The sequence below is a fragment of the Rhizobium sp. NFR12 genome (assembly GCF_900108545.1).
Lineage (GTDB): Bacteria > Pseudomonadota > Alphaproteobacteria > Rhizobiales > Rhizobiaceae > Neorhizobium > Neorhizobium soli.
Genome location: NZ_FNWM01000002.1, coordinates 623,742 through 678,192, shown reverse-complemented (window position 1 = coordinate 678,192; position 54,451 = coordinate 623,742). Strand labels below are relative to the sequence as shown.

At 60.8% G+C, this 54,451-nt stretch carries 60 protein-coding genes and 1 tRNA gene (2 of these 61 only partly in view); 33 read left to right on the top strand and 28 right to left on the bottom strand.

All coding sequences use genetic code 11. From position 1 onward, the window contains the following. Positions 1 to 678 carry the 3' portion of an SDR family NAD(P)-dependent oxidoreductase gene (locus BLW69_RS10595; RefSeq protein WP_092661850.1) on the top strand. The gene continues 63 nt to the left of window position 1, outside the view, so only the last 678 of its 741 coding nucleotides appear in the window; its start codon lies beyond the left edge, outside the window; the stop codon is at positions 676 to 678. 41 nt (positions 679 to 719) lie between these two features. Continuing rightward, a complete protein-coding gene (locus BLW69_RS10590) occupies positions 720 to 1,301 on the top strand; it encodes a DedA family protein (protein WP_092661848.1) in 582 nt (193 codons plus the stop codon). Between the two features lie 21 nt (positions 1,302 to 1,322). Here BLW69_RS10590 and BLW69_RS10585 read toward each other — a convergent pair whose 3' ends face one another. Continuing rightward, positions 1,323 to 1,550: a hypothetical protein gene (locus tag BLW69_RS10585; RefSeq protein ID WP_062453357.1), complete on the bottom strand. Its 228-nt coding sequence runs from the start codon at positions 1,548 to 1,550 to the stop codon at positions 1,323 to 1,325. Positions 1,551 to 1,907: 357 nt separating this feature from the next. Here BLW69_RS10585 and cysS point away from each other — a divergent pair, with 357 nt between their 5' ends. The 7 genes from cysS to BLW69_RS10550 all read left to right on the top strand — a co-directional run bounded on the left by cysS (position 1,908) and on the right by BLW69_RS10550 (position 8,098). Continuing rightward, on the top strand, positions 1,908 to 3,305 hold the full coding sequence (gene cysS, locus BLW69_RS10580) for a cysteine--tRNA ligase (RefSeq protein WP_092662518.1): 1,398 nt from the start codon (positions 1,908 to 1,910) through the stop codon (positions 3,303 to 3,305). A 139-nt stretch (positions 3,306 to 3,444) separates the two neighbouring features. Next, positions 3,445 to 3,954, top strand: coding sequence for a GFA family protein (locus tag BLW69_RS10575; protein WP_092661846.1), 510 nt, complete (start codon positions 3,445 to 3,447; stop codon positions 3,952 to 3,954). Then, positions 3,951 to 4,454, top strand: a complete 504-nt coding sequence (locus tag BLW69_RS10570; RefSeq protein ID WP_092661844.1) for a GFA family protein — start codon at positions 3,951 to 3,953, stop codon at positions 4,452 to 4,454. The genes BLW69_RS10575 and BLW69_RS10570 overlap by 4 nt, the downstream gene beginning before the upstream one ends. Continuing rightward, a complete protein-coding gene (gene pip, locus BLW69_RS10565) occupies positions 4,451 to 5,410 on the top strand; it encodes a prolyl aminopeptidase (RefSeq protein ID WP_092661842.1) in 960 nt (319 codons plus the stop codon). The genes BLW69_RS10570 and pip overlap by 4 nt, the downstream gene beginning before the upstream one ends. Positions 5,411 to 5,568: 158 nt before the next feature. Continuing rightward, complete coding sequence (locus BLW69_RS10560) at positions 5,569 to 6,684, top strand: metallophosphoesterase (protein ID WP_092661840.1); 1,116 nt, start codon at positions 5,569 to 5,571, stop codon at positions 6,682 to 6,684. Between the two features lie 134 nt (positions 6,685 to 6,818). Then, positions 6,819 to 7,745: an EamA family transporter RarD gene (rarD, locus tag BLW69_RS10555; protein WP_062453363.1), complete on the top strand. Its 927-nt coding sequence runs from the start codon at positions 6,819 to 6,821 to the stop codon at positions 7,743 to 7,745. A gap of 23 nt (positions 7,746 to 7,768) precedes the next feature. Further along, positions 7,769 to 8,098: a DHCW motif cupin fold protein gene (locus BLW69_RS10550; protein ID WP_092661838.1), complete on the top strand. Its 330-nt coding sequence runs from the start codon at positions 7,769 to 7,771 to the stop codon at positions 8,096 to 8,098. A gap of 3 nt (positions 8,099 to 8,101) precedes the next feature. Here BLW69_RS10550 and BLW69_RS10545 read toward each other — a convergent pair whose 3' ends face one another. Then, positions 8,102 to 8,734, bottom strand: coding sequence for a LysE family translocator (locus BLW69_RS10545; protein WP_092661836.1), 633 nt, complete (start codon positions 8,732 to 8,734; stop codon positions 8,102 to 8,104). A gap of 41 nt (positions 8,735 to 8,775) precedes the next feature. Next, positions 8,776 to 9,396 carry an LOG family protein gene (locus BLW69_RS10540; RefSeq protein ID WP_162759526.1) on the bottom strand — a complete coding sequence of 207 codons (621 nt, stop codon included), beginning with the start codon at positions 9,394 to 9,396 and terminating at the stop codon, positions 8,776 to 8,778. 156 nt (positions 9,397 to 9,552) lie between these two features. Between BLW69_RS10540 and BLW69_RS10535 the strand changes: the two genes are divergently transcribed. Next, positions 9,553 to 11,454: a LysM peptidoglycan-binding domain-containing protein gene (locus BLW69_RS10535; protein ID WP_092661832.1), complete on the top strand. Its 1,902-nt coding sequence runs from the start codon at positions 9,553 to 9,555 to the stop codon at positions 11,452 to 11,454. A gap of 160 nt (positions 11,455 to 11,614) precedes the next feature. On the opposite strand, the gene BLW69_RS10530 is transcribed toward BLW69_RS10535, so the two are convergent. Continuing rightward, the gene (locus tag BLW69_RS10530) at positions 11,615 to 11,839 is read right to left on the bottom strand and encodes a hypothetical protein (RefSeq protein ID WP_062453367.1); all 225 of its coding nucleotides are present in this window, start codon (positions 11,837 to 11,839) and stop codon (positions 11,615 to 11,617) included. Positions 11,840 to 12,039: 200 nt separating this feature from the next. Between BLW69_RS10530 and BLW69_RS10525 the strand changes: the two genes are divergently transcribed. The 5 genes from BLW69_RS10525 (at position 12,040) to BLW69_RS22755 (ending at position 16,223) form a co-directional block, all read left to right on the top strand. Continuing rightward, on the top strand, positions 12,040 to 13,941 hold the full coding sequence (locus BLW69_RS10525) for an ABCB family ABC transporter ATP-binding protein/permease (protein WP_092661830.1): 1,902 nt from the start codon (positions 12,040 to 12,042) through the stop codon (positions 13,939 to 13,941). A 26-nt stretch (positions 13,942 to 13,967) separates the two neighbouring features. After that, complete coding sequence (locus BLW69_RS22760) at positions 13,968 to 14,108, top strand: hypothetical protein (RefSeq protein ID WP_162759521.1); 141 nt, start codon at positions 13,968 to 13,970, stop codon at positions 14,106 to 14,108. Between the two features lie 245 nt (positions 14,109 to 14,353). Continuing rightward, complete coding sequence (locus BLW69_RS10520) at positions 14,354 to 15,055, top strand: phosphatidylserine decarboxylase (RefSeq protein WP_280141286.1); 702 nt, start codon at positions 14,354 to 14,356, stop codon at positions 15,053 to 15,055. A 22-nt stretch (positions 15,056 to 15,077) separates the two neighbouring features. Then, the gene (locus tag BLW69_RS10515) at positions 15,078 to 15,896 is read left to right on the top strand and encodes a CDP-alcohol phosphatidyltransferase family protein (protein WP_062453369.1); all 819 of its coding nucleotides are present in this window, start codon (positions 15,078 to 15,080) and stop codon (positions 15,894 to 15,896) included. A 189-nt stretch (positions 15,897 to 16,085) separates the two neighbouring features. Then, the gene (locus BLW69_RS22755) at positions 16,086 to 16,223 is read left to right on the top strand and encodes a hypothetical protein (RefSeq protein WP_165699869.1); all 138 of its coding nucleotides are present in this window, start codon (positions 16,086 to 16,088) and stop codon (positions 16,221 to 16,223) included. A gap of 6 nt (positions 16,224 to 16,229) precedes the next feature. Here the strand turns inward: BLW69_RS22755 and BLW69_RS10510 are convergent, their stop codons facing one another. Genes BLW69_RS10510 through BLW69_RS10500 form a run of 3 tightly spaced genes read right to left on the bottom strand, consistent with a single transcriptional unit; the run spans position 16,230 to position 18,045 of the window. Beyond that, the gene (locus tag BLW69_RS10510) at positions 16,230 to 16,853 is read right to left on the bottom strand and encodes a LysE/ArgO family amino acid transporter (RefSeq protein WP_092661828.1); all 624 of its coding nucleotides are present in this window, start codon (positions 16,851 to 16,853) and stop codon (positions 16,230 to 16,232) included. A 59-nt stretch (positions 16,854 to 16,912) separates the two neighbouring features. Continuing rightward, positions 16,913 to 17,677, bottom strand: coding sequence for an SOS response-associated peptidase (locus BLW69_RS10505; RefSeq protein WP_062579816.1), 765 nt, complete (start codon positions 17,675 to 17,677; stop codon positions 16,913 to 16,915). A gap of 41 nt (positions 17,678 to 17,718) precedes the next feature. Beyond that, on the bottom strand, positions 17,719 to 18,045 hold the full coding sequence (locus BLW69_RS10500; protein WP_062579814.1) for a YnfA family protein: 327 nt from the start codon (positions 18,043 to 18,045) through the stop codon (positions 17,719 to 17,721). A gap of 150 nt (positions 18,046 to 18,195) precedes the next feature. On the opposite strand from BLW69_RS10500, the gene BLW69_RS10495 reads away from it, so the two are divergent. The 11 genes from BLW69_RS10495 to BLW69_RS10445 all read left to right on the top strand — a co-directional run bounded on the left by BLW69_RS10495 (position 18,196) and on the right by BLW69_RS10445 (position 27,669). After that, a complete protein-coding gene (locus BLW69_RS10495) occupies positions 18,196 to 18,621 on the top strand; it encodes an NUDIX hydrolase (RefSeq protein ID WP_062579812.1) in 426 nt (141 codons plus the stop codon). Between the two features lie 8 nt (positions 18,622 to 18,629). Next, positions 18,630 to 19,100 carry a TIGR02301 family protein gene (locus tag BLW69_RS10490; RefSeq protein WP_244508803.1) on the top strand — a complete coding sequence of 157 codons (471 nt, stop codon included), beginning with the start codon at positions 18,630 to 18,632 and terminating at the stop codon, positions 19,098 to 19,100. Positions 19,101 to 19,203: 103 nt separating this feature from the next. Then, a complete protein-coding gene (locus BLW69_RS10485; protein WP_062453374.1) occupies positions 19,204 to 19,461 on the top strand; it encodes a hypothetical protein in 258 nt (85 codons plus the stop codon). Between the two features lie 70 nt (positions 19,462 to 19,531). Continuing rightward, positions 19,532 to 20,251, top strand: coding sequence for a hypothetical protein (locus BLW69_RS10480; RefSeq protein ID WP_139283844.1), 720 nt, complete (start codon positions 19,532 to 19,534; stop codon positions 20,249 to 20,251). Between the two features lie 104 nt (positions 20,252 to 20,355). Continuing rightward, positions 20,356 to 21,207 (top strand): CAF17-like 4Fe-4S cluster assembly/insertion protein YgfZ, encoded by an 852-nt coding sequence (locus BLW69_RS10475; RefSeq protein WP_092661826.1) that lies wholly within the window; start codon positions 20,356 to 20,358, stop codon positions 21,205 to 21,207. Then, the gene (locus tag BLW69_RS10470) at positions 21,204 to 21,815 is read left to right on the top strand and encodes a YfbR-like 5'-deoxynucleotidase (protein ID WP_092661824.1); all 612 of its coding nucleotides are present in this window, start codon (positions 21,204 to 21,206) and stop codon (positions 21,813 to 21,815) included. The genes BLW69_RS10475 and BLW69_RS10470 overlap by 4 nt, the downstream gene beginning before the upstream one ends. Continuing rightward, on the top strand, positions 21,812 to 22,357 hold the full coding sequence (locus BLW69_RS10465; protein ID WP_062579805.1) for a tyrosine phosphatase family protein: 546 nt from the start codon (positions 21,812 to 21,814) through the stop codon (positions 22,355 to 22,357). The genes BLW69_RS10470 and BLW69_RS10465 overlap by 4 nt, the downstream gene beginning before the upstream one ends. A gap of 98 nt (positions 22,358 to 22,455) precedes the next feature. After that, entirely contained in the window at positions 22,456 to 23,304 is an 849-nt protein-coding gene (locus BLW69_RS10460; RefSeq protein ID WP_062453379.1) for a mechanosensitive ion channel family protein, read from the top strand. An 82-nt stretch (positions 23,305 to 23,386) separates the two neighbouring features. Then, positions 23,387 to 26,155, top strand: coding sequence for a DUF2339 domain-containing protein (locus BLW69_RS10455; RefSeq protein ID WP_092661822.1), 2,769 nt, complete (start codon positions 23,387 to 23,389; stop codon positions 26,153 to 26,155). 8 nt (positions 26,156 to 26,163) lie between these two features. After that, positions 26,164 to 26,814, top strand: coding sequence for an HD domain-containing protein (locus tag BLW69_RS10450; protein WP_092661820.1), 651 nt, complete (start codon positions 26,164 to 26,166; stop codon positions 26,812 to 26,814). Between the two features lie 9 nt (positions 26,815 to 26,823). Beyond that, a complete protein-coding gene (locus BLW69_RS10445) occupies positions 26,824 to 27,669 on the top strand; it encodes an MOSC domain-containing protein (protein ID WP_092661818.1) in 846 nt (281 codons plus the stop codon). A gap of 63 nt (positions 27,670 to 27,732) precedes the next feature. Here the strand turns inward: BLW69_RS10445 and BLW69_RS10440 are convergent, their stop codons facing one another. Further along, a complete protein-coding gene (locus BLW69_RS10440) occupies positions 27,733 to 27,984 on the bottom strand; it encodes a hypothetical protein (protein WP_139283842.1) in 252 nt (83 codons plus the stop codon). A gap of 278 nt (positions 27,985 to 28,262) precedes the next feature. On the opposite strand from BLW69_RS10440, the gene BLW69_RS10435 reads away from it, so the two are divergent. Together BLW69_RS10435 and BLW69_RS10430 are read left to right on the top strand one after the other, a co-directional pair. Next, on the top strand, positions 28,263 to 29,162 hold the full coding sequence (locus tag BLW69_RS10435) for a DMT family transporter (protein ID WP_062453384.1): 900 nt from the start codon (positions 28,263 to 28,265) through the stop codon (positions 29,160 to 29,162). Positions 29,163 to 29,267: 105 nt separating this feature from the next. Continuing rightward, complete coding sequence (locus BLW69_RS10430; protein WP_162759520.1) at positions 29,268 to 30,494, top strand: MFS transporter; 1,227 nt, start codon at positions 29,268 to 29,270, stop codon at positions 30,492 to 30,494. Here BLW69_RS10430 and recO read toward each other — a convergent pair. Continuing rightward, the gene (gene recO / locus BLW69_RS10425; protein ID WP_092661814.1) at positions 30,475 to 31,257 is read right to left on the bottom strand and encodes a DNA repair protein RecO; all 783 of its coding nucleotides are present in this window, start codon (positions 31,255 to 31,257) and stop codon (positions 30,475 to 30,477) included. The two genes, BLW69_RS10430 and recO, sit on opposite strands and share 20 nt — an antisense overlap. 221 nt (positions 31,258 to 31,478) lie before the next feature. On the opposite strand from recO, the gene BLW69_RS10420 reads away from it, so the two are divergent. Next, positions 31,479 to 31,871: a hypothetical protein gene (locus BLW69_RS10420; RefSeq protein WP_062453386.1), complete on the top strand. Its 393-nt coding sequence runs from the start codon at positions 31,479 to 31,481 to the stop codon at positions 31,869 to 31,871. Positions 31,872 to 31,881: 10 nt separating this feature from the next. Here the strand turns inward: BLW69_RS10420 and BLW69_RS10415 are convergent, their stop codons facing one another. The 10 genes from BLW69_RS10415 to rpoZ form a co-directional block, all read right to left on the bottom strand. Continuing rightward, on the bottom strand, positions 31,882 to 32,397 hold the full coding sequence (locus BLW69_RS10415; protein WP_092661812.1) for a PAS domain-containing protein: 516 nt from the start codon (positions 32,395 to 32,397) through the stop codon (positions 31,882 to 31,884). A 208-nt stretch (positions 32,398 to 32,605) separates the two neighbouring features. After that, positions 32,606 to 33,121: a hypothetical protein gene (locus BLW69_RS10410; RefSeq protein WP_062453388.1), complete on the bottom strand. Its 516-nt coding sequence runs from the start codon at positions 33,119 to 33,121 to the stop codon at positions 32,606 to 32,608. Between the two features lie 196 nt (positions 33,122 to 33,317). Next, positions 33,318 to 34,313 (bottom strand): GTPase Era, encoded by a 996-nt coding sequence (era, locus tag BLW69_RS10405; protein ID WP_092662512.1) that lies wholly within the window; start codon positions 34,311 to 34,313, stop codon positions 33,318 to 33,320. 9 nt (positions 34,314 to 34,322) lie between these two features. Further along, positions 34,323 to 35,042 carry a ribonuclease III gene (gene rnc / locus BLW69_RS10400; RefSeq protein ID WP_062453389.1) on the bottom strand — a complete coding sequence of 240 codons (720 nt, stop codon included), beginning with the start codon at positions 35,040 to 35,042 and terminating at the stop codon, positions 34,323 to 34,325. Beyond that, positions 35,039 to 35,794, bottom strand: a complete 756-nt coding sequence (gene lepB / locus BLW69_RS10395) for a signal peptidase I (RefSeq protein ID WP_092662510.1) — start codon at positions 35,792 to 35,794, stop codon at positions 35,039 to 35,041. The genes rnc and lepB overlap by 4 nt, the downstream gene beginning before the upstream one ends. Before the next feature lie 200 nt (positions 35,795 to 35,994). Beyond that, on the bottom strand, positions 35,995 to 36,402 hold the full coding sequence (acpS, locus tag BLW69_RS10390) for a holo-ACP synthase (protein ID WP_092661810.1): 408 nt from the start codon (positions 36,400 to 36,402) through the stop codon (positions 35,995 to 35,997). A 15-nt stretch (positions 36,403 to 36,417) separates the two neighbouring features. Then, positions 36,418 to 37,047, bottom strand: coding sequence for a DUF2062 domain-containing protein (locus BLW69_RS10385; protein WP_062453391.1), 630 nt, complete (start codon positions 37,045 to 37,047; stop codon positions 36,418 to 36,420). A 189-nt stretch (positions 37,048 to 37,236) separates the two neighbouring features. After that, positions 37,237 to 37,389 carry a DUF3563 family protein gene (locus BLW69_RS10380; RefSeq protein WP_092661808.1) on the bottom strand — a complete coding sequence of 51 codons (153 nt, stop codon included), beginning with the start codon at positions 37,387 to 37,389 and terminating at the stop codon, positions 37,237 to 37,239. Positions 37,390 to 37,548: 159 nt separating this feature from the next. Beyond that, complete coding sequence (locus BLW69_RS10375; RefSeq protein ID WP_092661806.1) at positions 37,549 to 39,810, bottom strand: RelA/SpoT family protein; 2,262 nt, start codon at positions 39,808 to 39,810, stop codon at positions 37,549 to 37,551. 136 nt (positions 39,811 to 39,946) lie between these two features. After that, the gene (rpoZ, locus tag BLW69_RS10370) at positions 39,947 to 40,354 is read right to left on the bottom strand and encodes a DNA-directed RNA polymerase subunit omega (protein ID WP_062454756.1); all 408 of its coding nucleotides are present in this window, start codon (positions 40,352 to 40,354) and stop codon (positions 39,947 to 39,949) included. Between the two features lie 279 nt (positions 40,355 to 40,633). Here rpoZ and BLW69_RS10365 point away from each other — a divergent pair, with 279 nt between their 5' ends. Continuing rightward, on the top strand, positions 40,634 to 41,212 hold the full coding sequence (locus tag BLW69_RS10365; RefSeq protein ID WP_062453393.1) for a LabA-like NYN domain-containing protein: 579 nt from the start codon (positions 40,634 to 40,636) through the stop codon (positions 41,210 to 41,212). Between the two features lie 60 nt (positions 41,213 to 41,272). On the opposite strand, the gene BLW69_RS10360 is transcribed toward BLW69_RS10365, so the two are convergent. The 3 genes from BLW69_RS10360 to dapA all read right to left on the bottom strand — a co-directional run bounded on the left by BLW69_RS10360 (position 41,273) and on the right by dapA (position 43,827). Beyond that, entirely contained in the window at positions 41,273 to 42,241 is a 969-nt protein-coding gene (locus BLW69_RS10360; RefSeq protein ID WP_092661804.1) for a lysylphosphatidylglycerol synthase transmembrane domain-containing protein, read from the bottom strand. A gap of 115 nt (positions 42,242 to 42,356) precedes the next feature. After that, a complete protein-coding gene (smpB, locus tag BLW69_RS10355; RefSeq protein ID WP_062453395.1) occupies positions 42,357 to 42,833 on the bottom strand; it encodes an SsrA-binding protein SmpB in 477 nt (158 codons plus the stop codon). 109 nt (positions 42,834 to 42,942) lie between these two features. After that, positions 42,943 to 43,827: a 4-hydroxy-tetrahydrodipicolinate synthase gene (dapA, locus tag BLW69_RS10350; RefSeq protein WP_092662509.1), complete on the bottom strand. Its 885-nt coding sequence runs from the start codon at positions 43,825 to 43,827 to the stop codon at positions 42,943 to 42,945. Positions 43,828 to 44,060: 233 nt separating this feature from the next. Between dapA and BLW69_RS10345 the strand changes: the two genes are divergently transcribed. After that, positions 44,061 to 46,220: a lytic transglycosylase domain-containing protein gene (locus BLW69_RS10345; protein WP_092661802.1), complete on the top strand. Its 2,160-nt coding sequence runs from the start codon at positions 44,061 to 44,063 to the stop codon at positions 46,218 to 46,220. Positions 46,221 to 46,310: 90 nt separating this feature from the next. Here BLW69_RS10345 and BLW69_RS10340 read toward each other — a convergent pair whose 3' ends face one another. The 6 genes from BLW69_RS10340 to BLW69_RS10315 form a co-directional block, all read right to left on the bottom strand. Continuing rightward, positions 46,311 to 47,369: a porin gene (locus tag BLW69_RS10340; RefSeq protein ID WP_062453397.1), complete on the bottom strand. Its 1,059-nt coding sequence runs from the start codon at positions 47,367 to 47,369 to the stop codon at positions 46,311 to 46,313. Between the two features lie 339 nt (positions 47,370 to 47,708). After that, the gene (locus BLW69_RS10335; protein WP_092661800.1) at positions 47,709 to 48,761 is read right to left on the bottom strand and encodes a porin; all 1,053 of its coding nucleotides are present in this window, start codon (positions 48,759 to 48,761) and stop codon (positions 47,709 to 47,711) included. Positions 48,762 to 49,180: 419 nt separating this feature from the next. Then, positions 49,181 to 50,248, bottom strand: coding sequence for a porin (locus BLW69_RS10330; protein WP_062453399.1), 1,068 nt, complete (start codon positions 50,246 to 50,248; stop codon positions 49,181 to 49,183). 359 nt (positions 50,249 to 50,607) lie between these two features. Further along, positions 50,608 to 50,698 (bottom strand) — tRNA-Ser (locus BLW69_RS10325). Positions 50,699 to 50,783: 85 nt separating this feature from the next. After that, positions 50,784 to 51,581, bottom strand: a complete 798-nt coding sequence (locus BLW69_RS10320) for an aldolase/citrate lyase family protein (RefSeq protein WP_092661798.1) — start codon at positions 51,579 to 51,581, stop codon at positions 50,784 to 50,786. A 30-nt stretch (positions 51,582 to 51,611) separates the two neighbouring features. Next, positions 51,612 to 52,832 carry an NAD(P)/FAD-dependent oxidoreductase gene (locus BLW69_RS10315; RefSeq protein ID WP_092661796.1) on the bottom strand — a complete coding sequence of 407 codons (1,221 nt, stop codon included), beginning with the start codon at positions 52,830 to 52,832 and terminating at the stop codon, positions 51,612 to 51,614. 235 nt (positions 52,833 to 53,067) lie between these two features. Here BLW69_RS10315 and BLW69_RS10310 point away from each other — a divergent pair, with 235 nt between their 5' ends. Both BLW69_RS10310 and BLW69_RS10305 read left to right on the top strand, forming a co-directional pair. Beyond that, entirely contained in the window at positions 53,068 to 53,412 is a 345-nt protein-coding gene (locus tag BLW69_RS10310; RefSeq protein ID WP_244474013.1) for a hypothetical protein, read from the top strand. A gap of 121 nt (positions 53,413 to 53,533) precedes the next feature. After that, positions 53,534 to 54,451 carry the 5' portion of a pyridoxal phosphate-dependent aminotransferase gene (locus tag BLW69_RS10305; RefSeq protein ID WP_092661794.1) on the top strand. 192 nt of this gene lie beyond the right edge of the window, so the window shows 918 of its 1,110 coding nt (coding positions 1–918); its start codon is at positions 53,534 to 53,536; its stop codon lies beyond the right edge, outside the window.

The window sequence follows — 54,451 nt, the reverse complement described above, 5'->3', positions numbered from 1 at the left end:
TTCACGGCACTGGAGCTGGCAAAGGCCGGCGCGCATGTGATCGCCACCGCACGCACCGTCGGCGGGCTGGAAGAGCTGGACGACGCGATAAAGGCTGCAGGCGGCTCGGCAACGCTCGTGCCGTTCGATCTGACCGACATGGAGGCGATCGACCGGCTGGGTGCCTCGATCTTCGAACGCTGGGGCAAGCTCGACATCCTGGTCGCCAATGCCGGCATCCTTGGTACAATTTCGCCGCTCGGGCATATCGAGGCGAAAGTGTTCGAAAAGGTGATGCTGACCAATGTCACCTCGATGTGGCGGCTGATCCGATCGGTGGAGCCGCTACTTGTGCGCTCCGATGCCGGTCGTGCCCTGCTCTTCTCGTCGGGCGCTGCTGCCAAGGCACCGGCCTTCTGGGGTGCCTACGCGATCTCGAAATCGGCCGTGGAAACCATGGGCCGCATCTGGGCTGCGGAAAACACGCACACGTCGCTCAAGGTCAACATGGTCAACCCGGGCGCCACAAGGACGGCGATGCGGGCGCAGGCCGTGCCCGGCGAAGATCCGGAGACACTGCCGCATCCTTCAGAGGTGGCGCAGAAGATCCTCTTCCTCGCCTCGCCAGAGCTTACCGACAGCGGCCGCATGTTCGTGGTGCGCGAAAACCGGTTCGTCGATTTCAGAATGCCGGAATAACCGGATACACCGACAGCCCGGACGTTTGGGGGAATCTAGTCATGAGCCTGGAACAGTTGATCGGTGAGTATGGACCGGTGGCCGTGTTTCTGGGAGCGGCTGTCGAGGGCGAGACGGCAGCGTTTCTCGGCGGCGTGATTTCCCACCGCGGCCTCATGCCCTACTGGCAGGCCGCGGCGGGTGCCTTCTTGGGATCGCTGATCGCTGACCAGGCGCTGTTTTTTGCGGGCCGCCATGCAAACCGCTTGGCAATCGTCCAGCGGATGATGCGGGTAAAGGCTGCAGAACGCGTCCGCACCCTGCTTGCGGCGCATCCGACGGGCTTCATCCTCTCGTTCCGTTTCGTCTACGGCATCCGCACCGTCAGTCCCTTGATGATCGGACTTTCCGGCATCTCGCCTCTTCGCTTCTTCTTTCTCAATCTCGTCGCCGCATTCGTCTGGGGCGTCGGGATAACGGCGATCGGGTACCTGTTCGGCAACGCGGTCGAGGCGCTGTTTGGACATTTGAGACTGCATGTTCACATGCTCGCAGCCCTCGGCGTAATCCTTGTTGCGGTTGCCGTCACCGCATTTCTGGCGCGCAAGACGTTGGCACGCGTGTGGGCGGGGACCCGGAATTAGGTCGCACGCCGTTCGGACATCTCAGTTGCTCGTGAGAGCCGAATGGGTGCTGAGCACCTTTTCGAGAAGAACATCGTCGTCGCGCACGCCGAGCTGGTAGAAGCGGATTGCCATGGCCGCCAGCCTGGCGGCGGACGGATCGTGCCTGGAGCGACCGGTCATCCAGCGCGCGACGTTGTATATTCGCGCCAGCCGTTCCAGCTCACCCGGATCAAGCGGCTTTCCCACAAAGGTCGTTCTTACGTCCATGACCCTGCCTCCCACTCTTCATCAGTGATTTCTAATATTAGGCAGAATGGACAAAACGCAAAACACAGGTTTTGGTTAAGATTAACCGGTAACTAAACGCGGGCGGTGAAAACCTCTTTTCAACAGCTTTTTCGATGGGATTTCGGACCGGGAACGCATCAGCAAATCTCTTGACCAAACAGTGGCCTCGCGCCATAAACGATGGATGAACACGGCGATTTCCATCTGCGGGATCATTATTCGCTCAGCGTAAAGCGCTGGCCTGGCCGTTTTCGTCTCTCGAAAAGCTTTGAAGACAAACGCTCTGGTCCGCTCGCCATAGATGCATGCGACGTCAGGATGTTGGGAGATTTTTCGATGAGCGTCACGCTCAAGCTATACAATACCTTGATCCGCGCGAAGACGGCGTTCGAGCCCATCGATGCCGACAACGTCCGCATGTATGTCTGCGGCCCGACGGTCTACGATTTCGCCCATATCGGTAACGCCCGGCCGGTGATCGTGTTCGATGTGCTGTTCCGGCTGCTGCGGCACGTGTATGGCGACGCCCACGTGACCTATGCGCGCAACATTACCGACGTGGATGACAAGATCAACGCCCGGGCGCTGCGCGATTTTCCGCATCTTGCGCTCAACGATGCGATCCATGCGGTGACCGAAAAGACGGCAAAGCAGTTCCACGAAGACGTCGCGGCCCTTGGCTGCCTTGAGCCCAGCATCGAGCCGCGCGCCACGGACAATATCGCGCAGATGATCGCCATCATCGAAAAGCTGATCGGCAACGGCAACGCCTATGTCGCCGAGGGCGAAGTGCTGTTCGACACCAAGTCGATGGCCGATTACGGCCAGCTTTCCAAGCGTCCGCTGGACGAGCAGCAGGCGGGTGCGCGTGTCGCTGTTGATGCGCACAAGAAGAACCCGGGCGATTTCGTGCTGTGGAAGCTTTCCTCCCACAACGAACCCGGCTGGGACAGCCCCTGGGGACGCGGTCGCCCCGGCTGGCATATCGAATGCTCGGCGATGAGCGGCCGCTATCTCGGCGAAGTCTTCGACATCCATGGCGGCGGGCTGGACCTGATCTTCCCGCACCATGAAAACGAGATTGCCCAGTCGCGCTGCGCCCATGGCACCGACGTGATGGCGAATGTCTGGATGCATAACGGCTTCGTGCAGGTCGAAGGCCGCAAGATGTCGAAGTCCGACGGCAATTTCATCACCATCAACCAGTTGCTGGATACCGATACTTTCGGCGGCCGCAAATGGCCGGGCCAGGTGCTGCGTCTCGCCATGCTCATGACGCATTACCGGGAGCCGATCGACTTTTCGATCAAGCGCATCGAGGAGGCCGAGCGGCTCCTCGCCAAATGGCCGGCCGTCGACCTCGCGGAGATCCCTGAGGGCACGGAGCCCTGCCCGATTGTTTTCGAGGCGCTGGCCGACGACCTCAATACGGTTGCCGCGATACAGCGCATCCATGCACTGGCGCAGGAAGCCAATGCCGACAGCACGCTGCTGCCGCTGTTTGCCGCCAGTGCCGCCCTTCTCGGCGTCGCGCCGGAAAAGACGGAAGTCGACGGAGCGCTTGCCGAAGCGGTGGATGCGCTCGTCGCGCTGCGGCTCGAAATGCTCAAAGCGAAGAACTTCGCCGAAGCCGACCGCATCCGTGACGAATTGTCAGCCAAGGGCATCCAGCTGAAGGATGGCAAGAACGCCGAGACCGGCGAACGGGTGACCACCTGGGAGGTAAAGCGCTAACGCTTGCCGCCTTGGTGCGGTGGTCCTATGCTTTGCGCACGGGACCACCCTGACGATGAGGGGAGGATGACATGAGTGCAGAGCGCCAACCAAATCCTGTGGGCAATAGCGGCGGGCAGACTTTCCTAAGGGGCAATGCATGACAGCTGACACTCATACCGGCGGCTGCCAGTGCGGGGCCGTGCGGTTTCGCCTCGAAGGCAAGCCGGACCATGTCTCGATCTGCCACTGCCGCATGTGCCAGAAGGCGTTCGGTGCCTATTATGCGCCCCTCGTCTCCACCCGCGGCACCGGCTTTTCGTGGACGCGCGGACAGCCGAAATATTTTCACTCTTCGAACCATGTGCGGCGCGGCTTCTGCGACAATTGCGGCACGCCGCTGACCTATGAGGCGGCGGACGGTATCGCGGTTTCGGCCGGTGCTTTCGACGATCCGTCGGCGCTACCGCCGTCGGTCCAGTACGGCACCGAAGGCAAGATACCCTTCGTGGATCATCTGCACACCCTGCCCGGGCACGATACAATGGATGATATCGACGAGGCGCCGTTCCTTTCCGATATCGTTTCCAACCAGCACCCGGATCACGATACACAGACGTGGCAACCAGTTCCCGCCGATCGCGGAATGACGAAGGAGGACGACGCATGAGTGAAACGGAAAAAGCCGGTCAGCCGAGAACCGGCGGGTGCCAGTGCGGCGCCGTGCGTTTCAGGATCAACGGACAGCTCGGTCGTGCCTCCATCTGCCATTGCCGGATGTGCCAGAAGGCGTTCGGCGGTTTCTTCGGGCCGCTTGTGGCAGCGCCGCAGGACGGTGCTGAGAGTGGGGTCGAGTGGACCCGCGGCGAGCCGAAGTATTTCCAGTCGTCGATCAATATCGACCGCGGCTTTTGCGCGGAATGCGGCACGCCGCTGACCTATCGTACGCCGACCAGCCTCGATATCGCGATCGGTGCCTTCGACGAGCGCGACGACCTGATGCCGCAGGTGCAGGTCAACCACGCTTTCCGGCTGCCCTGGGTGGAGACGATCTTCGACGCTCCCGTTCATGGCGATACAGACTACTATTCGAAGCAGGAGCAGATCATCTCCTTCCAGCACCCCGATGACGATACGGAAAACTGGCCGGCGAAAGGGCTGCATCTATGACGGAAGTGCTGCGCACGCTCTACCCGGCAACGACTGCCTTTGAGACCGGTACGCTCGATGTCGGCGACGGTCACTCGATCTATTTCGAACGGCATGGCACGAAGGGGGCAAAACCCATCGTCTTCCTGCATGGCGGCCCGGGCGGTGGCATCACGCCGATCCAGTCGCGACTGTTTGATCCTGAACTCTACGACATCCTTCTGTTCGACCAGCGCGGCTGCGGCAAGTCGACGCCGCATGCAAGCCTTGAGGCCAATACGACCTGGCATCTGGTCGCAGATATCGAGCGGCTGCGCGAGATGGTCGGCGTCGACAAGTGGCAGGTGTTTGGTGGATCCTGGGGTTCGACGCTCGGCCTCGCCTATGCTGAAACCCATCCCGAGCGGGTGAGCGAGCTGCTGCTGCGCGGCATCTACACGCTCACCAAAGCCGAGCTCGACTGGTACTACCAGTTCGGCGTCTCGGAAATGTTTCCCGAAAAATACGAGGCGTTTCTCGCGCCGATCCCCGAGGACGAGCGCCACGAGATGATGGCCGCCTATCACCGCCGCCTGACCGGCACCGACACGGCGGCGCAGCTTGAGGCAGCCAAGGCCTGGAGCATCTGGGAGGGATCGACGATCACCCTTCTTCCCGATGCGGCACTGACCGCCGGATTCGGCGAGGAGCATTACGCCATCGCATTTGCCCGCATTGAAAACCACTTCTTCATGAATGCCGGCTGGCTTGAGGAAGGCCAGCTGCTGCGTGATGCGACAAAACTCAAGGGCATTCCGGGCATCATCGTGCATGGCCGTTACGACATGCCCTGCCCGCTCAAATACGCCTACCAGTTGTCGAAAGTCTGGACCGACGCAGATTTCCACATCATCGAAGGCGCTGGACATGCCGTATCGGAACCGGGGATTACGGATCAACTGATCCGGGCGACGGATCGGTTTGCGGGGAAGGCATAAATGCGAAGCTTGCGGGGCGTCTCGCCCCGCATTCGGCTCCCGCCAATGCCTCACCCCTCCCGATCAACATCCCGTTATGCCGGTTGAGATTAACCGCCGGCCGGCACAGTTAGGGCTCCCTGCCTTATCGCATCCTCCTGAAGCCGAGCCTCATCGACGTGTTTCATCTCGCCAAAGCCCTTCTGTGCCTCTACGTCGTCCTCCGCTTCCTTCTGCCGCTGCCTTGGCCCCGCTGGGTAAAGGGAATGATCGCGGTCGTGCTGATGGTGGTGTTCCAGCACAGTCTGATCAGCCGGATCGTGTTCGGCACGATGTTTTCGCCTGAAGTGCCGCGGATGACGATGATCGTCGTCAACTGGATGGCGGGCACGATCCTGCTGCTTAGCATATTTCAGCTTGTGCTCGATCTGGTCTCCCTCGCCACGGCAGCACTTCGCCGTCGCCGGATCCGGATACCGGTCGGGCTGCGCTACGGGATCGGCGCAGCTGCCATGTCGCTTGCAGCTTTTGCCGTCAACCAGGCGATCCGGGTGCCGCCGGTCAAGGAAGTGGAGATCCGCATCCCCAACCTGCCAGCGCAGTTTGATGGCTACCGGTTGATCCAGCTGACGGATCTTCACATCAGCCGCCTGTTTCAGGCGCCCTGGGTCGAAGAGACGGTAGCCAAGGCCAATGCCCAGAATGCCGACCTCATCGTCATCACCGGCGACCTGATCGATGGCGATCTGCAGGCCCGCAATCTGGATGTTGCCCCGCTTGCCAAACTGCGCGCTCCGGACGGCGTCTTCACCATTCCGGGCAATCACGAATATTACTTCGGCCATGACGACTGGATGCGGCAATACGAGACGCTTGGCCTTCGCACCATTTCCAACGGCCACGTGGTGCTGTCGCGCGGCGGTGCGCAGATGGTGCTGGCCGGCGTCAACGATCTCAACGCCACCCGGTTCGGCCTGGAAGGCCCTGACGTCGGCAAGGCGCTATCAGGTGCGCCAGCTGATGTTCCGGTCATCCTCCTCAACCACCAGCCACGCGATGCGAAGCTTTCGGCGGATGCCGGGGCCGATCTGCAGCTGTCCGGCCATACCCATGGCGGCATGATCTGGGGGTTCGATCGCCTTATCGCCCGCTTCAACAACGGCTTCGTGTCCGGTCTCTACGACGTCGATCAGATGTCGCTCTATGTCAATAACGGTACGGCCCTGTGGATCGGTTTTGCGCTGAGGCTCGGCGTACCCTCGGAACTGACCGTGATCACGCTGAGGCCGAAGTGAGTTGCGGCATCCGGTGAGCGGGTCGGTCGGAGCGGTCGCGCCGCTGATCCATGCTTCACAGAAATGAATTGGCCGGGGGCCACGCCTTGGTGTATCCCGCCAGCCAACGATAACAAATTGCCGGAAACGCCCTGATGGCCACCGATACCGTTCCCGTCGCCGCACAACCCGCGGGAGCGAAGAACGAGGACACGCCGCGCGGCTTTGCCTTCGGCATCACCGCCTATCTCCTGTGGGGCGTCCTTCCCTTCTACCTGAAAGCGGTCGCGCATCTTCCGGCGCTGGAGGTGCTGGCGCACCGCGCCATCTGGTCGGTGCCGATCGCCGGCCTCGTGCTGATCATTCTCGGACGCACCGGGGATGTGAAGACAGCGATCCGGACGCCGCGCATGCTCGGCATGGCCTGCGTCACCGCCGCCTTCATCACCGCCAACTGGGGTATCTATGTCTGGGCGGTCTCGAACGGTCATGCGATCGATGCCGCGCTCGGCTATTTCATCAATCCGCTGTTCAGTATCCTCATGGCAGCGCTGGTGCTGAAGGAAAAGCTTTTGCCGATGCAGAAGGCGGCGATCGGGCTTGCCGTGGTCGGTGTCGCAATCCTCACCTGGGGTTCGGGCGGACTGCCGTGGGTGTCGCTGGCGCTGACATTTACCTGGGGTTTTTATGCCCTCTTCCGCAAGACGCTGCCGATCGGTCCGAACCAGGGGTTTTTCCTCGAAGTGCTGCTGATCAGCATTCCGATGCTGCCCTACCTCATCTGGCTGGAAGCGACGGGCCAGGGCCATTTCCTGAACGGTGTCGGCTATGATGCGGCCCTGCTTGCCTTTGCCGGTATAGCGACAGCCGTGCCGCTGATGATCTATGCCAATGCCACCAAGCTGCTGAAGCTGTCGACCATCGGCATCATGCAGTATATCGCACCGACAATGATCTTTCTGACCGCTGTGTTTATCTTCAAGGAGCCGTTGAGCGGCATCAAGCTCACCGCCTTCGTGTTCATCTGGTCGGCACTTGCCGTCTATACGCTGGCGATGCTGCGGGACCTTCGCAGCCGCTGACCGCCCATCAGGAGATTTCGTTCATGCAGATGTCAGATATCCCCTTCGGCACGACGGACTGGTCGCAGATCGAGCCGACCGTCCACAAGGGTGACACCGGACACTCGACCTGGCGCACCCGCCATTTCGGACCAATTCGGGTGCGGATGGTGGAGCATTCGTCGGGCTATCTCGCCGACCACTGGTGCGAGAAAGGCCATATCCTGCTGTGCCTCGAAGGCGAGATGACGACCGAACTTGCCGACGGACGCGTCTTTGTGCTGAAACCCGGCATGAGCTATCAGGTGGCCGACAGCGCCGAACCGCACCGGTCCTCGACGACACTGGGTGCCAAGCTCTTCATCGTCGACTGAGGCTTAGCTGCTCTGCAGCGCGAGATGCGCGCCGAGACCGACCAGGATGGTGCCGCCCGCTCGCTGGGCAAGCTTTTGCGCGGTCGTCGATCGGTTGAGCCGTGTCATCACCAACCCGGCAAGGGCGACGGCGAAAATGTCGGCGATGGTAAAGATGATGCTGACGGCCAGTCCCAGAACCACGAATTGAACCCAGACCGGAAAGCTGGCCGCGCTGTCGATGAACTGCGGCAGGAAGGCGAGGAAGAAGATCGCCGTCTTCGGGTTGAGAACCTCGACGACGATGCTTTCGGCAAATGCCTTTCGGGCAGATCTCGGTGTCTCCGCCTGCAGATCGCCTGAACCCGCAGCCTTCGCGCGAAACAGGGAAATGCCGAGCCAGATCAGGTAGATCGCGCCCGCAAGCTTCACCAGCGCATAAACCACCGGGACGGCATGGAAGAGAACCGAGAGCCCGGCAGCTGCCGCAACGATATGCGCGTAGGATCCGAGATGGACGCCGAGCACCGCCATCATGCCCGCCTTGCGGCCGGCAGCAATCGTGCGGGCCGCTACGTAAAGCATAGCGGGTCCCGGAATGAAGGCGAAGATGGACGTCGTCACGAGGAAGGCGAACAGGATATTCCAGTCTGGCATGCGGTGCTCCTGTTCCCTACCCTCGGCGGGAGCCTTAAACCCTAGAGTTTTGAGATGACGGCGGCTTCGCCCTTTGACGCGGCCTGCTGTTCGTCGCGGTCGAGAATGGCCGGCACGATGTCATCGACTTCAGCGATGACAAGCGGCTGCACCAGATGCGCCCGGTGGATGAAGCCTTCCTCGCGCATATGGGTGACGAGCGACAGCATCGGATCCCAGAAACCGCCGATATTGGCAAACACCATCGGCTTCTCATGACGGCCGAGCTGGCCCCAGGTCATGATCTCGACGATCTCCTCCAGCGTGCCGATGCCGCCCGGAAGGGTGACAAAGGCGTCGGAGCGTTCGAACATCTTGTGCTTGCGCTCATGCATGTCCTTGGTGACGATCAGTTCGTCGAGCTGGCCGAGCGAATGGCGGGTTGCCTCCATATCGACAAGAAAATCCGGAATGATGCCGGTGACCTTGCCGCCGTGTGCCAGAACGCCTGCGGCAACCGCACCCATGATGCCCTTGGTGCCGCCGCCATAGACCAGCCTGAGATCATGGGCTGCAATGGATTTTCCGAGCGCGCGGCCGGCCTGGATATAGGCGGGATCGCGCCCCGGCTGCGAGCCGCAGTAAACGCATATGGATCGTATTGGCACAGTTTTCTCCATCAGGCACTTCAAAGGGTTGGCACGCGACGCACCAACCACGAGATTTGGCTGGAAATACTGCGCAGAGCAAGGCTGAAACACTGGAAAAGCTTGTTATGACTAGAGGAAACGGATAATCCGGAAAGACGATGGAGGGTCCATCGGGAAAAGGCTTTGCTCATGAAAAACCGCGCCGGTTGGCTCGCTCTGGTCGTACTCGCCATCGCATCGCTGCTGATGGTCTTTTTCGTGCTGCCGCGGATCAATCATGATGCCAAACCGCTCGGCGATGCGATCAACGCTGCCGGCGATGCGGTAAAGGACGCGGTCGAGAGCACGAAGCAGGCGGTGAAGCCGACAGACGCACCGAATTCTCCGGACGCGCCGAAGCCGCAGGAGCAGGCATCCGTGCCCGCGGCAACACCGGCCGCTCCCGTATCTCCCCCGGCAAGCCCTTCCGCTCCGGCAGCGCCCTCCACTCCGGCCGCACCCGCAGTCACAGCTCCACCGAGTGCGACAAGCCCGGTCACCACCCAGCCGAACGCTGCCCAGACGCCAGCCAAGCCCGCCTTTGACGTGCTGCGCGTCGAGCCCGACGGTTCGGCCGTGATTGCCGGCCGCGCGCTGCCCAATTCGACACTCGAAATCTCCAGTGGCAACTCGGTCGTCGCCAAGATCGACGTCGGCCCGAGCGGCGATTTTGCAGCCGTTCTCGACAAACCTTTGCCGCCGGGCGATCACCAGCTGGTTCTCAAAGCCACCGGCAAGGACGGCAAGACGGTCGTCTCGGACGAGACCGCGACGGTCTCCGTACCCAGCGATCCGAAGACCGGCAAGCTGCTTGCCATGGTGACGACGCCGGGCAAAGCGAGCCGGGTCATCGCGACGCCGAACGCGTCTGCGCCTGCCGCACCGAATGCCGCGACATCACCGACACCCCCTGCCCCTGACGCTGCGCCGTCCACTGCAGGCCAGACGGCTGCGGGTCAGTCTCAGACGCCAGCCGTCACTCCGGCCTTGCCGCAGGCATCGTCGCAGATCGCATCCAGCGCGCCAAACGTCTCTGCTCCGTCCTCGACCGCGGCGCCCGACGCGACGCCTGCTCCGGCTGGAACACCGGATTTGCAGATCACCGCCGTCGAGCTTGAAGGCTCGAAAATCTTTATCGCCGGCATCGCCCGCTCGGGTGTCACGGTGCGCGGTCTTGTCGACGGCGAGCCCGTCGGCCAGTCGCGCGCAGGCGGCAACGGCCATTTCGTCATCGAGGGCAACACGCAGCTTTCGGTCGGTGATCACCGGATCAGCGTCGAGGCACTGAACGGGGCCGGCCAGCGCTCCGTCATGGTCGAGGTTCCGTTCAACCGTCCGGCCGGCGAACAGGTGGCGGCAGTCGCAGCCCCCGCAGTTTCAAGCCCGATGTCGACGATCGATGGCGGCGCCTTCGAGAAGCTTCGCAACGAAGTGGTACGCGCCTTCAACCTGCTGCAGAACCTCTACGCCGACGGCAAGGTGCCGAGCGGCGAACAGATGGCGGCGGCACGTTCGTCCACATCGATTACGCTCAAGTCTTTGACCGAATACCGCCTGCCGGCCGACGCTTCCGTTTCCGCCCGCTCCGTTGCCGACAATGCCGCCAAGGATGCAGCGTCAGCACTTGCCGCACTCGACAAGGTTCCAAACGACGTTGCCGCCGTTGGCGCAGCCCTCAAGGACCTCGGTGCCATGATCGCCCGCGCCGTCGGGCCCGCCATGGCACGGCAGATGGATGGTGGCAACGAACAGGAAATGGCCGGCACGCCGGCTGCTCCCGCCACAGGCGTCGACGGCACAAAGACGTTCCAGCAGGCGCCACTGACGCAAAGCGAACGCAACTCGGTGATCATCCGACGTGGCGATACGCTGTGGCAGATTTCGCGCCGGATGTATGGCCAGGGCGTGCGCTACACGACGATCTACCTCGCCAACGAGGATCAGATCCGCAACCCCGACATCATCCAGCCCGGCCAGATCTTCGGCGTGCCGGAGGAGTTCCGGCCGGATTCGGAAGAGCTGCACCGCGAACGGATCCAGCATCGCAAATGATGACGCGGCTCCAAGGCATCTGAAAAACGACTTAAAGCCGCAGGGCCAATGCTTCGGGCTCCCCAATCTCCACATTCCTGTGCTCTTCACGGGAATGCGGGAGGTTGAGCCTCACGTCGCGGCGGCGGCTATCGGTGCAACACTCTGCAGGAAAACAGACTTACGACCGATCGCCGATCATCAGTTGCGACGGCGTGACTGCCAGTGAATGGGCGGCAACGTGCAGTGAAAGACTGTTGCGCTCGACAAGTGCTGTGACCGTTTCCAGTATATTCAGATGCGGTACATGCTTGACCACCGTATAGGCAGTGAAAGCCGCGCCGGCCGAGGCTCCCCACAGAAGAGTGCTCAGGGCAGTCGCAACGGCAATCGTCTTGAAGCGCATGATATTCCTCCCAATGCGAGCTTCCCTCGAATAGCCAGACCTCCTCCGCCTCGCAATTCGGACTTATACACTCCGTAGTCATACCTACTTTCGACCGATGAGGCCAGATGAGGTTTCATGCGAGTTTCATTTGCAACATGGCCCTGCGCAGCCTATTTGCCGGGAAGGCGTTTCTTCGCCCTCAGATTCAGGTAAAATCCATGGCAGCAAAAAAGAAGACCGTATCTGCGGATAGCGGCAATCCCTTCAGCACACTCGTCAACCTGTGGCCCTATATGTGGCCGGTGGGACGCGCGGATCTGAAAGCGCGCGTCATCTGGGCGACGGTGTTTCTGCTCCTGGCAAAGCTGGTGCTGATCTCTGTCCCCTATTTCTTCAAGTGGGCGACGGATGCGCTAAACGGCAAGCTCGACATGGCGGGCATCCTGCCGGTCTTTCTGCTGGGCGCCGTCGTGCTGGTCGTCGCCTACAACTTTACCCGCATCCTGCAGGTGGGTCTGAACCAGCTGCGTGACGCGCTGTTTGCCTCGGTCGGCCAGCACGCGGTGCGCCAGCTTGCCTACAAGACCTTCGTGCACATGCATCAGCTTTCGCTGCGCTTCCACCTGGAACGCAAGACCGGCGGCCTGTCGCGCATCATCGAACGCGGCACGAAGGGCATCGAAACGATCGTTCGTTTCACCATCCTCAATTCGGTGCCGACGGTGATCGAATTCCTGCTGACGGCGATCATATTCTGGGCCGCCTACGGGTTCGCCTACCTCGCCGTCACGGCTGTTACGGTTGCCGCCTATATCTGGTTCACGATCAAGGCCAGCGACTGGCGCATCTCCATCCGCCGGACGATGAACGACAACGATACCGAGGCGAACACAAAAGCCATCGATTCGCTTCTGAACTTCGAGACCGTGAAATATTTCGGCAACGAGGACATGGAAGCAAAGCGCTTCGATTCCTCCATGGAGCGCTATGAAAAGGCGGCGACCGACGTCTGGACCTCGCTCGGATGGCTGAACTTCGGCCAGGGCGTGATCTTCGGGCTGGGACAGGCCGTGATCATGATCATGTCGGCGCTTGCAGTGCAGCGCGGCGACCAGACGATTGGCGATTTCGTGTTCGTCAACGCGCTGCTGATGCAGCTCGCGGTTCCGCTTAATTTCATCGGCTTCGTCTACCGCGAAATCCGCCAGGGGCTGACCGATATCGAGCAGATGTTCGACCTTCTTGAAGTCGAAGCAGAAGTCGTGGACCGGCCGGACGCGAAGGATCTTGTCATCGGACAGGGACCTCAAAAAGGCGCCATCGCCTTTCGCGACGTGCAGTTCTCCTATGATCCGGCACGACCGATCCTTAAAGGCATCTCCTTCGACGTGCCGGCCGGGAAGACGGTGGCGATCGTCGGCCCTTCGGGTGCTGGTAAATCCACCATTTCGCGCCTGCTCTACCGCTTCTACGATATCCAGGGCGGATCGATCACCATCGACGGCCAGGATGTGCGCAACGTGACGCAGAAGTCGCTGCGCTCGGCCATCGGGATGGTGCCGCAGGATACGGTGCTGTTCAACGACACGGTCGTCTACAACATCCGCTACGGCCGGCCGGGTGCCTCGGATACCGAAGTCCAGGCGGCGGCCGAGATTGCCCAGATCGACCGGTTCATCAAGGCTCTGCCGGATGGCTACGAGACAAAGGTCGGCGAACGCGGGTTGAAACTCTCGGGCGGCGAAAAGCAGCGCGTGGCGATTGCCCGCACGGTTTTGAAGAGCCCGCCGATCCTCATTCTCGACGAGGCGACCTCGGCGCTCGATACGACGACCGAGCACGAGATCCAGTCCGCACTCGATCTCGTTTCGAAGAACCGGACGACGCTTGTCATCGCCCACCGCCTCTCGACGGTTATCAATGCCGACGAGATCATCGTTCTGCGCGACGGCCAGATTGCCGAGCGCGGCACCCATTCGGGGCTGCTGCAGCAGGAAGGCCTCTACGCCTCGATGTGGAACCGTCAGCGCGAGGCGACGGAAGCGGAAGAGCAGTTGAAGAAGGTGCGCGAAAACGACGATCTCGGCATTGTCCGTCGCGGCGCACCTGCTGCTGAGTAACGGCAGCAGAATAACAGGAGAACAGCATGAGACGATATACGAACAAGCGGATGCTGGTACTCGGCGGTATCGCCATCATCTATATGCTGGTGCTGGTCTTCTACGGCTCGCCTCTGCTCGCCTTCTCGACCTGGATGGGCTGGGTAGACCCTGAGGCGGTTCGCTGAGGCGAAGATTTCTGCGGCAATGCACCGCGTCTGCGAGTGTCAGAAGACGAGGATGGGCCTTTGGGAAACTGACGCGTCAGGGATAAACCGCGTTCAAGCAGAGGTCGCTGAGCGCTTCAAACGGTGTATTCCGTCAATTATACCGGGAAGTTGTATGACGTCACGGGCGCATCGACGGAACCGGATTGCCGCAAATAGGGTTTTTCTATAGGCAGGCAGCACAGACCATTGAGGAGAACCAAGGGTTGATCAATCTTTTCGACACCATCCGCAACACGCTCGTGCCGATCCACAAGGAAGGCTACGTTTTCGTCGTCATCTTTTTCGTCGTCTCGCTGATCCTCGGCTACTTCGCCGAGCCGCTGTTCTGGATCGGCCTGGTGCTGACGCTCTGGTGCGCCTACTTCTTCCGCGATCCGGAACGGGTCGTACCGCAGGATGACGATCTCGTCATCAGCCCTGCCGACGGCCGCGTCAGCCATGTTGCTCTGGTCGTGCCGCCGGCCGAACTGGATCTCGGCATCGAGCCGATGCTGCGCATCTCGGTCTTCATGAACGTGTTCGACTGCCACATCAACCGCGCGCCTGTTCGAGGCCAGGTGACACGCATCGAGTTTCGCGAAGGGCAGTTCGTCAACGCGGAACTTGACAAGGCGTCCAGCGACAACGAGCGCAACGGGCTTGTCATCGACACCCCGCACGGCCGGGTCGGCGTTGTACAGATCGCCGGTCTCGTGGCACGCCGCATCGTCTGCTGGGTCAAGCCCAACGAGCCGGTCAGCGCCGGTGAGCGCTTCGGCCTGATCCGCTTCGGTTCGCGCCTCGACGTCTTCGTTCCGGCCGGTGGCCAGGCGCGCGTCGTGGTTGGCCAGAGAGCGGTCGGCGGCGAAACCGTATTGGCCGAATTCGGCTCCGCCAAGGGACCGACCATCGGCCGTCGTGCCTAACTAAACGCAAGGAGATCATCTGATGGAGACGCCCGTCTCGCCGCCGGAACAGAACCATACGACCGACGAGGCCCGTGGTCCGCGCCTGCGCGAGATCCCGGTCCGCCTGATGATCCCCAACCTGATCACGGTGCTGGCGATCTGCGCCGGCCTTACCGGGATCAGACTTGCCTTCGAGGGACGGTTCGAGCTAGCTGTCGCGATGGTGCTGCTGGCAGCCTTCCTCGACGGGATCGATGGTCGGATCGCACGGCTTCTGAAGGCAACGTCGAAATTCGGCGTGCAGATGGATTCGCTCGCCGACATCATCAATTTCGGCGTTGCGCCCGTCCTCGTCTCCTATGCGTTTCTGCTGGACGGAGCGAAATCCTTTGGCTGGATAGCTGCACTTCTCTATGCGATCGCGGCTGGCCTGCGGCTTGCCCGGTTCAACGTGATGGAAGACCGCGGCATCAAGGCGCCCTGGCAGTCTGAGTTCTTTGTAGGCGTTCCGGCGCCCATGGGTGCGCTTCTGGTGCTTCTGCCGGTCTATCTCGGTTTTCTCGGCGTCGAACAGACGAAGTTCTTCGTGTATGCCAGCGTTCTCTACACGCTGTTGATCGGCTTCTTGTTGGTCTCGCGTCTGCCGGTCTGGTCCGGCAAGTCGGGCCGCATCCGCCGTGACCTGATGCTGCCGATCATGCTTGTGGCCGTTCTCTATGTCGGCCTCTTGATGAGCTACACCTGGGAAATCCTGGCAATCACCGCGATTGCCTATCTCTGTGTTCTGCCGTTTTCTGCCCGTGCGTGGAAAAAGCGTTATGGCACGATCACCATCGAGGACGAGCGCACGCACGTCTGATCGTCCTGCCCTTGCGACTGATGCTGCGGCGCACATGAATTGTTGCGTCGCAGCCCCAGCTTGCGGCAAGTTGGCGCGTCCATTCTTTCTCTATCGCATCGTAAAGCCGCAGCCATGATTCCGCCCGGATTGGCGGCGAAATGCGCCGGCCCGCCCTTGAGCGGAACAGAGATTCGTGAGGAGACAGACGTGAGCAGCGAAACCAACAAAACCAACATCGAGACCAAGCCGGACCTCTCCAGCCACTACCGTCCGCTCGGCCTCAAAGCCGTTGCTGCTGCAGCGATGATGCTGAAGCGCAAGCCAACGCTCAGCCCGGCTCGCTGATCCGTCTCAGGCGCCGCGCAGGAAGCTTATGAGAAGCCCGAGCGCGAGCAACCCCATGACAACGCCGATCAGGCCATCCAGCACCCGCCACGCGGCGGGTCTGGCAAATAGCGGCGCCAAGTAGCGGGCGCCGTAGCCGAGGCCGAAGAACCAGGCGAAGGATGCGATCACCGCGCCCGCGCCATAGGCTACCCTTTCCGGGCCTTGATAGGCCGCAGACAGGCTGCCGAGCAGCACGACCGTATCCAGATAAACATGCGGGTTTAGAAAGGTGAAGGCGAGACAGGTCATCACCGCCGCCTTCAGTGCCATGCCCTCAGGCGCGCCGGCGACCATGGCACCGGGCTTTACCGCCCGCCGGAATGCCATGGCCGAATAGGTGGCGAGGAACAGCGCGCCGCCGAGCGTCACCACCGAGATCAGCAGAGGCGACTGCGACACGATCGTTCCCAGCCCGCCGACGCCAGCTGCAATCAGCAAGGCGTCGGATGCCGCACAGATTAGGCACAGCACGAAGACATGGCTGCGGATCAGCCCTTGGCGCAGGATAAACGCATTCTGAGCGCCGATCGCCACGATCAGCGAGCCGCCCAGCGCAAAGCCGGAAAAACCGGCGGATATCAGGTTCATGGGGAAATCCGTTCAGGACGTGATTCGATGGCTGGATGGTGTGACGCGGTCGGAACGGATCAAAACAGCGACATCTGGCCGCTGCTGCCGGATGCCTTTGGCGGCTTCTCCTGCGGCTGTGCCACCGCGACCGGTTTCTGCAGATCCTTGCCCATGTTGGACACCTTGTTGACCAGATCTGATACCGGAAACGCCTCGAAGAAATCGTCCTGTACCGGCCGCATCAGATCCGCCACGTGGCGTGGCTCACCGTTCTTGCAATCCAGCCAGCGCTCGAAATCCTCCGGCGCGATGACGACGGGCATGCGGTCGTGGATCGGCCGCAGGGCGTGATTGGCAGCAGTCGTGAGGATCGCCGCGGTATCGACTTCCGAGCCATCGGCAGATGCGTAGGTTTCCATCAGTCCCGCAAAGGCGATGACGCCACCATTCTTCGGGCGGATCCAGAAGGGCTGTGAGGGCAGTCCCGTCTCCTTCGGGGGCCGGCGCCATTCGTAGAAACCGGAGGCCGGAATGAGAACGCGGCGGTGACGCATGGCGGCCCGGAACGACGCCTTTTCGGCCGCCGTCTCGGAGCGCGCGTTGATCATCAGGGGAAAGTCCTTGATATCTTTGACCCAGCCCGGAATCAGGCCCCACCGGGCAAGTACGGCGCGACGCGGCGGAAGATTGCTGCCGGGCTTCACATGCTCGTTCTGCATGACGATCAGGATCGGCTGCGTCGGGGCAATATTGTAGCGGGCCGGGAAACCTTCCTCCCCCAGCGCCTGCATGACCTCCAGAATTTCCTCAGAAGTCGCCGTCAGGGCGTAGCGTCCGCACATGCGAGATTAGATGGCACTGGGGTAGGCAGACGTCAAGCGGATCAGGCGCTGCGGGGACCGAAGAGGATGATCGCGCCGCCGAGGAGGCACACGGTGGTGCCGATCAAGTCCCAGCGGTCGGGCATCCGGTTCTCGACGCCAGCGAGCCAGAGGATGGAGGCCAGAATGTAGATCGATCCATAGGCGGCGTAGGTCCGCCCGGCCGCGTCGCTTGGCACGAAGGTCAGCACCCAGGCAAACAGCGCGAGCGACACCATACCCGGCACCAGCCACAGAGCCGGCTTTTCCAGCCGCCACCAGGCCCAGAAGGCAAAGCAGCCGGCGATCTCGAACAGGGCGGCGAGCGAGTAGAGGAGATAAGTTTTCATGCTGTCCAGCCGTTGAGGTTCACCGGCATGGTTCGGGCCGTGTCATGCCGTGAGAGAGGGTTTTTGCGCGCGACATGATATGTCCTTGATGGGCGGCTATTCCCGCCTACACTATCCTGACCTTATCGCTCTTCAAAGCTTCAGCAGTCCATGACAACAGCCACGCCCTCCCCGCAAGCCGCGTCGTCGGCCATTCTCGAACGTGACGGCAAATTTCTGCTGATCCGGCGATTGAACCCGCCCTCGGCCAATCTGTTTGCCTTTCCAGGGGGTCGGGCCGAGCCCGGCGAGACGCCATCGGAGACGGCGGTGCGGGAATTCTTCGAAGAGACCGGCATCGCTGTGCGCAATCCGACCCTGTTTGCCACCTACGACCTTAAGAAGGACAAGGACGACAACCGCCATTTCTCGCTCTCGGTGTTCCGTGTCGAAGCGGACCCCGAAGGAGAAGCGATTGCCGCCGACGATGCGGCCGATCCGGGATGGTATTCGGTTGAGGAGATCCGCAATCTTCCCGTGCCTGCGAGCGTGCTGGAGTGCGCCGAAAGGCTGGCGGCGGAACTGAAACGCGGTTAGGAGTTCGTATGCACCGCCTGATGTCTTTCCTCACGTCTTCCCACCGATTCGCGATCGTTGCTGCGATCGCGCTGAGTTGTGCCGCCGCGCCGGCTGGCGCCCAGTCGCAGAAAGCATCGTCGAAGCAGGCGCCGTCTGCGACAACGGCCGCGCCACAGGCGGAAACCGAATCAAAACCGGCTCCGTATGATTCGAAGATGATGCGGCTTGCGGAAGTGCTGGGATCGGTCACTTATTTGCGGTCGCTTTGCGGTGCAACCAGTGACGATTGGCGCGGATCCATGCAGAAATTGCTGGATTCTGACACCGCCAGCGAGCCTAAACGGCGGGAACGCTTGACCGCCGCCTACAACCGCGGCTACCGCTCGTTTGCCGCGGTTCACACATCCTGCAATGAACCCGCACGCATGGCTGAGGAACTCTACCGTGCCGAAGGCGCAACACTTGCCGCCGAAATAGCCAGTCGCTACGGAAATTAGCGGTTTATTTACCTCTTTTGACCTCAAGCCGTGTCGTTTTGATAAAAGGCTGATAAAGTTCTTAATGGGTCAGTAATTAATACGGGTACCGAGGATCAAGAGTATGCAGACAGGCCGCAACGAAATCGATGACATGATCGTCCACGAGAAGATGCAGGCTGCGTTGGAATATCAGAATGAAGCCTGGGCCGATGGCCGTGCCGATGGCATCGAGGCTGAAATCATTGCTGATGTCGCGATGGCCTGCGCCATTCGCGAGACGATCCGCCTGCTGGGCGAAACCGGCGCCGAAGCGCTGCTGGATTCGCTGAAGAACCGCATGCTGGCCGGAGAGTTTTCGCCGGAACGGATCGTTCAGTAATCTCGCACATCCTTATCAGGCACAGGAAAAGCCGAGAATTCCCCTTCGGAAGGCGGCCGGAATGCATATCATGACAAATTTCAACGGTCTGCGTCTGGCGCTTGCCGCAACATGTTTTTGCGGCTTGCAGGTTATGGCACCGGCTTCCGCGCTGGCGCTGAGCACCACCGCGCAGGGTGAAACAGGCGGCAGCAAGCCATCGTCCGGCGTCATGCAGGCTTTCGAGGGTCCGCAAGTGCCGGCGACCGGGTCGGCTCAGGCCCCCGTAGCAGCGCCCGCTGCACCTGCCGCCGGCCAGCCAACGGCTGCGGCGACCGACACGATCCAGGCCGACATCATCCGCGACATGACCACGCTGCCTGAGCCTGTAAAGAAAATGCGCGCCGCCTTGATCGAGGCCGCAGCCTCCGGCGATATCGAACGGCTGAAGCCGCTGACCAATCCCGGCCCGAACCAGACCCAGGTGATGGACTATCAGGGCGACGATCCGGTCGGCGCGCTGAAGAACTTTTCCGGCGATCCAGACGGCCAGGAAATTCTGGCGATCGTCATGGACCTTCTCTCCGCCAGCGCCGTGAGGCTCGAGGCCGGGCAGCCGGAAGAGGTTTACGTCTGGCCGTATTTCGCCGGCAAGTCGATCTCTGCCCTCACCCCACCCGAGCGCGTCGAGCTGCTGCGGATCGTCACGGCTGGTGATATGATCGGCATGGAAGAAAACGACGCCTATAATTTCTACCGCATCGGCCTGTCGCCCGACGGCCAGTGGAAGTTCTTCACCGGCGGCGACTGACTCCTGCCGATCCGCTTGCGGCACCGCGACTGCACTTGTTCGCGCGGTCGGGAGGGCTTACCTGTCGGGTTCGACCTTCCGGCTCAACAATCGGACCTTCCGCCATGCCCGCCGTCCATCTTTCCTCGCGCCAGCTGATCCGGGTTTCCGGTGGCGATGCACGCGAGTTTCTCCACAGCCTGATCACGACAGATATCGAATCCCTGCCTGAACGCACGGCCCGCCCCGGTGCGCTTTTGACGCCACAGGGCAAGATCCTGTTCGATTTCATGATCTCCCGTGACGGCGACGATTTCCTGATCGAAACCGAATCGGCCCAGCGCGACGCGCTGATGCGCCGGCTCACCATGTACAAGCTGCGGGCGGCCGTGACGATTGCAGCCGACGATGCCGATGGCGTGACGGTAACCTGGGGCGACGGTTCGGTTACTGGTGCTGCGGATGCGGCGTTTGCCAAAGCCGGCGTGACTTTGTCGCGATATCCGGGAAAGCCCGAGGGCATTGCGATCGACGCGTCGGAAGCCGAGTACGAGACGCTGCGGGTCGCGTCCGGCATTCCGGCCTCCGGCTTCGACTATGCCCTGCAGGATGCCTTTCCGCACGACGTTCTCCTCGACAAGACCGACGGGCTGTCGTTCCGCAAGGGTTGCTATGTCGGGCAGGAAGTCGTCTCTCGCATGCAGCACCGTGGCACGGCACGGCGGCGTGTCGCGCTCGTCACAAGCGAGACTGCCCTGCCCGTCTCAGGCACGGACATCATGGCCGGTGGCAAGCCGGTCGGCACGCTCGGATCCGTCTTGGGTAACAAGGGGCTTGCAATCGTGCGGATTGACCGGGTCGGCGATGCGATCGCCAATGGTATTCCCCTGACGGCGAGCGATGTCACCGTCGTTCTCTCGCTGCCGGAATGGACCGACCTGTTGTTCCCGACAGCGACGCAAGAGGCCGAGCCGTGAGCGGATTGAAATCTATGCGCGCCTGGCAGCGGATGCTTTCCGGCCGCCGGCTCGACCTGCTGGACCCCTCGCCGCTCGATGTCGAGATTGCCGATATCGCCCACGGGCTTGCCCGCGTTGCGCGCTGGAACGGCCAGACCAAAGGCGACCACGCGTTTTCGGTGGCGCAGCACAGCCTGATCGTTGAGCAGATCTTCTCTCGCACCAATCCCGATGCCTCCAAGGAGGCGATGGCGATGGCGCTGTTGCATGACGCACCCGAATACGTCATCGGCGACATGATCTCGCCCTTCAAGTCGGTGGTCGGCGGCGGTTACAAGGCGGTCGAGTTGCGGCTCGAGGCTGCGATCCATATCCGCTTCGGTCTGCCGCCGCATCCGACCAAGGAGCTGAAGGTGATGATCAAGAAGGCCGACACCGTTGCCGCGTTTTTCGAAGCGACCGAGCTTGCCGGGTTTTCCGTCGCCGAAGCCCAGAAATTCTTCGGCGTGCCGCGTGGCATAACCCGAGACATGCTGGAACTGAAGCCGATGCCGGCGCTCGATGCTCAGGCGCGCTTTCTCGAGCGCTTTCATGCGCTTGAAGCCGATCGCGGTGTGACGGCATGAGCCGGATTATCGTCTGTCCGCTCGACAAGATCGCTGAACTCTCGGTCCGCCACGGCGCCCGTGAAATGGTGAGCCTGATTGCCGAAAAGCAGGATTTCCACCGGCCTGCCGTGATTGCCGCCGCGCGCCACCTGAAACTCAAGATGAACGATATCGGCTTTGCCGGCACCGGCACTCTGATTGCGCCGAGCGAGGCACATGTGGAGCAGCTGATCGCCTTCGTCAAAGACTGGGATCAGTCCGCACCGCTCGTCGTGCATTGTTGGATGGGCGTGTCCCGCTCTCCGGCAGCGGCCGTCATCGCGTCGCTGGCACTTTATCCTGAACAGGACGAGGTCGAGCTGGCGACAAGGCTGCGCAAGGTCGCGCCGCATGCAACGCCGAATACAAGGCTGATTGAGATCGGCGACCGTCTTTTGCAGCGTGACGGACGGCTTGTGCAGGCGATCAAGCGGATCGGGCGCGGCGCTGAAACGGATGGTCGGGCCTCGTTCGTGCTGCCTGTTACGGCACAGGCCGAAATCGAAAACCGCGCGTCCTGATCCCCTGCGGCGGGTGAGAAACGTCGCTCCGTTTGCCTTGACCTGACAGTCACACGCGCCAATTAGCCTCCTCTTTGCAGCAAAGGATCAGGCCCCGAATGGAACAGGCATCGGCTTTCGTCGTCGCAACTCGTACGGCACTCTCACAGCTCACAGCCCTCGGCATCCAGTATTCATTCTCGGTCATCGGCGCCATTCTTCTTCTGATCGTCGGATGGGCCGCCGCCCGCCTGCTCAGTCGCTGGGCGCATAACGGTCTGTCGCGGGTGAACGGCATCGACGCAACGCTGGCGCAGTTCTTCTCCAACATCATCCGTTACGCGGTGCTGATCATCGTCGTGGTGATGGTGCTCGGCCAGTTCGGCGTCCAGACGGCATCGGTCCTGGCGGCGCTGGGCGCGATCGGCCTTGCGGTCGGTCTTGCCCTGCAGGGCACGCTGCAGAATATCGCAGCCGGCATCATGCTTCTGGTTCTGCGCCCGTTCCGCGTCGGCGAATCGATCGAGACGGGCAATGTCAGCGGCACGATCGTCGATGTCGGCCTGTTCGCGACCGAGCTTCGCACCGCCGAAGGCGTCTATCGCCTGGCGCCGAATTCGACGCTTTGGAACGTGCCGATCACCAACTATTCGCGCCTGCACACGCGCCGGCACGAGATCTCGGTGACGCTGTCGGCCGACCAGAGCCTCGACGAGGCCGAAGCCAAGCTCAAGTCGATCGCCAAGGCGGAAACGCGGGTGGAGAGCAACCCGGCACCGACCACCTATCTTGCGGATTTCGATGCCGGCAGCGCCAAGCTGACACTGCGCTACTGGATCAAGAGCGCCCAGTGGTGGGCGGTCAGCCGCGACATGACCAAGGCCGTCAAGCTTGCCTTTGACAAGGTGGTCGAGGAAGAGGTGCCGGCCGATGCGCAGGACGACGGTCCGGCTTCATACACCCCATAACGGTATCGACGGGGAGATCGGCTTTTCTTTGCGGACCAATGGTATAACGTCCGCTGACCTTCTCAACCGAGCCCGCTAGCATATGATCCTCCAGCTTCTGCTGATCGTTCTCATTCTCTCCCTCGTCGTCTCGCAGCGAAAGCTGTCGGGCCGGGTCGCTTCGCTGGAGAAAGAACTTTCGGATGTCCGGGCGCGCCTGCTGACCGGCGTTCCCGTCACTTCCGAGGCGCTCGTGTCGCCCGAGACGGCGCTTGCCGAGATCCGCACCGAAGCCGCGGCTGAGATGGCCGCCGACACGGGCTTTGCAAAGGCTTCGGCAGAACCGTCGAAGACCGAAGTTCTGGCAGAGATCACGGCGCCCGAGGAGAGGACGTCCAATCAGGCAGCCGAAACACCTCCGCTCCCCGCGCCCGCTCCGCGCTTCCGCCGTGAAAATCTGGAAAGCTATCTTGGTGCTCGCTGGCCGGTCTGGGTGGGTGGCGTGGCACTCGCCTTTGGCGGCATCTTCCTTGTCCGCTATTCGATCGAAGCCGGTCTGCTCGGCCCCGGTGCCCGTCTGTCGCTGGCAGCGATGTTCGGCCTCGTGCTGATTGCCGCCAGCGAGCTGGTGCGCCGTCGGGCAATGCCCAAGATGTCGGAGCTCTTTGCCAATGCGATGATCCCCGGTGCGCTGACGGCCGCCGGCAGCATCACGCTGCTGGGCGCGTCCTTCGCGGCCTACGCCTTTTACGACTTCATCGGCTCCGGCACCGCCTCCATGCTGATGGCCCTGATTTCGTTTGCAACAATCGCGCTCTCGCTGCTGCACGGGCAGACGCTGGCCGGGCTTGGCCTGCTTGGCTCGCTGATCACGCCGCTTCTGGTGACGACCGACGACCCAGACGTCAACGCGTTGTTCCTGTTTCTCGGCGTGAGCTGGCTGGCGTTGAACGCCGCCTCGCGCATCCGCCGCTGGACCGTGGTGCCAATGATCGCCAATTTCGGGATCGGCCTCTGGGTTCTCGCCTACACATCACAATCGCTGCCGATCGACACGATGCCGCCTTCGCTGGTGCTGCTGATGATGATTGCCGGAACGATCCTCATCTGGCCCGGCCGCGTTTATACGCGCGGCTCGACAGGGAGCGGCGGCTGGCGGGCGCTGCTGAAGAGGCCACCGCTGCGGATCACCCTGTCGTTATCAGTGACGGTCGCGATTTCGGCGCTCGCCATGCTGGTCGCCACGCCTGGGGGCTCTCTTCATCCGCTGTTCGTCTTCGTCGCCCTGATCGGCGCGCTGGCCGCCGTCGGCAGCAGTCGCAGCTACGGGGTGTGGACGGTCGTGGTTGCAGCGCTTGCCGCGCTTGCCGGTATCGCGACCGTTGCGTCGACATTGCTCGCCTATGTGATGCCCGAACCGGTGACCGGCACAACCGCGCCTGTCGTTGCCGCTTTCGGCCACGAGATTGCAGGCTTCCTGCTCCTCGGCGGCATCTTCACGCTGCTCGGGGCCGGGTTCCTCAGGCGCTTCCGGCATGAGGAACTGACGTTTTCGGTACTCTGGTCCTTTATGATGGGGGCAATGCCGGTCACGATCGGGTTCATCTCGTTTCTGAACTTCGGCAATTTTTTCCGCGACTGGACGCACGGCCTATATGGCATCGGCATCGGACTTATGATGCTCGCGGTGGCGGAGTGGCTGTTTCGCGGACGTGACGAAAGCGATGGCGACGGCATCGATTGGCCGGCGAATATCGCAGTGCTCGGCTCCTTCGCGGGCTTCACGCTGGCACTACACGCGCTTACCAACGGCATCGTCACGACGATCCTTCTTTCCGTTCTCGGCTTTGCCTATCTGATGGCGATGCGAGTGCGGAAATGGGCTGCCCTGCCCTGGATGATGGCGGCGGCAATCGCGATCGTGTTCGGTCGCATCGCCTGGCAGCCGACGCTGGTCGGGCCGGACAGTCTCGGCACGACGCCGTTCTTCAATGCGCTGCTGCCGGGCTACGGTATTCCGACCCTGCTCGCGATCATTGCGGCCTGGATGCTACGCAAATCACCCGATGTCCGTGTCCGCAACGTTTTGCAGGGACTGGCATCGCTTGCAGCCCTGCTGACACTTGCCGTGCTGATACGCCACGCGATGAATGGCGGCGTGCTCGATGCCCGTACGCCGACGCTTGGCGAGCAGTCGATCTACACGCTCTTGACGATCGGCTTCTCCGGCATTCTGATGACGCTCGACCTGAAGAGCCCGAGCCCCGTCTTCCGCTACGGCTCGATGATCGCTGGCGCGATCGCGACGGTGAACGTGCTCTCGGCGCATGTGTTTGCGCTCAATCCGTTCTTCTCCGGCGAAAGCACCGGCTCCTGGCCCGTCCTCAACCTTCTGCTGCTCGGTTATCTTCTCCCGGCGCTCGCCTATGGACTGACCTCGTACTTGGCGCGCGGCCGGCGGCCAGCGCCCTATGTGGCGATGCTCGCCGTCTCGGGCGCCCTGCTCGGCTTTCTCTGGGCGACGCTTTCGGTTCGACGCTTTTTCCAGGGCCAGAATATTGCCCAGTGGAAGGGCTTTCTCGCTTCCGAAACCTATGCCTATTCTGTCGTCTGGCTCCTGATCGGCATCGGCCTTCTGGTAGCGGGCTCGAAATGGAACGCCAAGAGCCTGCGGCTTGCTTCTGCAGTGCTGGTGCTGGTGTCCGTGGCAAAGGTTTTTCTGATCGACATGGCCAATCTCGAAGGCATTATGCGGGCCCTGTCCTTCATCGGGCTGGGGGCAGTTCTGATCGGAATTGGGCTTTTCTATCAACGGATTCTGGTCAACAAGAACGACACATCTAATACAGACGATTCTCACGAACCCTCGTAGAAACCAGCATGACCGCGTCACTCGCAGAAGCCTTTTCGCCCCACCAGGATCTGGCCAGAAGCCTCATTCCGCATGCGAGTGCTGGCGACGATGGAAGCCACGATCTGGCTCACATCGCCCGCGTCTTCAAGAATGCGATGCGCATTCATCAACACGAAGGCGGCGACGGGCGGGTGCTGGCAGCCGCGGTGCTGCTGCATGACTGCGTTGCGGTGGAAAAGAACTCGCCGCTGCGCAACCAGGCATCTCGTCTTGCCGCGGAAAAGGCGGCGGGCATTTTGGGCGAGATGGGCTGGAGCGAGACCGATATCGATGCGGTTTCCCACGCCATCCTCACCCACAGTTTTTCGGCAAACCTCGAGCCGCAGACCATCGAGGCGAAGATCCTGCAGGATGCGGACCGGCTCGATGCAATAGGCATGATCGGTGCGGCACGCTGTTTCTACATTGCCGGGCGGATGGGTTCCGCGCTTTACGATCCGGCCGATCCTCTCGCCAAGCATCGACCGCTGGACGACAGGACGTTTGCAATTGATCATTTCGAAACGAAGCTGTTCAAGCTCGCCGACGGCTTCAAGACGCAGGCCGGCAGGCAGGCGGCAAACGAACGCCACCAGCGTCTGAAAAGTGTTCTCGACCTCTTTCTCGATGAAATTTGAGGAAAACCCATGCATGTCAGCGAGATCAACTACTACCCCTTGAAGAGCGGCCGCGGCATTTCGCTCACTGAGACGCAGATGACGTCCACGGGCATACCCGGCGATCGCAGCTTGATGCTGGTCGATACCAGGGGGCATTTCGTCAACCAGCGCGATCTTCCAGAAATGGCGCAATTGCAGGTCCTGCCCGACACGGACGGGTTCCGGTTTTCGATGGAGAGCAAGGGCGAGATCACCGTCACCCGGCCGCCGGGCTACCGGCGTACCGATGTGGTCGTTTGGAATTCGATCGTCAGCGCCGCGCTGGCCGACAAGGATGTCAACTCGACCCTTTGCGACTGGCTGGGCTGCGACGTGCGGCTTGTTTTCTTCGATGAACGTTCGAAGCGGACCGCAAGCGACGACTGGGCAGGACCCGATACGCCGGTCACATTTGCCGACGGATACCAGGTCCTGGTCACGACCACCGGCTCGCTCGAGGCGATCAATGCCGACATGGAGAAGCATGGAGAAGGCGCCGTCGGGATGGACCGGTTCCGCGCCAACATCGTCATCGACGACGGGGACGCCTTTGGCGATGACCATTGGGAGGCTATCGAGATCGGCGGCCTTCGTCTCGATCTCGTCAAACCCTGCGCCCGCTGCATCATGATCACCCAGGATCAGGTGACCGGTTCGCGGGATGTCGCCAACCCGATGCCGGCACTCGGTCGCCTGCGCATGTCGGCCGACCGGCGCGTTCCCGGCCCGCTGTTCGGATGGAACGCAGTGCCGCGCGGCGGCGGCATGATCGCAATTGGTGACGACGTGAAAGTGGTCTCAACACGCGGCGCCTGGGCCATCAAGCAGCGGTAAAGAACAGCGGCCATGTTGTTGTCTGGCCGCGTCCCCTTACCGGACTTGAGAACTGTCGTGAGCTTACCGAGCCAAGCGCATTGCCTGGCCCTGGCAGTCCAGCACCTCGTCGATGGCGTGACCAATTTTTTCGATCAGTTCCTGCAGGTTCGGGTTTTCCGGATCGAGAAAATCGCCAACGAAGGCGACAACATTATCCGCCGTCAAAGGAAAACCGCTGATGCTACACTTCAGGATTGCCTGGTTTGCAATCGTGGTCGCGGTGATGCGCTCCAGAAATTCGTTTCGCTGGTCTTCCGTCATCCCAGTGAGCATCGTTTCTCCTGATTTGCTTGCCCAAGTCTAACTCAACCTTGAGAACATATGTTCCAGTCGCCAGTACGGGGAAGACCTCAAGTGGAGGTCTCCAGAACTATTTGCAGTTTCTCATATACCTTTTTCGGGTCTGAAGGTTCCCTCTGACGGCACCGCATGGCAGACATGTCCAATCGGCGTTTGTTGACAAAGGTCAAAACCGGTCAAGAACACCAATCTCACAAACGTAGGGCGTCACGGCGGCGCTTGCGCGCTCCGCACTGGAATCGATCACCATCATGACATCTCGGTCTACGGGACTTCTCTTCGCGTTGACTGCTGTCATTATCTTCGCGGTTCAGGACGGCATCTCGAAACACCTGGGCGGCGCCTATCCTCCCATTTTCGTGGCGATGATCCGCTACTGGGCCTTCGCAGGTTTTGTGCTCATCGTGGCCGGTCGCTCGTCCGGCGGTGTCAAAGGTGCAGCGTCCGCGAACAGGTTGTGGCTGCAGATTGCCCGCGGGGTCATTCTGGTTTTCCAGATCGCGCTGTCGATCTTCTCCTTTGCCGAGGTCGGTCTTGCGGCCACCCATACGATCTTTGCGGCGACGCCGCTGCTCGTTGCCTGCCTTTCGGTGCCCTTGCTTGGCGAGAAGGTCGGCTGGCGGCGGTGGACCGCGATCGGCGTCGGCTTTGCCGGCATCCTGATGATCATCAATCCGCTGCATGCGACATTCGATTTCCGGATCGTCATCCCGCTGATCGGCACCACGATGTTTGCGCTCTACTCGGTGCTGACCCGGCTCGCGAGCCGCACCGACACGGCCGATACCGCGTTTTTCTACACGGGTATTGCCGGTGCTGCGGCGATCACGCTGGTCGGTCCGTTTTACTGGTCGCACATCACGCTTTCCGACTGGTTCTGGATGTTGACGCTTTGCGTTACCGGCATGACCGGGCACTATCTGCTGATCCGCGCCTACTCGCTCGTCGACGCCGTCGCGGTACAGCCGATGTTCTACGTACAGTCGGTGCTCGTCTGCCTGATCGGTGTGATGCTGTTCGGCGAGATGATGACCATCAACATGGTGGCCGGGTGTGCGATCGTCATCAGCGCCGGCGCCTTCACGCTCTGGCGCGAATCGCGGCTTGGCAAAGTCCCACCGCCCCCGATCGAGCCGCCCGGCGCGCTGTAGAAGAGGCTTGTCGCATCAGCTGTTGTGATGCATCGCGTCAGGAAAAGTCGTTTCCCATTTCAAACCCGCGCGGCTATGGATAATGCCTCAATTCAGGAGGCAAGCATGTCCAACCCCGCGCGCGCATCGATGCCCTGGCTGATCATCACGGCCGGTGCCTTGGTTGCGATGCTGACCTTCGGCCCGCGTTCGGCAATGGGCTTCTTCCAACTGCCGATGTTGTCCGATCGGGGCTGGGATCGCACCACGTTCGGGCTCGCGATGGCGATCCAGAACCTCGCCTGGGGCCTTGGCCAGCCGATATTCGGAGCGATAGCGGACAAATACGGTACCGGCCGCGTGCTCGCCCTGTCGGGTCTCCTCTATGCGGGCGGACTGTTCCTTATGTCGTCCGCGCAATCAATTCCCATGCTGCACCTGTCCGGCGGTCTGATGGTGGGGCTTGCCGTCGGCGCCGGTTCGTTCGGCACGATCCTGTCAGCCTTTGCCCGCAACGTGACGCCCGAACAGCGCTCCTTAGCGTTCGGGATCGGCACTGCCGCCGGATCTGCCGGGATGTTTCTGTTTGCGCCGCTCAGCCAGGCGCTGATCACGGCCTACGGCTGGTCGGACAGTCTGATGATCATGTCGGCGATGATGCTTGCTGTTCCGCTGCTTGCCATCCCGCTCCGGGGCAATGCCAGCTCCGGCACGCAGAACCAGACGGAGTTCAAGCAGACCGCGGCGCAGGCACTGCGGGAAGCCTTCGGGCACAAGTCGTACCTGTTGCTGACCTCGGGCTTTTTCGTCTGCGGTTTTCAGGTAGCTTTCATCACCGCGCATTTTCCGGCCTATCTTCGCGATATCGGCATCGAGGCTCGGTATGCGGTGATCGCCATGGCCCTGATCGGTTTCTTCAACATCATCGGCTCGCTTGGCGCCGGCGTGATCGGGCAGCGCTACTCGAAACCCTATCTGCTCGCCTATATCTATATCGGCCGCTCGATCGCCGTCACGGCCTTCCTGCTTCTGCCGCAGTCTCCGACCTCGGTCATCATCTTTGCCGCCGTGATGGGTCTCTTGTGGCTGTCCACGGTGCCGCCGACCAACGGACTGGTGGCGATCATGTTCGGCACGCGGCATCTGGGCCTGCTTGGCGGTTTCGTGTTCCTGTCGCACCAAGTAGGGTCGTTCCTCGGCGTCTGGATGGGCGGCGCGCTTTACGACAGGCTCGGTTCCTATGACATGGTCTGGTGGTTCGGCGTTGTGTTCGGCCTGTTTGCCGCGGCCGTACACTGGCCCATTCGCGAAAAGACGGTGAACCGCCAACCGGTCATGCAGCCGGCGGAATGATACCTGATCCTTGCGGCGTCTGATCCTCAGGGGCTCTCGACAGCGCCTTCAGCGCCGCCTGAACGAACCCGTCGCGGGCGGTACTCTGGGTCATTCCTCGCGGTTCATAGACATGCCGGGATAGGAAATGGCCGGTCAGACGGAAGGCCGCGGCCATGCCGTCGCGGTCGGCAGTCCTGGATGCCCCCTCTCCCAGAAAATCCGGCAGGGCCAGCATGCGGTCCGCATAGGGAGCGCCGGCATCGCGGCTCACGGCGCGACCGGATTTCGGCGACACATAGACAAGATCGCTGCGTGTACCTGTCGCTGCACATTCCGAAAGATCCAGTCCGAAACCAAGATCGTTCAGCACCGCGAGTTCGAACCGGACGAAGAGTTCGCCCGCATCGGACGGATCATCCATCGCATCGAGAATGATATCGAGGGCCTCAAACAGGTGCGGATGCGGATCACGCTCGGGAAGCAGCCGAAGCAAAGCCCCCATCGCCTGGACACCGTAGACCGCCGTTGCGGTTTCCATCAGCTTCGCTGCACGCAGTTGCAGCGGTTCGAGCTTGAATTCGCCGAGATGCTCGTCGAGACGCGCGCGCCAGACCACCTCCACGCGGTTTCCCGGCTGCAGCACCGGTTGCATCGAGCGCGAGCGGCCGGACCGGACGATGCCGAGATGGCGGCCGCGTTCGCGCGTCATCAGTTCGGCGATGACACTCGTCTCGCCGTGGCGTTTCACGCCGATGATGATTGCCTCGTCCTGCCACTGCATCGATAGGTGAACTTCCTGTCTGCGTTGATCAGTTCTACCGTATAACCTCTTGGGACTGAATCGGTTTCTGCGTCTTTCCGGCACGGTTTGCGGGCTCTGTCGGTGTCTAGGTGTGGCTGTCGCGCCTCCCTCGATTTATCTCTCGATCGGGCTGGAACAAATTGCCTTCGCCGCGGATTTCTCCGCCGAACAGCCAAGAGCAATACGCTGCCGGAGATCACATGAAAAACGCCCTGCTCGCTACCGCTATCATTGCCGCGATGCCCTTTGGCCTCGCCTTGCCAACGCCTGCGGCCGCGCAGTCGCCGCAGCTTGAACAGGCCTGCGTCGCGGTTGCCAAGAACTTCCTGCTCATTCCAGACGTCAAGACCGGCATTGTGCAGTCCTTCCCGGAACTCGATCCGCCGGGCGCACGTCTGACCTATTCGACCCGCCAGGACGCCAAGCCGACCGATTTCACCAACGAGATCGATTGCGAGTTCGGCAAGGGTGGACCTCCATTCACGCTGCTGCGCTTCTGCATCTCGAAGACATGCTACGGCCCGGGTGAGCAGGAGCCCGAAAATCGTCGTCGCTTCGAAGAGGTCAAGGCGCTGATGGAGCGCAAGAAGTAAGATCTCCGTCTCAGCCGAGATCCGGCGTCAGCATGTTCAGTGCTGAAGACAGATATCGCGCGGCCAGAGCATGGCCGCGCGCTGAAGCGAGATCCAGCGCTGCCCGGCAGTGGCTCTCGAGTGGATCACTGATCTGGATCGGTTCGGCGAGCGCTGGCTGCACGATGACAGTGCCGCTGTAGATCGAAGGCAGCCCATCGACATCGCGTAGACAGCGCCCGTTCGCGCGAACGCTAACCTTACGGCCATCCGGATGGGTCAGGCTGTATTCGGCATTGTATGCTGCACCATCGACGATCGCCATGTGGATAGCCTTGGCCACACGCTGCTTGTCGCCTTCGTCGATGTAGCGCACCAGGACGTCGATCGGCATTCCGATCGACAGGTCCTCGATCGAGAGACCAAACACATGGGCGATGACCTCGTCACCATAGACGCGGTTTTCTGCAACATTCCAGCTGTAGAACCCCACCGCGTTGATGAAATCCTGATCCGCTTCGTCAGAAGCGATCGTTCCGCGTGCCATGTCCGCTCCCTATGCCAATACGACGCGTAGTTGTACCATCACCATCGCGTTAGCAATCGCGTACATTGATAGATGACAAGTTGCTACGGGGTTCTACGTAACGAATCACGAGCGCCCTTTGGCTGACAGGAATGTCCAAGGGAGCGATTCTGCAGCCATCGTGCACGACCGGAGGATGCAGCCGCAATTTGCACGAACCATGGATGCTTTACGCTTTTTTGCCGCCATCCAGCACGTTGAGTGCGGAGGACAGGTAGCGGGCCGCAAGCGCGTGGCGGCGGCTGTTGGCGATTTTCAAAGCCTCGAGACAATGGGTCTTGAGTGGATCGCCAGAGTGAGCACCACTGCCCACTTCGACAGCGGTAACGGAGCCTGTGTAGATCGACGGCAGGCCGAGCTTGTCGCGAAGGCATCGTCCCTGCCCTGTCACCGTGACGCGGCGACCGTCCACATGGGTGATCCCATAACTCTGGTGGCACTTTTTGCCAGAAATGATGGACTCGTGCAGGGCTTTTGCGACGCGCTGCTTGTCGCCATCGTCGACGTTGACAATGACCTGTTCGATCGGCGCGCCGCTCTCGAGGTCCCTGTAGGGGACCCCGTAGATGAATGCGAAGACCTGATCGCCGTAGACCTTGTTCTCCTGAACGTTCCAGCTGAAGAACCCAACCGCATCGCTGAGATCCATACCACTGAAGGCATCAAAACGTCTTATATCGCTCATGCCTGGCACCACCTCCACGATTTGCCGAGATCGCCTCAGTCCTTTAATACAACCAGCGTAACCCGTCGGCGTATTTTAGGAAATAACAATTAAGCATTTCCGAATTTACTAACATACGAAATTAGACAGCAGTTCCTTCTCCCGATATCAAGCTAACGCATCGGAAGGAGTCGGCAAGCCAAAAACGGTTAAACATTCAGTTTTTCGGGAATTCCAGGCCCATTTCGCGGAAACGTTGTGGATCGTCTCCCCAATTTTCCCTGACCTTCACAAAAAGGAACAGGTGAACGGGCTGTTCAAGGATCTCGGTCAGTTCCTTGCGCGACGCTGTCGAAATTGCCTTGATGGCGTCGCCGTTCTTGCCGAGAGCGATCTTCTTCTGGCTTTCGCGCTCGACATAGATGACCTGTTCGATCCTGACGGAGCCATCCTTTCGCTCTTCCCACTTCTCCGTCTCGACATGCGAGGCGTAGGGAAGCTCTTGGTGGAGCCTTAGAAAGAGCTTCTCGCGGGTTATTTCGGCAGCAAGCTGGCGCATCGGCAGATCGGAAATCTGATCCTCCGGATAGTACCAGGGGCCTTCCGGCAGGGTCGTGGAGAAATAGTCCATCAGATCGTCGCAACCGGAACCGGTCGTCGCCGATATCATGAACGTGCGCACGAAGTCGATCTTTTCGTTGGCCGCAGCAGCAAGCGCCAGAAGATCCTCGCGCTTGACCTGATCGATCTTGTTCAGAAGCAGCAGTTTCGGCTGATGCACATCCTTCAGACCCTCGAGGATCGCGTCGGCATCGCCGCGCAGGCCGCGTTCGCTGTCGATCAGGAGCGCGATCATGTCGGCATCCTTGGCGCCGCCCCAGGCGGTGGTCACCATGGCGCGGTCCAGCCTGCGGCGCGGCTTGAAGATGCCGGGCGTATCCATGAAGACGATCTGGGCGTTGTTGTGGATCGCGATGCCACGAACGATGGCGCGGGTCGTCTGCACCTTGTGGCTGACGATCGACACCTTGGCGCCGACGAGACGGTTGACCAGCGTCGACTTGCCGGCATTGGTCGCTCCGATCAGCGCCACGAAACCGGAATGGGTCGGGCCGGCTTCAACCGGAGCCGCGGGGGTCTCATCGGCTGCGGTTTCCGGCTGCGCGGCGTTTGCCTGGTCGTCTTTGCCTTCGGTGGTGTTGTCTTCGATCATGATGTCCAATCAGTCTTCAGCAGAGGTCTTCTGCCAGACGCCTTCGCGTTCGAGTATCCGGGTGGCAGCCACCTGTTCGGCTGCACGTTTCGACCGGTCGGCGCCCGTTTCGGGCGAAACACCGGGAATCTCGACCGTCACGGTAAAGCGCGGGTCGTGATCCGGGCCGGAGCGGTCGTCAATGCGGTAGGACGGGGTCACACCGAATTTGGCATGTGCCCATTCCTGCAATTCCGTCTTGGCGTCGCGGCGGGCGCCATCGGCGCGGGTCGCACGCGCCTTCCAATGACGCAGAATGAAACCGCGGGCAGCTTCCAGTCCGCCATCCAGATAAAGGGCGGCAATCAAGCTCTCCACCACATCGGCGCGGACGTTCATCATCCGCTTGCCGGTGATCTTCTTGACGTCGGCGCCGGTTCGGATGAAACGGTGCAGTTCCATCTCGTCTGCAACAATGGCACAGCTTTCGGCGCTGACCAACTGATTAAGGCGCACAGACAGCTCACCTTCCGGTGCGGACCGGAAGGTGGTGAACAGAAGTTCGGCAACGCAGAGCCCGAGCACACGGTCGCCCAGAAACTCCAGACGCTCGTAATTGGCATCCTTGGCAAGACCGACGCTGGCATGGGTCAGCGCCCGGTCAAGCCACTGCTTCTCGGAAAAGACATGGCCGATTATCGTCTCGAGACGGCCGCGTTCTTCTTCCGAGAGTGAGAGCGGTTTCATCAATGAACGCCCTTGAAGAGACGGTCCCAACGCATGTTGGACGGCCATTTCCAGATCTCGCGGAAGGACGTGTCGTTGCCGAGCGAGAAGAAGATGACGCTGGCGCGACCGACGAGGTTTTCGGCAGGAACCATGCCCGGACCTTCATCGAAGCGGCTGTCGAGCGAGTTGTCGCGGTTGTCGCCCATGAAGAAGTAGTGTTCGGCCGGCACGACGAACTCGCGGGTGTTGTCGCCGCGCGAGCTTGGGGACTGGTCGAGCGTGTCAAAGGTCACGCCGTTGTCGAGCGTCTCGCGGAAGACTGGAACGTTGGTGCCGGGATCGGAGCGGTAGTCGGATGTGAAAGCGCCGTCGCCCTGCTTGGGTACAGCGGCTCCGTTGACGAAGAGCACGCCGTCGCGAACCTGGATGCGGTCACCGGGAAGGCCGATCAGGCGCTTGATGTAATCGATCTCGGGCTGCTGCGGCAGGCGGAACACGATCACGTCGCCGCGCTTCGGCTCGCTGAACTGAAGGACACGGCCTTCAAACAGGTCCGGCGAAAACGGCATCGAATATTTTGAGAACCCGTAGGCGAACTTGTTGACGAAGATATAGTCGCCGACCAGGAGCGTCGGCATCATCGAGCCGGACGGAATCGTGAAGGGCTGGAACAGGACGGTGCGGATCACCATAGCCAGCAGCAAGGCCTGGATGATGACCTTGATGTTTTCCCAAAGGGCATTCTGCGGCTTCGTCTCGGCGTTATCGGACACGTATTTCAATCTCTCTCTTCACGGCGGATGGCTACCTGTGTGAAACGTGCCGCAATCTTCGAGAGATCACGCCCGCCGTTCAGGTCATTCCTGCGTGGCACCTTGTAGCTACAAAACCGCTGCGCGCTTTTGCGGGACATGCTTTAGCGTCTTCACAGAGCGGCGGCAATGGGCCACCGCTTCGCCAAATTCGGGTACGCTCACGGAGCGGCCACCGGTCGCGCCTCAATGATCACGAAGGCCTGCGCATAGGGATACTCGTCGGTGATCGTGACGTGGATGAAAGGCTCCTGACCGGCGGGCATCAGTTCCGCCAGCCGCTCGCCCGCGCCACCCGTCAACACCATGGTCGGCTTGCCGCCCGGCAGGTTGACAACGCCCATGTCTTTCCAGAACACGCCGTTTGCAAGGCCGGTGCCGAGAGCCTTGGAGCAGGCTTCCTTGGCGGCGAACCGCTTGGCATAGGATTCTGCGCGGTTCTTCCGACGATCGGACTTTGCGCGCTCGATCTCGGTGAAACAACGATGGGTGAACCGTTCCCCGAAACGTTCGATGGATTTTTCAACTCGACGGATGTCGATGAGGTCACTGCCCATGCCGATAATCATCAAAGTCCCTCTTTCTCAAGCATCGACTGACTTGCGGTCTGCCGGCTGCGCCGTCAAGTTCCCCGGCTGATATTCCCGCTCATAGGCCTGCTGATATTCGCTGCGGCGGGCAAGGCGACGCTCCGTCTGGCTGTTGCGAAAACTGCGGATCCCGAAATAGGTCGCGACATAGACAAGCAGTCCGCAGAACAGTCCGGGAGGCAGCGAGCCGATCAGCATCGGCTCCAGGATCGGGTCCCAGAGTTCCGATAGCTTGAGCTGGGAAAACAGCGCCGCTAGATCGACCGGCCGCGCTTCGCCGCCGCCAGCGCGGCCAAGGATGAACTGGCCGATTTCCCACGTAAGGGGCCAGATGATGGGACAAGTAACGGGATTGGCGAAGGCCGTGCCAAGCGCCGCAGCGACCATGCTGCCGCCCAGCACCCAGGCAAAAGGAATCGCAAAAAGGATGTGGAAGCCGAGAAAGGGTGTCCAGGCGCTGACCATGCCGATCGCAAGACCGGCAGCAACCGCATGCGGCGAACCGCCGATGCGCAAGATCTTGAGCCGGTAATATCCGAGCACACGGCGGAACCCCTTCGGGGGGAATATTGCGCGATGCAGCTTTTCTCGGAAGGTCGGGGCTTTGCGGCGCCGAAAGGGCATGAAGCAGCTTCTTTCTGGTTCGGTCCGGTCAAGGATCCGAGAACCATCATCTCAGTTCGGAACGGTCTTCGTAGCGGAAGCCCAAGATGATGGCGAAAATTGGCCGCTGGCATCGGGCCGCTTCGCGCACGGCCCCCGGGATAGATCTACTGCACGACAGACGGCCGAGCCGCTGTCATGTCATTGAATTCAGATGGACTTGCGGAACATGCCACGGTCGATCTGGCGAACGCGGTGCTCGAGATCGAGGCGATCGCAGGCTTCGTTGAGGTATGCCATTTCGCGTTCCTGGACGGAAGGGCCGCGCAGGACGCGGGCGAACTTGCGGACGGAGGTAAACATCTGACGTCTCTTTCGGTAAATGTTGCGGTGCAGCAGATATAGGCTGAACCAGCGGGCTTTACCAACGCAAGGGTTACCTCCCAGCCCTGCATTGAATGCATACCCTCTCAAAGGGAGCGCACTCAAAACAGGCAGTCCGCGTCGACGATCGGCTGGGGTCTAGTCGTAGACACGCTTCAGGTTGGAAACGCAGTCCAGTTCCTTCAGCTGCGTCAGGAGCTGATTGAGCTGGCGCACGTCCCAGACTTCGACTTCCATGGCGATCTCGGAGAAATCGGCGGCGCGATTGCTGGCCATCGACAAGGATCGGATGTTGATGTCGAGACCGCCGATTGTCTTCGCGACCGTCGCAAGGGTGCCTGGCTCGTTGATCGTGTTGACGTCGATCCGGGCCAGAAAACGAGACTTGTTGGCCTCGTCGAGATCCCAGCGCACATCGATCCAGCGCTCCGGTTCCTCATCGAAGTGCTGCAGGATCGGCGCCTGGATCGGATAGATGGTGATCGCCTCGCCCTTGTCCATGATCCCGACGATACGGTCTCCGGGCACAGCGCCGCTCGGTGCGAAACGCACCTGCATATTGCCGGCAAGACCGCGGATCGGAACCGGTTCCGGGCTCAACGCAACGACATCGCCGGCATTGACGGCCGCCTGGGCATCCTCCAGCGGTGCCTTTGGCTGGTTCGGCAGCTTGAACATCATGCCGGACGCACTGCGCATGTTGAACCAGCCGTCATCGGCCGACGGCTTCACGGTAACGCGTTCGTCCTTGAAATCAGGGAAGACGGCGCGCAGCACGTCGAGCGACGACAGCTCCCCTCGCCCGACGGCAGCGATCGCATCCTCGACATCCTTGTGGGCAAGCCGATGCAGAGCAGGCTTCAGCGCCTCGCGGGTAAAGGTCTTTGCGGCGCGATCGAAGGTGCGCTCCAGAATGCGATAGCCGAGGCCGGCATACTGTTTGCGGATCGCCATGCGGGTAGCGCGGCGGATGGCCGAGCGGGCCTTGCCGGTGACGACGATTTCTTCCCAGGCGGCCGGCGGAACCTGCACGCCCGAGCGGATGATCTCCACCTCGTCACCGTTGTTCAGCCGGGTGACAAGCGGCATGATACGGCCGTTGATCTTGGCGCCAACCGTGGTGTCGCCGATATTGGTATGAACCGCATAGGCAAAGTCGATCGGCGTGGCACCGCGCGGCAGCGCGATCAGCTTGCCCTTGGGCGTGAAGCAGAAGACCTGATCCTGGAACAGTTCGAGCTTGGTATGCTCCAGAAATTCTTCCGGATTGTCGCCTTCGGCAAGCGACTCGATCGTATGGCGCAGCCAGGAATAGGCGCTCGATTCCTTGGGCAGAAGATCGTCGCCCTTGGCACCACCCGACTGGCCGTCCTTATAGAGCGCATGCGCGGCGATCCCGTATTCGGCAATCTCCTGCATCATCTCGGTACGGATCTGCAATTCGATGCGCTGCCTCGAGGGGCCGACGATCGTCGAGTGGATCGAGCGATAGTCGTTCTGCTTCGGGTTGGAGATGTAGTCCTTGAAGCGGCCCGGCACGACGCGCCAGCGGGTATGAACGATGCCGAGCGCCTTGTAGCAGCAGGCGACGTCGTCGACGACGATGCGGAAACCGTAGAGGTCGGAAAGCTGCTCGAAGGACAGCGACTTCGACTGCATCTTGCGGAAGATGGAATAGGGCTTCTTCTGGCGTCCCTTGACGGCGGCGTCCGGCAGGCCGTTGGCGACGAGAAGATCGCGCAGCTCGTCCTCGATCTTCTTGATCAGCCCTTCGTTGCGGGCCGAAAGATCGGCCAGCCGCTGGGTGACAGTCGCATAGGCTTCCGGGTTGATGTAGCGGAAGGACAGGTCCTCGAGTTCGTCGCGCATGTCCTGCATGCCCATGCGGCCGGCCAGCGGCGCATAGATATCCATCGTCTCTTCGGAAATGCGTGCCTTCTGCTCGGCCTTCATATGGTCGAGCGTGCGCATGTTGTGCAGCCGGTCGGCAAGCTTGACCAGGAGCACGCGCACGTCGTCGGAGATCGCCAGCAGTAGCTTGCGCAGATTCTCGGCCTGCTTGGCCTTTTTCGAGACGAGATCGAGACGCTTGAGTTTGGTCAGACCTTCGACGAGACGACCGATATCCTCGCCGAACAGCTCGTCGATCTCGGCGCGGGTCGCCGTCGTGTCCTCGATCGTGTCGTGCAGCAACGCGACGGCGATCGTCGACTCGTCGAGATGCATGTCGGTGAGGATGGCAGCCACTTCGAGCGGATGCGAGATATAGGGATCGCCAGAGGCGCGTTTTTGCTGGCCATGCTTTTGCATGGCGTAGACATAGGCCTTGTTGAGAAGAGCTTCGTTGGCCTCGGGCTTGTACTTCTGTACCCGCTCAACAAGCTCGTACTGCCTCATCATCCCGTGAAATGCCCTCGATACCGGGTCCAACAAAATAAAAATGGCGCGCCAACCATCAGATCAGCGCGGCCATCATAGATATCAAGACAGATTAGGGCGAGAGAATGAACTGTCCCTTGCCCAAACAATGCATCAATCAGTAATCGTCGCTCTTTTCCGGCGGCACAAGGCCTTCGATACCGGCGAGAAGGTCTTCTTCCGACATCTGGTCGAAATTGACGGTTTCCGCGGCGCCGTCTTCCTCGTCGTTGCCAGAGGCTGTCGACGTGCTGCCGGCAGCAATCAGGGTTGCCGGATCGGGCTCGGGCTCGTCGATCTCGACATGCTTCTGCAGCGAATGGATCAGGTCTTCCTTCAGGTCGTCGGGAGACAGCGTTTCGTCGGCGATTTCGCGCAGTGCGACGACCGGGTTCTTGTCATTGTCGCGATCGATGGTGATCGCTGCGCCCTGCGAGATCTGGCGGGCACGGTGGCTGGCGAGAAGCACCAGCTCAAAACGATTATCGACTTTGTCAATGCAATCTTCTACTGTGACACGGGCCATTGCCTGTCCTTTGCGGTCGTTATTTTCGGAATTGCTACGCCCGATACAGCCATTGCCGGCGAAATTCAAGTTTATTCATGCCGACTGCCGCATGCCGCCGACCGTGGTGGCGATGACTCTGGCCAGATTCAACGAAAGGTTGCTTGGATAAAAGCGAATCCTACCATAAATGACATTTATATGATTAGCTGGTAATTTAACCGATAAATACCTAAGCGATCGGCTCAACTTTTCATTTGACGGGTCCTTGGTCAAGCAGCTTGAAGGGGATGGAGACATATGTTTGACCCAAGAGAGAAGATAGCTCTCTTTATCGACGGTGCTAATCTTTACGCGGCCTCGAAAAGCCTTGGTTTCGATATTGATTACCGTAAGCTTCTGAAGGCTTTTCAGAAGCGCGGCTATCTGTTGCGTGCCTATTACTATACGGCGCTGATCGAGGATCAGGAATATTCGTCGATCAGGCCGCTGATCGACTGGCTGGATTACAACGGCTACAAGGTTGTGACAAAGCCCGCCAAGGAATTCACGGATTCGCTTGGCCGCCGCAAAATCAAGGGCAACATGGATATCGAGCTCGCGATCGATGCGATGGAACAGGCCGAGACCGTTGATCATCTCGTGCTATTTTCGGGCGATGGCGACTTCACCAATCTTGTCGAAGCGCTGCAGCGCCGCGGTCGCAAGGTCTCGGTCGTTTCGACGATGCAGACGCAGCCGCCGATGATCGCCGACGACCTGCGCCGGCAGGCCGATCATTTCATCGATCTGATGACACTGAAAGCCGAAGTGGGCCGCGATCCATCGGAACGCGCACCACGGCCGACGGAGCCTGCTCCCGAACCGGCCGAAGGCTGAGATCATCCCTGGAATGAGAAAGGCGCCGTTCGACGGCGCCTTTTTTGTTGGGGAAAACGACTAGGCCGAATGCGGCTCCGGCGTCACCGAAGATGACGCCCCCTGCCCGGCGCTGCGCTTTCGTGCACGAAACACGCCCTCGACGATCAGGGCCAGGGGAAGCCCGATAAAGAACGGAATGAAGAAGTAGATCACTCGGAACGCGACAAGCGAACCAATCGACGCCTGGTCGCCCATTACATGACGAACCGTTGCCTCGAGGACTCCGAGGCCACCGGGCGCATGGGTAATGAGGATTGCAAGATTGGCGAGCACGAACGCGGTCGCGGCCTTCAGGTAGCTGACATCGGCGCTCGCTGCCATGACTTCGCGCAGACAGGCGGATACGAGCGCGAAATTGATCGTGCCGATTACCACCTGTGCGATGGCGATCCTGAGCGTCGGCATTTCAAAGCTCCAGGAGCGGATCTTCAAAGGCGCGCGCACCGTTGCCGCGAGGATGAGATATACACCCGTCACGGCGAGGCAGGCAAAACCGATCCCCATGACCATCGCCTCCGACAGCCGCAGGACTGTTGCGGCATCCTTCGGATTGATAATCATCACGATGCCCGACAGAACGGCCATGCCGATGCCGACAGTGACACCGGAAAACAGAACGATCTTGGCAACGTCCTCGGTGCTCATGCCCCAGTGATGATAGTAGCGATAGCGCAGCGCGCCGCTGCTGAGACCCGACAGGCCGACACTCTGGCCGATCGACAGCGCGATGAAGGAGGCAAGGCCGATCTTGGGATAGGAGAGGTCGTTCTTCACGTAGCGCACGCCAGCCCAATCAAAGCCGGACAGGCAGACATAGGACCCGGCGGCAAACAGGCCCGCCATGACGAGATTGTAGGTCGGGATATCCCGGACGGACTGGACTATGTCGCTGAGCGAGTATTCGCGGAACGTGTGGTACAGAAGGTAGCCGGCGGCGCCGAAGCCGATGACAATCGTGATGTAGGTAAAGATCTGCTTTTTCGTCATCGCCCACTTGCCCCAAAATAACGAGCTGAAACGGGCGATGTATGGTTTTGTTCCGCAGTGAGGGTTCTCAAGCTCGCTCGAGCACGCGCTTAACGCGACGACCGACGGGTCAGCCTCAACCGGCCTTGAAAAGCCGCGACTTCTCGCGGTTCCAGTCGCGTTCCTTCTCGGTCTCGCGCTTGTCGTGCAGCTTCTTGCCCTTGGCGAGCGCCAGTTCGAGTTTCGCGCGACCCTTTTCATTGAAGTAGATCTTCAACGGCACCAGCGTCATGCCTTCACGGTTGATACCGACACGCAGGCGGGAGATCTCGCGCTTCGACAAAAGCAGCTTCCGGCGACGGCGCGGCTCGTGGTTGAAGCGGTTGGCCTGCAGATATTCCGGAAGATGGCTGTTGATCAGCCAGATTTCATTGCCTTCGTCGGAGGCGTAGGACTCGGCGATATTTGCCTTGCCGTCACGCAGCGACTTGACCTCGGTGCCGGTCAGCATGATGCCGGCTTCGTAGGTATCGAGGATCTCGTAATTGAAGCGGGCCTTGCGGTTTTCCGCGACAATCTTGTTCACCGTGCGCTGGCTGCCTTTGGGGGCCATTGAAATCTTCCGTCGCCCTTCATCTGAAACACAATCCCCGCCCATGGGCGATGAGCGGGGTTCGATTTCTATGTAATGCGCCAGGCAGCAAAAGTGAAGCGCTGCGGCTTCAGTTCAGGATACCCGCATGACGCAGTGCTGCATCAATGGCAGCTTCCGTCGCCGGTTCCAGCGTCGACATCAGTGGAGAGCGGACGGCGCGGTTCAGACCGCGGACCTTGTAAAGCCCGTATTTCGAACCGCAGACGCCGGGCTCCATGAAGATCGCCTTGTGCAGCGGCATCAGGCGATCCTGATACTCGAGTGCCTTGGCATAATCGCCGGCAAGCGTGGCGGCCTGGAACTCGGCACAAAGCCGCGGCGCGACATTGGCCGTCACCGAGATGCAGCCGACGCCACCATGGGCGTTGAAGCCAAGTGCCGTCGCATCCTCGCCGGACAGCTGCACAAATTCCGACCCGCAGGTGATGCGCTGTTCGGAGACGCGCTCGATCTTGCCGGTCGCATCCTTGACGCCGACGATGTTCTTGTAGGCCTTGGTAAGGAAACCCATCGTTTCCGGGGTCATGTCGATGACCGACCGGCCGGGAATGTTGTAGATGATGATCGGCAGATCGGTTGCTTCGGCGACCGCGGAAAAATGCGCGATCAGGCCCTTCTGGGTCGGCTTGTTGTAATAGGGTGTGACCACCAGAAGCGCATCGGCGCCCGCGGTCTGCGCATGCTGGGCAAGCTCGATCGCTTCGCGGGTGTTGTTGGACCCGGCGCCGGCGATGACAGGGACGCGGCCGCGGGCGGCCTCGACGCACAGTTCAACGACCCGCTTGTGTTCGTCGTGCGAGAGCGTCGGAGATTCGCCGGTCGTGCCGACCGGGACCAGACCGGAACTGCCTTCCGAGATCGTCCACTCCACATGCGCGGCGAAAGCATCCTCGTCCACCGCGCCGTCGGTGGAGAAGGGGGTGACGAGAGCGGGGATCGATCCCTTGAACATGCAAAACTCCCAAAGGCCGAAGGGCATGGTACAATCCATGCTTCGGCCGTAATCCGCGACTATAAGGCTGGGCACCATAAATCGGCGACCGGGCGGCGACAAGCGGAAGTACATGGGTTTTCAGCGTAAATCCCACTTAAGAATTCGCGCGATCGTGACCGCTGTGGTAAGGTTTTGTTAAGCTTGTCAGCAGCTAATAAGGGGTCTGAAACATCGTTGTCGCGAGTTGCCGGATGAGCAAACCCGTTGTAATCCTCAAGACGCTCTGGGCAGCGCTGTCAATCAGCGTCGCGGTCCTGCCGGCTTACGCTGCACCTCCAGGTTCCAATGCAGGCGTCGCACCGCTGCCATTCGTGAGGCCGGACGCTCCCGCTGCAATCCAGGGCTTCACCACCGTTCCGACGCCCGTCCCTGCGCCACCGACAACACCACCGGCCACTCCGGCGCTGGTTCCCGTGCCGGACATTACCGGCGCAATCCCCAGGATGAACCGGCCGCTTGCGACGCCCGCTCCCGCCCCTGCTCTCAAGGCCGGTCTCGATGCACTCTCCGACAACGATGCCTCACAGGCGATCGCCATGCGCGACAGCCTGCCGGAAGGCTCGCTCGACGAAAAGATCCTGACCTGGGCGATTGCCACCTCGGGCGCCCGCGGTATTCCTTCGAGCGAAATTGCCGCTGCGCAGCGCAGGCTCGTCGGATGGCCTGGGCTTTCCACCCTGCGGGCGCAGTCCGAACGCGCGCTCTACCGCGAAAACCCGACGCCGGCCCAGGTGCTTGCCGCTTTCGGCACGACGAAACCGGAAACGCCGGAAGGTGCCGTCATTCTATCGAGGGCGTTGGTGGCAAGCGGCAAACATGCCGATGCCGGGCGCATCCTGAAAAACATCTGGGCATCCGAGCCGCTGGACAAGCCGATGGAAGACCGGATCCTTGCCGAGTTTTCTGCGCTTCTTTCGCCTGCGGATCACCGGGCGCGGATGGATTACCTGATGTACCGCAGCCGCGGCGCGCAGGCGAAGCGCTTTGCCGAGCTCGGCGGTTCGCAATCGCTCTACAAGGCGTGGAACGCCGTCATCGTCAACGCAAAGACGGCAGGACCGGCGATCGAGGCAATTGACCGTTCGCTGGCAAGCGATCCGGCTACCCTGTTCGTGCGGATCGAATATCTGCGCCGCCAGGACAAGTACCAGGAGGCCGCAGCGCTTCTTGCAAAGGCTCCGCGCGAAGCGGGCCGTCTGATCAACACCAGCGAATGGTGGAACGAGCAGCGAATCGTTGCCCGCGGGCTCGCCGATCTCGGCGATGTCAGGCTGGCCTACCGGACGGTGTCCGACCCAATTGCGGCTCTCTCCACCGACAAGGTGGATGCGGAATTCCATGCGGGCTGGTACGCGCTGCGGGCGCTCAACGATCCGGCCACAGCCGAAAAGCATTTCTCGAGGATTCTTGCCGCCTCGAGCCGTCCGCTCTCGGCATCGCGCGCGCTCTACTGGCTCGGACGCGCCGCGGAAGCTGGCGGACCGGGTTCCTCATCGGAATTCTACAGCCGCGCTGCCCGGTTCCCCGGCACATTCTATGGCCAGCTCGCCGCCGCAAGGCTGGGCACGCGGACGCTCGATGTCAGTTATCCGACGCCATCGGCAGCCGACCGGCAGATGTTCGAAAACCGCGAGGCCGTTCGGGCTATCGCAAGACTGGACGCCGCCGGCCACGATCGCCGGTCGGCAGCGCTTTACAAGGCACTTGGCGAAGAGCTGACAAGCCCCGGTGAACTCGCGCTGCTTTCGTCACGCGCGGAAGCGCAGGGCGACCATGCGCTGTCGCTCTCGATCGGCAAGAGTGCCTTTTCGCGCGGCATCGACGTTGCAGCGCTTGCCTATCCGCTCGGCGTCATTCCAACGGCTGCCAATATCGAGGGGTCCGGCAAGGCGCTTGCCTACGCGATCGCCCGTCAGGAAAGCGCGTTCAATCCGACAGCCGTGTCACCGGCCAACGCCCGCGGGCTGCTACAGATCCTGACGACGACCGCCCAGGGCGTGGCGAGGCGCCACGGGCTGGCCTTCAAGGCAGACCGATTGACCAGCGATGCCGGCTATAACGCGACGCTCGGTGCCCATTATCTGGGGGAGCAGATCGAGACGTTCGGCGGCTCCTACATCATGACATTTATCGCCTACAATGCGGGGCCGAAACGGGTGAACGAGTGGATTGCCCGCTATGGCGATCCTCGCGGCAAGCCGATCGATGAAGTCGTCGACTGGATCGAGCGCATCCCCTTCCCCGAAACGCGCAACTATGTGCAGCGGGTAATGGAGAACTACCAAGTCTACAAGGTCAGGCTCGGACAGACGTCGGATATCGTGACAGACCTGCGGTTGGGGCGCCGATAATCTTATCTTCCAACGCCCGGTTCGTCTGATCACACCCCAAAATGCAAAAAGGCCCGGCAATGCCGGGCCTTTCGCGTTTGATCGCAGAAATCAGAATGTGCGCTGGAAGCGCAAGAGACCCGACCATGCTTCGTCGTCGAGCGTGGCGTTGTTCCACTTGGTGTAGGCAATTTCCGGCTGGATCAGGAAGCCCTGGATCGGCGTCCACTGCAGGTTGGCGACAGCCGAAAGGACGTCGCTATCAGAGTAGGAAACCTGCATGTTGGCAGCAAGGTCTTCGTTGAACTCGTAACCGGCACCACCCCAGACGGCCCAATCACCCCAGCCGAAGCCATCAATGATTTCAGGTGCATAGGAGTTGAAGCTATCGCCGTCGCTGTTCCAGCCACCCATCAGGAAGGCGGTGAAAGCGCCGAACTTGCCGCCGACACGTGCCTTGACGGCACCTTCTTCAGCCGATTCGTCGTAACCACCGGTTACGCCGACCATGAAATTGCCTGTGTCGTATTTCAGACCAGCGGCAACATTCGGCCAGTCGCTGGCGCCACCGGCGGTGTCGTTGTCGTTCTGGCCGTCGTCTTCGAGAGCGGCGAATGCCGAGAAGCCGTTGCCACCCTTGTAGGTGTAAGCAACCATGTTGACTTCGCTCGGGCCGTAATTGATGACGTCGTCGCTGTCGACGTTACCAGCGTAATCGATGAAGGATTCATAGAGCGAATCCTGCAGGCCGACCGCAAAGCCGCCGAGTTCGATCGTCGCAACCATCAGGCGCGTACGGGTATTTTCTTCGTAGCCGTAAGACGGGTTATGCGGATCGTAGTCGAAGCGCGCCGTGAGGTTGGTCTTCAGCGTGCCCATTTCGGTGTCCGAAGCGGTGCTGAGATAGAGCTCTGCGCGGCTGTTGGTGTAGAGACCATCGGCATCCGGGCTGTAAGCGCTGCCATAAGCGGCATCAAAACGGACGCGACCGCCGACCTTGAGGCAGGTTTCGGTGCCTGGAATGTAGAAGTAGCCGGTGCCGAACGCGTCGCAGACGCGGACGTATTCCATGGGTTCCGGTTCGGCGGCGACGATGGCGTCGGCGGCCTGAGCGCCGGAGACTGCTGCGAGCGCAGCAGCGGAGCCAAGAAGAAGGCTCTTAATGTTCATTTTGTAATCTCCAAACAAACGCAGATGAAACAATGCATGTCGTAAAACAAGGTCGTCCATGGAAGCAGGAATCACCCCGAGTCGCGTGGTCGGCTGCCGAGACGCTAGTCGTCGATCAACTTTGCGGCAACGAAATCGGCACTGTTGTGTCCATTAGCGCCTCAATCGAACCGGTCGGTGTTGCAAGCATTCATCAGTTTGTTCGTGTGTTCTAAATCGCTGAAGAGCGGACGATGCTGCGTTGCAGCGAATCATCCAGCGGCCGGCCGAATCAAACGCCGAAACGCAAAAGGCCCGGCAGAAGCCGGGCCTTTCGTAAAACCAAATCCTTTTAAAGGATCAGAACGTGCGCTGAAGGCGAACCATACCAGCGAACTGGTCTTCGTCGATTGCATCCCAGCTCGTGTAGGAGATTTCTGGCTGGATCAGGAGGCCGGAAACCGGGGTCCACTGAACGTTACCAGTTGCTGCGAAGGTTTCGTTGTCCGTGTAGGAAAGCTGTACGTTTGCAGCAACCTTGTCGGTGAACTTGTAGCCTGCGCCACCCCAAACAGCCCAGTCACCCCAGCTCGTGCCGACGCTGTCGCCAGGCGCGTACTTGTTGGTGGTGTCGCCGTCTGTGTTCCAGCCGCCGAGAAGGAAGGCCGAGAATGCGCCGAAGGTGCCGGAGATGCGCGCCTTGATTGCGCCTTCTTCCTGCGACTCGTCGTAACCACCGACGAGCGAAGCAGCGAACGTGCCGCTGTCGTACTTGATACCGGCAACAGCATCCGGCCAATCGCTTGCGCCGCCTGGGATGTCGTTGTCGTTGGTGCCGTCGTCTTCGAGCGAGACTACAGCCTTGAAGCCGTTGCCACCGTCAAAGGTGTAGGTAACCTGGTTCAGTTCGAACGGGCCGTAGGAGATCACGTCATCGTTGATGACGTCGCCAGCGTAGCCGGAGAACGACGAATACTGCGAGTCAGCAAGACCAACCAGGAAGCCACCCCAAGTGATGTTGGCTTCGATCAGACGCGTGCGCGTGTTTTCTTCGAAACCAGCGGCCGAGTTGTGCGGGTTGTAGTCGAAACGAGCTACGATACGGGTCTTCAGTGCACCCCATTCGGTGTCGGAAGCTGTGTCGAGCGAGATGTGCGCGCGGCTGTTGGTGTACAGGCCATCGCTGTTTGGCGTGTAGGCATCAGCATAGCCTGCGTCGAAACGAACGTAACCGCCGATCTTGAGGCAGGTTTCCGTGCCTGGGATGTAGAAGTAACCCGTGCCGAAAGCGTCGCAAACGCGAACGTATTCCATTGGCTCCGGCTCAGCAGCGACGATAGCGTCAGCGGCCTGGGCACCGGAAACTGCTGCGAGAGCTGCAGCGGAGCCGAGAAGAAGGCTCTTGATGTTCATATTTGACCTCCAGTCAAAGTTTCAAAAGGGGTGAGTAGCTTGCTGGAGCCAGCACATCTGCCCCTCCCCGCGACTCAAGAAACGGCGACGAACCGACGCGCTTCATGTCCCGAAGCTACGAGACCTTCCCAATTGTGACAAGTAAATCACAAGCTTCGATGCGCGTTTTTGGTGTTTATTTGCAAAAGTGTTGCAACGTTTCATCGCATTGGTTTCGAGCGTTAACCAACACTTAATAAACGGGCCGGGAATCAGCGTTCCGCGACGCGTCGAGGAACTGGTGACCACCTCAGTTGCGGGAGAGAATCACCAGACGGCCGTGACCGATGGCGACAGAAACAGCCGGCAGTTTCGTCGCCCCAAACGACAAAAGGCCCGGCGTGAGCCGGGCCTTCCGTCAAACAATCCTTGGGTAAGGATTAGAACGTGCGCTGAAGGCGAACCATACCGGTCCACTGATCGTCGTCCATCTGCGCGTTGTCGACGCTCGTGTACGAAACTTCTGGCTGGATCAGGAGGCCCGAAACTGGGGTCCACTTGACGTTTGCCGTAGCAGCAAGAACTTCGGAGTCGGTGTAGCCAACCTGTACGTTAGCAGCAACCTTGTCGGTGAACTTGTAGCCAGCGCCACCCCAAACAGCCCAGTCACCCCAACCAACGACTGCGTCGCCGTAGTTCGTGCCTGGTGCGTACTTGTTGGTGCCGTCGCCGTCCGAGTTCCAGCCGCCCATGAGGAAGGCCGAGAATGCGCCGAACTTGCCGGAGATACGGCCCTTTACAGCGCCTTCTTCCTGCGATTCGTCGTAACCGCCGACGAGCGAAGCAGCGAACGTGCCGTTGTCGTACTTAGCGCCGAGAACTGCATCCGGCCAGTCGCTTGCGCCGCCTGGGATGTCGTTGTCGTTGGTGCCGTCGTCTTCAAGCGAAGCAACAACCTTGAAGCCGTTGCCAGCGTCGAAGGTGTAGGAAACCTGGTTGAGTTCGAAAGGACCGTAGGAGATCACGTCATCGTTGATGACGTCGCCAGCGTAACCCGAGAACTGCGAGTACTGCGAGTCAGCGAGACCGACCAGGAAGCCGCCCCAGGTGATGTAAGCCTGGTTCAGACGTGTACGAGTGTTTTCTTCGTAGCCGAACTGCGGATGATGTGGGTTGTAGTCGAAACGAGCTACGATCTTGGTCTTCAGAGCGCCCCATTCGGTGTCCGAAGCGGTGTCGAGCGAGATGTGAGCGCGAGTGTTGGTGTACGAACCTTCGCGGTCGAGGCGGTATGCGTCGTTGTACTTAGCGTCGAAACGAACGTAACCACCAACCTTGAGGCAGGTTTCCGTGCCCGGGATGTAGAAGTAACCTGTGCCGAAAGCGTCGCAAACGCGAACGTATTCCATTGGCTCCGGCTCAGCAGCGACGATCGCGTCAGCAGCCTGGGCGCCGGAAACTGCTGCGAGAGCTGCAGCGGAGCCGAGAAGAAGGCTCTTGATGTTCATATTTGACCTCCAGTCAAAGTTTCATATGGGGATGGGTCTTTTGCTAAAGGCCAGCGTTCCCTGCCCGTCCCCGGGACTTTGAAAACGGACGAACCACCGCCGCGCTTCCGTGGTTCAAATTACAAATGCAGGCCGCGCATGCAATCGCGAACTGGCCATCCGCACCTTCTACCCACCTGCTTCACAAACCCGTGTTGCCGAAAGAGCACAAAAGCACCTCGGGCGACCGTTAAAAGTTTACACATCGTTAAGAAACACATTGGAAAGCAGCCACTTAGGCTTCGCGCAAGGTTCAGCGAACTACGCGCGCAACAGCGATTCTAGGATCGCAAATCGATTGGGATTTTGAAGTTTGGGAATGGCGGAGAGGATGGGATTCGAACCCACGATACGGTTTTGCCGTATACTCCCTTAGCAGGGGAGCGCCTTCGACCACTCGGCCACCTCTCCGGTCCGGCCTGATTATTTCGGAACGTTGCCGATTGCAAGGTCTTTCGCAGGCCGATCCCGATTCGAGACCGGAATAGGCGTGGAATCAGTAGCTGGCAGGCCCTGCTCCGCCCGAACCGCGTCCATAGCGACCGGCGAGCGTCTTCAGCGCAGAGGTATAGAGTGCGACATCGGCACCGACGGCCACGAACGTAGCGCCGAGATCGAGATAGCGGCGGTTGAGTTCTTCGTCGAAGGTCAAGATGCCGGCCGGTTTGCCGGCGGCGACGATTCGGCGAATCGCGTTCTCGATCACGTCCTGCACTTGCGGTGCACCGATCTGGCCGCGAAAACCCATGTCGGCAGAGAGATCGGCCGGACCGATGAAGATGCCGTCAACGCCTTCGACCTCCGCGATTCGCTCGATGTCATCGATCGCCGCCATGGTTTCGACCTGCACCAGAAGGCAGATCTCGTCTGCAGCCGTGTCTGTATAGTCTGCGATCGCGTTGAAGGCGGACGCGCGGGCAACGGCTGCACCCACGCCGCGCTTTCCCTCCGGCGGATAGCGGACGGCATCAACCAGTGCTTTCGCCTGCTCGGCGGAATCGACCATCGGCACCAGAAGCGTGCGGGCGCCGATGTCGAGCAGTTGCTTGATCATCCAGGTTTCGCCCATCGGCGGGCGAACAACGGCTTCCGATGAGGAGGAGGACAGGGCCTGCAACTGCGCCATGATGCTGCGCAGGTCGTTCGGTCCGTGTTCGCCATCGATGACCAGCCAGTCGAAGCCCGCATGGCCGGCAATTTCCGCCGGCAACGGCTCGGCCATGTTGAGCCAGAGGCCGATTTGCGGCAGGCCGGCTTGCAAACGAGCCTTGAAGGCGTTTTTCGGTGCCGGCATGGTATCTCCTTTTAAAAAATGCTGTCTTTATTACGCGAGCAACTGCTTGAGGTCGGTCGCCGGATCGGCGATCAGCGCCTTGTCTGCCGTCAGGCCGTTGTCCAGCAGCTTCTTGCCGGTCACATAGGCCTTGGCGTCGTTGATCGCATCCACCGCGATCAGGCGGCCCTCGCGGAAATACCAGATCGAGACGCTGCCTTCCCGGCTGCCCGGCCGCATCACTGTCTCGTCGTAGCCGAGGTTGAACCCGGCGATCTGCAGCTTCACGTCATACTGGTCGGACCAGAACCACGGCTTTGCCTCGTAGGGCTCGGCTGACCCGGTCAGGGTCGCGGCAACCGATTCGGCCTGGTCGACTGCGTTCTGCACCGACTCGAGACGGATATTGTTGCCCTTCCAGGGCAGCATGGCGCAATCGCCCATGGCAAAGATTGCCGGATCGGACGTGCGGGCATGGTCGTCGACGAGGATGCCATTGCCGACATCGAGGCCGCATTGCTGGGCCAGCCGGTCGTTCGGCGTGACGCCGATACCGACGATGACGAAATCGATATCGATGACCGTGCCATCGGACAACTCGGCCCCGCGAACCCGGCCGTCCTCGCCGATCAGGCGGGTAAGGCCTGTCTTTTCCCGGATGACGACACCATGCTCGGCGTGAATGGCCCGCATCACGTCGGCGGTTTCCTTCGACGCGACTCGCTGGAGAATGCGGTCAGCCATCTCGATGAGCGTCACTTCAAGCCCGAGATGGCGGGCGACGGCTGCGGCTTCGAGGCCGATATAGCCACCGCCGATGATCAGAAGCCGGCGACCTGCCTTCATCTCGTCGGCGAGGAGATCGGCGTTGCGCTTGTCACGGACGGTAAAGACACCCGTGAGATCACCGCCGATGCTGGCTGGAAGGGTGCGCGGCGTCGAGCCGGTAGTCAGCGCCAGATGTTCATATTCGAGGACAGACCCGTCCTGCATTCGGATCGTCTTTGCATCCCGGTCGATTTCTTCGACAAAGGTCGAGAGCCGGAGCTCGACATCGTGTTCCGCAAACCAGGTTTCCGGGCGAAACGTCAGGCGGTCGAAACTCATCTCGCCCATCAGGTACTTCTTGGACAGTGGCGGCCGCTGATAGGGAATGACATCTTCGGAGCCAATCATCGTGATCGGCCGCTCATCCTTCAGCGCTCTCAGCTTGGCGGCGAGCGCGAACCCGGCCTGCCCTGCCCCGACGATCACCAATCTACCTGCTGCCACGCCCTGCTCCCATCGCGAAAAACTCGCGGCTGAAGGGGTAGCGCCGCCCCGGCGACCCGTCAACAGCCCGATTTCGGCACACTAACGGTGCAACTTGCGCAACGCGTGATCATGACGCGACGAAAACGCGCAGATCAGCGGCATTTTACCCATCTGTTTCAGAATGATTCATAAAAAGAGGAATAAAGTCATAGTCGAGGACGAGAACGAGGGAGGCGATCTGCCGGGTACGATGATGAAGGATACCGCACACGACCATGCTCATACGGGCGATCGGGCATTTGAAAAGTTTACGATAGACCGGCCTGGCCGGATCATCTTTGTCGGACACCATCTCTCGACCAATACCGCCTTCCGCTGCCTGATCCGGACAATCTCTCTTTATGGCGCCGAACTGGACGTCAGTCCCAGCCTGCCGGTACCGGCCAACTTCTTCCTGGAAATCCTCGGCATTCACGACGAAATCGGCTGCACCGTGATGCGCCGCGAAGAGGAGAAGGTCACGGTCGCCTTCAACATGCTGATCGATGCGGAATTCCTGCATCACGTCATCCGGCTTTCGTTCGAAACGAGCCACTAAGCCGGGTCGTCGTCAGGGGCATAGTTTTGCTTCATGCGCGCTATCAGCGGCCTTGTCCGCCCTTGCACGCCGTTCAAAGCCCCCTATTGTGTGCGGACTTTTTGAACCGGATCCTGATATCATGTCTTCATTCTCGCGCTTCATGCCGCTCATTGGCGCTCTTCCCGCGACCGTTCCCTTTGTCGGCCCCGAGGCCATTGAGCGCGCCAGAGGGCGTGCCGTGCAAGCCCGGATTGGCGCCAACGAGAACGGGTTCGGCCCTGCCCCGTCAGTCATCGAAGCCATGAAGTCCGCAGCCGCAGACAGCTGGAAATATTCGGACCCGGAGAATTACCAGCTGAAGCAGGCGCTTGCCGCGCATCTTGGCTGCAACGCCGAAAACATTGCGATCGGCGAAGGCGTGGACGGGCTGCTCGGGCAGATCGTCCGGATGGTGATCGAGCCCGGAATGCCTGTCGTCTCCTCCTACGGCGCCTATCCGACCTTCAACTTCCACGTCGCCGGCCATGGCGGCACGCTGGTAACGGCGCCCTATCGCGATGATCGCGAAGATCTCGACGCCCTGATGGATACGGTCATCCGCGAAAATGCGCCGCTCGTCTATTTCGCCAATCCCGACAATCCGATGGGCAGTTGGAACGATGCCGAAAAGATCGTGTCCTTCGCGCGGGGCCTGCCGGAAAGCTGCCTGATGGTGCTGGACGAGGCCTATTGCGAAACGGCGCCCGATGGCGCAACGCCGAAGCTTTCGGCATTGATCGACCTGCCGAACATCATCCGCACCCGGACCTTCTCCAAGGCCTATGGTCTGGCGGGCGCGCGGGTCGGCTACACCATCTCGACGCCCGACAACGCCACCGCGTTCGACAAGATCCGCAACCATTTCGGCATGAACCGGGTCGGCGTGGCGGCGGCACTCGCGGCGCTGAAAGACCAGGAGTATCTGGCTGAGGTGATCGACAAGATCAAAGCGTCTCGCGACCGGATCTCGGCGATCGCCCGGGCCAACGGGCTCGAGCCGCTGCCATCGGCGACCAAT

What these genes read in the sequence shown, in the direction of transcription:
- BLW69_RS10590 (WP_092661848.1), top strand. Translation starts at nt 720, where the DNA reads ATGAGCCTGGAACAGTTGATCGGTGAGTATGGACCGGTGGCCGTGTTT.
- BLW69_RS10585 (WP_062453357.1), bottom strand. Translation starts at nt 1,550, where the DNA reads ATGGACGTAAGAACGACCTTTGTGGGAAAGCCGCTTGATCCGGGTGAG.
- cysS (WP_092662518.1), top strand. Translation starts at nt 1,908, where the DNA reads ATGAGCGTCACGCTCAAGCTATACAATACCTTGATCCGCGCGAAGACG.
- BLW69_RS10575 (WP_092661846.1), top strand. Translation starts at nt 3,445, where the DNA reads ATGACAGCTGACACTCATACCGGCGGCTGCCAGTGCGGGGCCGTGCGG.
- BLW69_RS10570 (WP_092661844.1), top strand. Translation starts at nt 3,951, where the DNA reads ATGAGTGAAACGGAAAAAGCCGGTCAGCCGAGAACCGGCGGGTGCCAG.
- pip (WP_092661842.1), top strand. Translation starts at nt 4,451, where the DNA reads ATGACGGAAGTGCTGCGCACGCTCTACCCGGCAACGACTGCCTTTGAG.
- rarD (WP_062453363.1), top strand. Translation starts at nt 6,819, where the DNA reads ATGGCCACCGATACCGTTCCCGTCGCCGCACAACCCGCGGGAGCGAAG.
- BLW69_RS10550 (WP_092661838.1), top strand. Translation starts at nt 7,769, where the DNA reads ATGCAGATGTCAGATATCCCCTTCGGCACGACGGACTGGTCGCAGATC.
- BLW69_RS10545 (WP_092661836.1), bottom strand. Translation starts at nt 8,734, where the DNA reads ATGCCAGACTGGAATATCCTGTTCGCCTTCCTCGTGACGACGTCCATC.
- BLW69_RS10535 (WP_092661832.1), top strand. Translation starts at nt 9,553, where the DNA reads ATGAAAAACCGCGCCGGTTGGCTCGCTCTGGTCGTACTCGCCATCGCA.
- BLW69_RS10530 (WP_062453367.1), bottom strand. Translation starts at nt 11,839, where the DNA reads ATGCGCTTCAAGACGATTGCCGTTGCGACTGCCCTGAGCACTCTTCTG.
- BLW69_RS10525 (WP_092661830.1), top strand. Translation starts at nt 12,040, where the DNA reads ATGGCAGCAAAAAAGAAGACCGTATCTGCGGATAGCGGCAATCCCTTC.
- BLW69_RS22760 (WP_162759521.1), top strand. Translation starts at nt 13,968, where the DNA reads ATGAGACGATATACGAACAAGCGGATGCTGGTACTCGGCGGTATCGCC.
- BLW69_RS10515 (WP_062453369.1), top strand. Translation starts at nt 15,078, where the DNA reads ATGGAGACGCCCGTCTCGCCGCCGGAACAGAACCATACGACCGACGAG.
- BLW69_RS10510 (WP_092661828.1), bottom strand. Translation starts at nt 16,853, where the DNA reads ATGAACCTGATATCCGCCGGTTTTTCCGGCTTTGCGCTGGGCGGCTCG.
- BLW69_RS10505 (WP_062579816.1), bottom strand. Translation starts at nt 17,677, where the DNA reads ATGTGCGGACGCTACGCCCTGACGGCGACTTCTGAGGAAATTCTGGAG.
- BLW69_RS10500 (WP_062579814.1), bottom strand. Translation starts at nt 18,045, where the DNA reads ATGAAAACTTATCTCCTCTACTCGCTCGCCGCCCTGTTCGAGATCGCC.
- BLW69_RS10495 (WP_062579812.1), top strand. Translation starts at nt 18,196, where the DNA reads ATGACAACAGCCACGCCCTCCCCGCAAGCCGCGTCGTCGGCCATTCTC.
- BLW69_RS10490 (WP_244508803.1), top strand. Translation starts at nt 18,630, where the DNA reads ATGCACCGCCTGATGTCTTTCCTCACGTCTTCCCACCGATTCGCGATC.
- BLW69_RS10485 (WP_062453374.1), top strand. Translation starts at nt 19,204, where the DNA reads ATGCAGACAGGCCGCAACGAAATCGATGACATGATCGTCCACGAGAAG.
- BLW69_RS10480 (WP_139283844.1), top strand. Translation starts at nt 19,532, where the DNA reads ATGACAAATTTCAACGGTCTGCGTCTGGCGCTTGCCGCAACATGTTTT.
- BLW69_RS10475 (WP_092661826.1), top strand. Translation starts at nt 20,356, where the DNA reads ATGCCCGCCGTCCATCTTTCCTCGCGCCAGCTGATCCGGGTTTCCGGT.
- BLW69_RS10465 (WP_062579805.1), top strand. Translation starts at nt 21,812, where the DNA reads ATGAGCCGGATTATCGTCTGTCCGCTCGACAAGATCGCTGAACTCTCG.
- BLW69_RS10460 (WP_062453379.1), top strand. Translation starts at nt 22,456, where the DNA reads ATGGAACAGGCATCGGCTTTCGTCGTCGCAACTCGTACGGCACTCTCA.
- BLW69_RS10455 (WP_092661822.1), top strand. Translation starts at nt 23,387, where the DNA reads ATGATCCTCCAGCTTCTGCTGATCGTTCTCATTCTCTCCCTCGTCGTC.
- BLW69_RS10450 (WP_092661820.1), top strand. Translation starts at nt 26,164, where the DNA reads ATGACCGCGTCACTCGCAGAAGCCTTTTCGCCCCACCAGGATCTGGCC.
- BLW69_RS10445 (WP_092661818.1), top strand. Translation starts at nt 26,824, where the DNA reads ATGCATGTCAGCGAGATCAACTACTACCCCTTGAAGAGCGGCCGCGGC.
- BLW69_RS10440 (WP_139283842.1), bottom strand. Translation starts at nt 27,984, where the DNA reads ATGCTCACTGGGATGACGGAAGACCAGCGAAACGAATTTCTGGAGCGC.
- BLW69_RS10435 (WP_062453384.1), top strand. Translation starts at nt 28,263, where the DNA reads ATGACATCTCGGTCTACGGGACTTCTCTTCGCGTTGACTGCTGTCATT.
- BLW69_RS10430 (WP_162759520.1), top strand. Translation starts at nt 29,268, where the DNA reads ATGTCCAACCCCGCGCGCGCATCGATGCCCTGGCTGATCATCACGGCC.
- recO (WP_092661814.1), bottom strand. Translation starts at nt 31,257, where the DNA reads ATGCAGTGGCAGGACGAGGCAATCATCATCGGCGTGAAACGCCACGGC.
- BLW69_RS10420 (WP_062453386.1), top strand. Translation starts at nt 31,479, where the DNA reads ATGAAAAACGCCCTGCTCGCTACCGCTATCATTGCCGCGATGCCCTTT.
- BLW69_RS10415 (WP_092661812.1), bottom strand. Translation starts at nt 32,397, where the DNA reads ATGGCACGCGGAACGATCGCTTCTGACGAAGCGGATCAGGATTTCATC.
- BLW69_RS10410 (WP_062453388.1), bottom strand. Translation starts at nt 33,121, where the DNA reads ATGAGCGATATAAGACGTTTTGATGCCTTCAGTGGTATGGATCTCAGC.
- era (WP_092662512.1), bottom strand. Translation starts at nt 34,313, where the DNA reads ATGATCGAAGACAACACCACCGAAGGCAAAGACGACCAGGCAAACGCC.
- acpS (WP_092661810.1), bottom strand. Translation starts at nt 36,402, where the DNA reads ATGATTATCGGCATGGGCAGTGACCTCATCGACATCCGTCGAGTTGAA.
- BLW69_RS10385 (WP_062453391.1), bottom strand. Translation starts at nt 37,047, where the DNA reads ATGCCCTTTCGGCGCCGCAAAGCCCCGACCTTCCGAGAAAAGCTGCAT.
- BLW69_RS10380 (WP_092661808.1), bottom strand. Translation starts at nt 37,389, where the DNA reads ATGTTTACCTCCGTCCGCAAGTTCGCCCGCGTCCTGCGCGGCCCTTCC.
- BLW69_RS10375 (WP_092661806.1), bottom strand. Translation starts at nt 39,810, where the DNA reads ATGATGAGGCAGTACGAGCTTGTTGAGCGGGTACAGAAGTACAAGCCC.
- rpoZ (WP_062454756.1), bottom strand. Translation starts at nt 40,354, where the DNA reads ATGGCCCGTGTCACAGTAGAAGATTGCATTGACAAAGTCGATAATCGT.
- BLW69_RS10365 (WP_062453393.1), top strand. Translation starts at nt 40,634, where the DNA reads ATGTTTGACCCAAGAGAGAAGATAGCTCTCTTTATCGACGGTGCTAAT.
- BLW69_RS10360 (WP_092661804.1), bottom strand. Translation starts at nt 42,241, where the DNA reads ATGACGAAAAAGCAGATCTTTACCTACATCACGATTGTCATCGGCTTC.
- smpB (WP_062453395.1), bottom strand. Translation starts at nt 42,833, where the DNA reads ATGGCCCCCAAAGGCAGCCAGCGCACGGTGAACAAGATTGTCGCGGAA.
- dapA (WP_092662509.1), bottom strand. Translation starts at nt 43,827, where the DNA reads ATGTTCAAGGGATCGATCCCCGCTCTCGTCACCCCCTTCTCCACCGAC.
- BLW69_RS10345 (WP_092661802.1), top strand. Translation starts at nt 44,061, where the DNA reads ATGAGCAAACCCGTTGTAATCCTCAAGACGCTCTGGGCAGCGCTGTCA.
- BLW69_RS10340 (WP_062453397.1), bottom strand. Translation starts at nt 47,369, where the DNA reads ATGAACATTAAGAGCCTTCTTCTTGGCTCCGCTGCTGCGCTCGCAGCA.
- BLW69_RS10335 (WP_092661800.1), bottom strand. Translation starts at nt 48,761, where the DNA reads ATGAACATCAAGAGCCTTCTTCTCGGCTCCGCTGCAGCTCTCGCAGCA.
- BLW69_RS10330 (WP_062453399.1), bottom strand. Translation starts at nt 50,248, where the DNA reads ATGAACATCAAGAGCCTTCTTCTCGGCTCCGCTGCAGCTCTCGCAGCA.
- BLW69_RS10320 (WP_092661798.1), bottom strand. Translation starts at nt 51,581, where the DNA reads ATGCCGGCACCGAAAAACGCCTTCAAGGCTCGTTTGCAAGCCGGCCTG.
- BLW69_RS10310 (WP_244474013.1), top strand. Translation starts at nt 53,068, where the DNA reads ATGAAGGATACCGCACACGACCATGCTCATACGGGCGATCGGGCATTT.